This is a genomic window from Pseudomonas sp. NFACC08-1 (genome assembly GCF_900106735.1).
GTDB lineage: Bacteria > Pseudomonadota > Gammaproteobacteria > Pseudomonadales > Pseudomonadaceae > Aquipseudomonas > Aquipseudomonas fluorescens_Q.
Window position 1 is genome coordinate 56,100 of record NZ_FNNL01000016.1, and the last position, 50,393, is coordinate 106,492.

A 50,393-nucleotide genomic window follows, 5' to 3' on the forward strand; every position below is an offset into this window, starting at 1 on the left:
AATTTGCACCATTGAAATTTTTCCTACAGAAGGCTCTAGAACGGGCGTTACAGCGCTAAGCATTGAAATAGAGCTGTTGCTTTGGTCAGATTGCAATACGACCCGGGAGCCAGGCTCTCGTTTGTTTGATCAGGCCCAGGGTTCTGTGGCGAGGGGATTTATCCCCGCTGGGGTGCGAAGCGCCCCCATTCAAACTGTCTATTATACCGAGGCGATGGGTATTGGGGCCGCTCCGCAGCCCAGCGGGGATAAATCCCCTCGCCACAAATAAATCCTGCCTATAGCTGCTTCCCTTACTACGGGCGTGCGCCGATCGAAAGGGTTTGGTGGTAAGCTCGCGCACCATGAATATCTACAGCTCTCGCCCCGTTGTCCTCTGTCTCTCCGGCCACGATCCCAGTGGTGGCGCCGGCTTGCAGGCAGATATCGAAGCCCTGCTCGCCCAGGGTTGTCATGCCGCCCCTGCCGTTACCGCATTGACCGTGCAAGACACCGTCAACGTCAGCGATTTCCGAGTGCTCGACCGAGAGTGGGTACTGGCACAAGCCAATGCCGTGCTCAACGATGCCCAGGTGGCAGCGGTCAAGCTGGGGATGCTTGGCTCACTGGAAATGGTCGACACGGTGGTCGAACTGCTCCAGGCGCACCCGCACCTGCCGATGGTCTGCGACCCGGTGCTGCGCGCCGGTGGTGGCGGGCGCCTGGGCAAGGATGAGGTCGGCTACGCCATGCGCGAACGCCTGCTGCCCCTGGCAATCATCGCCACCCCCAACCTGCCTGAAGCACGCATCCTTGCTGAATTGCCCGAGGGCAGTGCCGACGAGTGCGCGGAAAAACTGCTGCCCTTCGTCAAACACCTGTTGATCACCGGTGGTCACGGCGACGAACATGAAGTCCATAATCGCCTGTACAGCCGTGACGGCGGGCGCGAAACCTTTACCTGCCAGCGTCTGCCCGGCAGCTACCACGGTTCCGGCTGTACCCTGGCCAGCGCCCTGGCCGGTCGGCTGGCCCAGGGCGAACAGCTCGCCAGCGCCGTCAAGACGGCACTGGATTACACCTGGCGCACCCTGCGCGATGCCGAACAACTGGGCAAAGGCCAGTTCGTACCGCGTCGCCTGCCGCTGGATTTCTGCTCGTAGCACCGGAGGCCTGTGGAATGAAATTACGTGGCCTTTACGCCATCACTGATAGCCAATTGCTGGCCGGCAAGTTCCTCGCTTATGTAGAAGCGGCGCTGGAAGGTGGCGTCACCCTGCTGCAATACCGCGACAAAAGCAGCGACGAGGCCCGCCGGCTGCGGGAAGCCGAAGCACTGCGCAACCTGTGCGAACGCTACAAGACCCAGTTGATCATCAACGACGACGCCGAACTGGCCGCGCGCCTGGGCGTTGGCGTGCACCTGGGCCAGACCGATGGCCCGTTGGCGCCAGTGCGGGCACTGCTCGGGCACAAGGCGATCATCGGTGCCACTTGCCACGCCAGCCTGGCACTGGCCGAACAGGCCGCCAGCGAAGGCGCCAGTTATGTCGCGTTCGGGCGTTTCTTCAATTCCAACACCAAGCCCGGCGCCCCCAGCGCAAACCTTGAACTGCTCGCACAGGCGCACCTCAAACTGCATATCCCGGTGTGCGCCATTGGCGGCATCACCCTGGACAATGCCGCCCCGCTGGTGGCCCACGGGGTCGACCTGCTGGCGGTGGTCCACGGCCTGTTCGGCGCCGACAGCACCACTGAAGTGACGCGCCGCGCCCGCGCCTTCAATGAGCTGCTGCAGATCAAATAGTCTATTTTCCGTTTTCGAGAGCCCAACCATGTCCCGTTCCGAAACCCTGTTTGCCAATGCCCAGAAACACATCCCCGGCGGCGTGAACTCGCCCGTTCGTGCGTTCAAGAGCGTCGGCGGCACCCCGCTGTTCTTCAAGCACGCCGAAGGCGCGTACGTCACCGACGAAGACGACAAGCGCTATGTGGATTACGTCGGCTCCTGGGGCCCGATGATCCTCGGCCACAGCCATCCGGACGTGCTGGATGCGGTGCGCAAGCAACTGGTACACGGCCTCTCCTACGGCGCCCCGACCGCGATGGAAACCGAGATGGCCGACCTGGTCTGCTCGATCGTGCCGTCGATGGAAATGGTGCGCATGGTCAGCTCCGGCACCGAAGCGACCATGAGCGCGATCCGCCTGGCGCGGGGTTTTACCGGCCGCGACAGCATCATCAAGTTCGAAGGCTGCTACCACGGCCACTCCGACAGCCTGCTGGTCAAGGCCGGTTCTGGCGCATTGACCCAAGGCGTGCCGAGCTCGGCAGGCGTACCGGCAGCGTTCGCCAAACACACCCTGACCCTGCCATTCAACGACCTCGAAGAAGTCGAGAAGATGCTCGGCGAAGTCGGCCAGGAAGTGGCGTGCATCATCGTCGAGCCAGTGGCCGGCAACATGAACTGCGTGCCGCCGGCACCGGGTTTCCTCGAAGGCCTGCGCAGCCTGTGCGACCAGCATGGCGTGGTGTTGATTTTCGATGAAGTGATGACCGGTTTCCGCGTGGCCCTCGGCGGCGCCCAGGCCCATTACGGCGTCACGCCGGACCTGAGCACCTTCGGCAAGATCATCGGCGGCGGCATGCCGGTCGGCTGCTTCGGCGGCAAGCGCAAGATCATGGAATGCATCGCGCCGCTGGGCCCGGTCTACCAGGCCGGCACCTTGTCGGGCAACCCACTGGCCATGGCCGCCGGCCTGACCACGCTGCGCCTGATCAGCCGCCCGGGCTTCCACGCCGAACTGACCGACTACACCACGCGCCTGCTCGACGGCTTGCAGGTTCGTGCCGACGCGGCCGGCATTCCGTTCGTGACCACCCAGGCCGGGGGCATGTTCGGCCTGTATTTCAGTGGCGCCGATGACATCGTCACCTTCGAAGACGTGATGGCCAGCGACGCCGACCGCTTCAAGCGCTTCTTCCACCTGATGCTCGACGGCGGCGTGTACCTGGCCCCGAGCGCATTCGAAGCCGGTTTCACCTCCATCGCCCATGGCGAGACCGAGCTGAAGATCACCCTCGATGCGGCCGAACGGGCGTTTGCCGCGCTGAAGTAAGCCTGTGGATAACTGACGCCGGCTGAAGCTGGCGTCAGCGATTGCTGACAACCTCCCGCCTTTTTCCTACGTATTTATGCCCGAAGCAGCTATTAGCATTCCCTCGCAGCAGAAAAACGAGTAAAGACTTTGTAAGGATGGCCCTGCTTATTTCATAATGCGCGCTTATTGGATCCCCCGGAGGGTCCGCGCGCCCCTCAGAGGTAAGTCGATTCCCATGAACCGCACCGGCCGCACCCTTGCCTTGGGCTGCCTGTTGCTCCTTCAGCCCCTGCTCGCGAATGCACAGGCAGGCGGTAACTCGTTGTTGATCCCGGCGCTGGGCCGTTGCACGCTCAATACCCAGCCACAAGATCTCGCACCGGCACTCGACGCCTGTCAAAAAGCGGCGGACGCAGGAGATGCACAAGCGCAATACGAGTTGGGCGAGTTCTACTACGAAGGCAAGGCTGCGCCGCGCGACCTCAAGAAAGCCCTCGACTACTTCGAAAAAGCCTCGCTGCAAGGCCATGCCCAGGCGCAATTCAAGCTCGGCGGCATGTTCTTCCATGGCGAAGGCGTGCCAGCCAACAACGTCCAGGCCTATATCGTCCTGAAGATGGCCGCGGTCAACGGCGCCGAAGAAGCCCTGGACACCGCCGACGAAGTCGCCGAGCAAATGCCCCGTGACGAGTTGGAAGTGGCCACCCAGGTGCTGGGGCAGATCTTTCGCAAATACCTGATGGAATTGCAGAACGCCGATGGGCGTACGCCCTTCTCGCCACTGCCCTAAGTTCACTGCGGCCCCCTGTGGCGAGGGGATTTATCCCCGCTGGGCTGCGAAGCGGCCCCAAATCCGTCAACTCAATCGAACTCCAATACCGCAGTGTCAGGCTTTAGGGTCGCTTCGCGCCCCAGCGGGGATAAATCCCCTCGCCACAAGGACTGTGCCCGACCTTAGAGACTCGTCTTGCCAAGAGCCGAGAGTTACTTCTCAGGCATCGGCATCGGAAACGGCATCACATTGCCGACCGCACCGCGGGCTTCGCTGATTTTCGGGGTGCCCAGGCGTTCGACTTCGTCGATGCGCACGATCGAATGCATCGGCACGAAGCTGCGCACCACGCCTTCGAACTGCGCCTTGAGCTTTTCCTCGCTCGGATCGACGACCACTTGCGTGCGCTCGCCAAAGACGAATTCTTCCACTTCCAGGAAACCCCACAGATCACTTTGATAGATCTGCTTGGCGTACATTTCGAACACCTGGCCCTGGTTGAGGAAAATCACCTTGTAGATTGGAGCTTCACGTTTGGTCATGGCTGGCGAAACACATCGGCGGGTAAAAATGAGGGCGCGAACTATAGCATAGCCACTGCTCGCACAGCGGTAGGAACCGGGGGACTTGTTCCCTATAATGCGCGGTTCTTTGAATCACGTGATGATCCCGTCCATGGCCAAGAAGCTTTACATCGAAACCCACGGTTGCCAGATGAACGAGTACGACAGCTCGCGCATGGTCGATCTGCTGGGTGAACACCAGGCCCTGGAAGTCACTGCCCGCGCTGAAGACGCGGACGTGATCCTGCTCAACACCTGCTCGATTCGCGAACGCGCCCAGGACCGGGTGTATTCCCAGCTCGGCCGCTGGCGCGAACTGAAGTTGGCCAACCCGGAAATGGTCATCGCCGTGGGCGGTTGCGTGGCCAGCCAGGAAGGCGCGGCCATTCGTGATCGCGCGCCGTACGTGGACGTGGTCTTTGGCCCGCAGACCTTGCACCGCCTGCCGGAGATGATCGACGCCGCCCGCAGCACCAAGCTGCCGCAAGTGGACGTTTCGTTCCCGGAAATCGAAAAATTCGACCACCTGCCCGAACCGCGTATCGACGGCCCAAGTGCCTACGTGTCGGTGATGGAAGGTTGCAGCAAGTACTGCACGTTCTGCGTGGTGCCCTACACCCGCGGTGAAGAAGTCAGCCGACCGTTCGACGACGTGCTCGCCGAGATCATCCACCTGGCGGAAAACGGCGTGCGCGAAGTGACCCTGCTGGGGCAGAACGTCAACGGCTATCGCGGCCTGACCCATGACGGGCGCCTGGCGGATCTCGCCGAACTGATCCGCGTCGTGGCAGCGGTGGATGGCATCGACCGCATCCGCTACACCACGTCTCATCCGCTGGAGTTCTCCGACAGCCTGATCCAGGCCCACGCCGAAGTCCCCGAACTGGTCAAGCACCTGCACCTGCCGGTGCAATCGGGCTCCGACCGGATCCTTGCGGCCATGAAACGCAACCACACGGCGCTGGAGTACAAATCCAAGCTGCGCAAGTTGCGCGCAGCAGTGCCGGGGATCTGCATCAGCTCGGACTTTATCGTCGGCTTCCCTGGCGAAACCGAGAAAGACTTCCAGCAGACCATGAAGCTGATCGAAGACGTGGGCTTCGACTTCTCCTATTCCTTCGTCTACAGCCAGCGTCCTGGCACTCCGGCGGCCGACCTGGCGGACGACACGCCCGAAGAACTGAAAAAGGAGCGGCTCAACGCCTTGCAACATCGCCTCAACCAGCAAGGTTTCGAGATCAGCCGACAAATGGTCGGCTCCGTCCAGCGGATTCTGGTGACCGATTATTCGAAAAAAGACCCCGGCGAGCTGCAAGGACGTACCGAAAACAACCGCATCGTCAACTTCCGCTGCGACACCCCGGCCCTGATCGGCCAGTTCGCCGACGTGCACATCGACGCCGCGCAACCGCACTCCCTGCGCGGTTCACTGATCCAGTAACCCCACACTTCCTGTGGGAGCGAGCTTGCTCGCGATAGCGGTGCGACAGTCAATATCAATGTTGAATGTGAGGGCCCCATCGCGAGCAAGCTCGCTCCCACAAGGACCGTGCCAAGCCCTGTGATCAGATTCGCCTGTTTAAGAGCTTTCGCACCCAGCCTACTGGCGTTATCCTTGATTTCACCTTAATTGCCCCCGGGCGGCTAAAAACGACCTTGAACGCACCCATCGAACCACATCGCTTTATTCTCGAGCCCTTTGAGGCTCGCCGCTTCGCCAATCTGTGCGGGCAATTCGACGAGCACCTGCGCTTGATCGAACAGCGCCTGGCCATCGAGATCCGCAATCGCGGAAACCAGTTCGAACTGATCGGCGAACCCAAGCACACCACCTCCGCGGAAAACCTGCTGCGCCGTCTCTACCGGGAAACCAAGGGGAGCGAGCTGTCGCCGGATACGGTCCACCTGTTCCTGCAGGAGTCGGCTGTCGAAGAACTCGACAACCATGCCCCGTCGGAACCTGCCGTGGCCCTGCGCACGAAAAAAGGCATGATTCGCCCGCGCGGCTTGAATCAGCAGCGCTACGTGAAGGAAATCCTGGGCAACGACATCAACTTCGGCATCGGCCCGGCCGGTACCGGCAAGACCTACCTGGCCGTGGCCTGCGCCGTCGATGCGCTGGAACGTGAACAGGTGCGGCGTATCCTGCTGGTGCGACCGGCGGTCGAAGCGGGTGAAAAACTCGGCTTCCTGCCCGGCGACCTGGCCCAGAAAATCGACCCGTACCTGCGCCCGCTCTATGACGCGCTGTATGAAATGCTCGGCTTCGAATACGTCGCCAAGCTGATCGAGCGCCAGGTCATCGAGGTCGCGCCGCTGGCCTACATGCGTGGTCGGACCCTGAACAACAGCTTCATCATCCTCGACGAAAGCCAGAACACCACGGTCGAGCAGATGAAAATGTTCCTGACCCGCATCGGCTTCGGCTCCACCGCCGTCATCACCGGGGACATCACCCAGGTCGACCTGCCCCGCGGCACCAAGTCCGGGCTGAACCATGTGATCCAGGTGCTCAAGGACGTGCCGGGCATCAGTTTCACGCACTTCATGCCCAAGGACGTGGTGCGTCATCCGTTGGTCCAGCGCATTGTCGAAGCCTACGAGCGCTTCGAGCATCGCGAGGCCGACGATGCGCCTGAAGGCAAAGGCAATCGCCACAATGCTTGAACTCGACCTGCAAGTGGCCTGCAAACACGCCGCCCCCAGCGAAGCCCAGTTCCGCCAATGGTGCGAACTGGCCCTGCGCCAGCGCAGCGCCGACTCGGAGCTGACGATCCGCCTGGTGGACGAGCCCGAAGGCCGTGAACTGAACCACACCTGGCGGCAGAAAGACTACGCCACCAACGTGCTGTCGTTCCCCGCCGACGTACCCGACGAACTGCTCGACATCCCACTGCTGGGCGATCTGGTGATCTGCGTCCCGGTGGTGGAGCGTGAAGCAGCCGAACAAGACAAGACCTCCGAGGCTCACTGGGCCCATCTGGTGATTCACGGCTGCTTGCATCTACTGGGTTACGACCATATAGAAGATGACGAAGCCGAAGAAATGGAAGCACTGGAACGAACGTTGCTTGCAGAGCTGGGTCATCCCGATCCCTACGCCGGCGACGAACACTGATACATCAACCTGTAACGACAAAGGATTCAGAGTAATCGCTATGAGCGAAGATCGATCGAGCAACGGGCAGAAGTCATGGCTGGGCAAGCTCACCCAGGCTTTTGCCCATGAGCCGAAAAACCGCCAGGAGCTGCTGGAGCTGCTGCGCGATGCACACCAGAACAAACTGCTGGACAGCGAAGCGCTGGCCATCGTCGAAGGCGCCATCCAGGTCGCTGACCTGCAAGTCCGGGACATCATGGTCCCGCGCTCGCAGATGGTCAGCATCAAGGCGACCCAGACCCCCCGTGAATTTTTGCCCGCCGTGGTCGACTCCGCTCACTCGCGCTATCCGGTCGTCGGCGAGAGCCATGACGACGTCATGGGCGTGCTGCTGGCCAAGGACCTGCTGCCGCTGATCCTTCAGGAAAACGGCGACAGCTTCAACATCAAGGACCTGTTGCGCCCGGCCACCTTCGTGCCCGAGTCCAAGCGCCTGAACGTGCTGCTGCGTGAATTCCGCGCCAACCACAACCACATGGCCATCGTCATCGACGAATACGGCGGCGTGGCCGGCCTGGTCACCATCGAAGACGTCCTCGAGCAGATCGTCGGCGACATCGAGGACGAGCACGACGTCGAGGAAGACAGCTACATCAAGCCCCTGCCCAGCGGCGACTTCCTGATCAAGGCCCTGACGCCGATCGAGAACTTCAACGAATTCTTCGACAGCCAATTCTCCGACGATGAGTTCGACACCGTTGGCGGCCTGGTGATGAGTGCTTTCGGGCATCTGCCCAAGCGCAACGAAACCACGGAAATCGGCTCCTGGCGCTTCCGCATCCTGAATGCCGACAGCCGTCGGATTCACTTGCTGCGCCTGTCGCCCATTGGCCGATAACCCCTGCGAGACCCGCTAAGGACAAAAATGCGCTGGATAACCCGCCCCGGCTGGCCCGGTAACCTGCTGGCCATGGCGGCCGGTGCGATCACCACCCTGGCCTTGGCGCCGTTCGACCTCTGGCCGCTGGCATTGCTGGCGGTCGGCTTGTTCTACGCCGGGCTGCGCGAGCTCTCGCCACACCAGGCCCTGGGCCGAGGCTGGTGTTTCGGTTTTGGCCTGTTTGGTGCCGGCACCAGTTGGATCTACGTCAGCATCCACAACTTCGGCGGCGCCTCGGTGCTGCTCGCCGGGTTATTGATGCTGCTGTTCATCGCCGCCATTGCCTGGTTCTTCGCCCTGCCCGCCTGGCTGTGGGCACGCTGGTTGCGCCGCAACGAGGCGCCGCTGGCCGATGCCCTGGCGTTCGCCGCGCTGTGGTTGGGCCAGGAAGCTTTCCGCGGCTGGTTCCTCACCGGGTTCCCCTGGCTGTACTCCGGCTACAGCCAGCTCAACGGCCCGCTGGCCGGCCTCGCGCCGCTGGGCGGGATGTGGCTGATCTCCTTCACCCTGGCCTTGACCGCCGCGCTGCTGTACAACGCGCCCCGGTTGATCCGCACCGGACGCAAGGGCTTTATCGCCGCGGGCGTGATGCTGCTGATCGGCCCATGGGTGGCCGGCCTGGCCCTCAAGGGCCATGCCTGGACCAGTCCTTCGGGCGACCCGCTGAGCGTCGCGGCGATCCAGGGCAACATCGAACAAAGCATGAAGTGGGACCCCGAGCAGCTCAACGCGCAGTTGGCGCTGTACCGCGACATGAGCTTTGCGTCCAAGCGCGTCGACCTGTTGATCTGGCCGGAAACCGCAGTACCGGTGCTCAAGGAATCTGCCCAGGGTTATCTGGACATGATGGGCAGCTTCGCCGCCGAGCGGCATTCGGCGTTGATTACCGGTGTGCCGATTCGCCAACTGGTGCGCCACGAGAAGCGTTACTTCAACGGCATCACCGTGACCGGCGAAGGCGACGGTACTTACTTGAAGCAAAAGCTCGTGCCGTTTGGCGAATACGTGCCGCTACAGGACATCCTGCGCGGCCTGATCGCCTTCTTCGACCTGCCCATGTCGGACTTCGCCCGGGGCCCGGCCGACCAGCCACTGCTGCAAGCCAAGGGTTACCAGATCGCGCCGTTCATCTGCTATGAAGTGGTCTATCCGGAATTTGCCGCCAGCTTGTCAGCGCGCAGCGACCTGTTGCTGACCATCAGCAACGACACCTGGTTCGGCACCTCGATCGGCCCGTTGCAACACCTGCAAATGGCCCAGATGCGCGCCCTGGAAGCCGGTCGCTGGATGATCCGCGCCACCAACAACGGCGTCACCGGGCTGATCAACCCCTTCGGCCAGATCACCGCACAGATCCCGCAATTCGAGCGTGGCATCCTGTACGGCGAAGTGGTGCCGATGCACGACCTGACGCCGTACCTGCAATGGCGCTCATGGCCGCTGATCATTTTGTGCCTGTCGCTGTTGGGCTGGGCGTTGATGGCGAGCCGGATGGCCAAGACCGTTTAAGGCCTCTGCCCCCCCCTTGTGGCGAGGGAGCTTGCTCCCGCTGGGTGGCGCAGCCGCCCCGTTTTTCCCAACCACTGAAGATGTTCCAGCCCGGCGACAGTGGCGTCTGCTGCGCAGCCGAGCGGGAGCAAGCTCCCTCGCCACAGAAGCTCGCTAGCCCATGACATTGGCGAACACCCATGCATTGGATGTCTGCACAAGGCAGGCGACTACCCACTCTGGAAGACCATTGAGCTCTTGTGGCGAGGGAGCTTGCTCCCGCTCGGCTGCGCAGCAGGCCCTGTTTTTAGGGGGACCGCTTCGCGGCCCAGCGGGAGCAAGCTCCCTCGCCACAACCATGTTCGGCCCACACATTTCGTATGCTCAGCGATAGAACAACCAATACCCCAACAACCCCATCGCCTCATTCATCAACTGCCCGGACTGCCAGATCGACTTGAACTCCGGCATCCAGCCACCCAGTGGCCGGGCATTGTCCGGGCCCAGGAAGCCGACAGGCGCCGGCACCACTTCAAATCCTGACCGCTCGAAACTCCAGACCGCCCGCGGCATGTGCCACGCCTGGGTCACCACCACAACCCGTTTGATGCCTTCCGGCAACAGGATCTCGGCGCTCATCTGGGCGTTTTCCCAGGTGGTGCGGCTACGTCCTTCCTGCCAACGCACGTTGACGCCAAAATCCTCCAGCATCGAGTCGGCCATCAACTTGGCCTCGCTGGGCGGGGTGCCGTAGTGCAAGCCGCCAGTGGTCAGCACGGGCAAGCCCGACGCCTTGGCCAGTCGCGCCGCATAACGCTGGCGTTCGAGGCCGACACCGGTGGGCTGGTCGGAACCCCAGGCCAGGTCACCGCGCTCGCGACCGGAACCCAGCACCACGATGGCGTCGGCACGCTGGGCCAGGGTCGCCCATTCACTGCGCAGCAGCGGCGGCTCACGCTCCAATGCCTTGGCGCTCCACTGCACCACCACCGGCAGGCTCATCAACCAGAAACCGCCCAGGCCCACGGCGAAACACAGGCGGGCCAGGCGCGGCCGAGAATGGCGCCACCACCAGGCGAGCGCCAACAGCAGCAGAAGAATGCCGGGCGGCAATAGAAGTTGTTTGATGAAATAGCGAAAGGGCATCGGGCATCTCCATAGATGCCCGAAGCCTAAGGGGGTTGACGCAAAGCGACAACAGATTCGAAAAAGCCTTGAACCAAAAAAAGCGACACGCGTGAATCCGGCTTTACTTGAACTGCAGCGACCGGATCTTTACTGCATCCTTATCAGGCGTCCGGTCCTTGAGCCACACAACCTTGGCCGAACGGGGCGCTTCGAGACGCTTGAGTACCTGGGCCCCACTGGTGGGGGGGTTATGTCCGGCCTGTTCAAGGTAAGCCTTGACCAGTTCGAACTCTGCGGGGCTCAAGCCTCGCAGTTCCAGCTCTACCGGGCGCTCATCACGCAAGCGACCGGCGGTTCTTGCAGCGTCCAGGGCCACCCCGAGACGATCGATCAGTTTTTCGTACAACTCAGGTGTAGCGACTTTTCGTTGTGATTCAACCATCCCTCACCTCATTGAAGATAAGACTCACTCCCCATTGAGAAGCTTAGCTTCGCTGGGCAAACCGGCAGTGCGCCGCGACCAACGGCCCTGAACACGGGTCATCGCCGATGATCGGCAATAGCTCGGCGGTGGTTCGGCAGCAATCAGGGTTTCCCTCGGCAGAGCGCGGTCATGTATGCTACGGCGCTTCCTGTAACTCCACTTCCAGCTTGGCTGGGCATCGAAAACGCCGCATTCGGCGTCGTCTGCGTCCAGCATGGCAACGAAGAGGATTGGGCCACCCCATTCAGTACAAAAGTAGCCATGCACGAACACTACCAGCCCCGTGAAATCGAAGCCGCCGCCCAGTCGTTCTGGGACGAGCAAAAGTCCTTTGAAGTCAGTGAACAGCCAGGCAAGGAGACTTACTACTGCCTGTCGATGTTCCCTTACCCCAGCGGCAAGCTACACATGGGGCACGTGCGCAACTACACCATCGGCGACGTGATCTCCCGCTACCAGCGCATGCAAGGCAAGAACGTCCTGCAACCCATGGGTTGGGACGCCTTCGGCATGCCGGCGGAAAACGCCGCGATGAAGAACAACGTGGCCCCCGCCAAGTGGACCTACGAAAACATCGCCTACATGAAGACCCAGCTGCGTAGCCTGGGCCTGGCGGTGGATTGGTCCCGCGAGGTCACCACCTGCAAGCCCGACTACTACCGCTGGGAACAATGGCTGTTCACCCGCCTGTTCGAAAAAGGCGTGATCTACCGCAAGAACGGCACCGTGAACTGGGACCCGGTGGACCAGACCGTACTGGCCAACGAACAAGTGATCGACGGCCGCGGCTGGCGCTCCGGCGCGCTGATCGAAAAGCGCGAAATCCCGATGTACTACTTCAAGATCACCGCCTACGCGGATGAGCTCCTGGAGAGTCTCGACGAGCTGACCGGTTGGCCCGAGCAGGTCAAGACCATGCAGCGCAACTGGATCGGCAAGTCCCGGGGCATGGAAGTGCAGTTCCCCTACGACGTCGCCTCCATTGGCGAAGCCGGCACCCTGAAAGTCTTCACCACCCGCCCGGACACCCTGATGGGTGCCACGTATGTGGCCGTGGCCGCCGAGCATCCGCTGGCCACCCTGGCGGCCCGGAACAACCCTGAGCTGCAGGCGTTCATCGCCGAATGCAAGGGCGGCAGCGTCGCCGAAGCCGATGTCGCCACTCAAGAGAAGAAAGGCCTGGCAACGTCGTTGTTCGTCGAGCACCCGCTCACCGGCGAGAAGCTGCCGGTGTGGGTCGCCAACTACGTGCTGATGCACTATGGCGACGGCGCTGTCATGGCGGTGCCGGCCCACGACGAGCGTGATTTCGAATTCGCCCACAAGTACAACCTGCCGGTCAAACCGGTGGTGCGCACCAGCGCCGGCGACCAGACTCCCGCACCTTGGCAGGACGCCTATGGCGAACACGGCGAACTGATCAACTCCGGCGAGTTCAACGGCCTGGACTTCGCGGGCGCATTCGATGCCATCGAAGTCGCCCTGATCAAGAAGAACCTCGGCGCCTCGCGCACCCAATTCCGCCTGCGGGACTGGGGCATCAGCCGCCAGCGCTACTGGGGCTGCCCGATCCCGATCGTGCACTGCGACACCTGCGGCGACGTACCGGTGCCGGAAGACCAACTGCCAGTGGTCCTGCCGGAAGACGTCGTACCCGACGGCGCCGGTTCGCCCCTGGCGCGCATGCCCGAGTTCTATGAGTGCAACTGCCCGAAATGCGGTGCACCGGCCAAGCGCGAAACCGACACCATGGACACCTTCGTCGAGTCCTCCTGGTATTACGCGCGCTACGCCTCGCCGCACTATGAGGGCGGCCTGGTGGAAAAATCCGCGGCCGACCACTGGTTGCCAGTGGACCAGTACATCGGCGGCATCGAACACGCCATTCTCCACCTGCTCTACGCACGCTTCTTCCACAAGCTGATGCGTGACGAAGGCCTGGTGAGCTCCAACGAGCCGTTCAAGAACCTGCTGACCCAAGGCATGGTGATCGCCGAGACTTACTATCGTCGCGAAGCCAACGGTGCCTACACCTGGTTCAACCCGAGCGACGTCGAGCTCGAACGCGACAGCAAGGCCAAGGTCATCAGCGCCAAGCTGATCGCCGACGGCCTGCCGGTGGAAATCGGCGGCACCGAGAAAATGGCCAAGTCGAAGAACAACGGCGTCGACCCACAGTCGATGATCGACCAGTTCGGCGCGGACACCTGCCGCCTGTTCATGATGTTCGCCTCGCCACCTGACATGAGCGCGGAATGGTCCGACTCGGGCGTCGAGGGCTCGCACCGCTTCCTCAAGCGCGTCTGGCGCCTGGCCCAAGCCCACGTCACCCAGGGCCTGCCGGGCAAACTGGCCGTCGCCAGCCTGAACGACGAGCAGAAAGCCGTCCGTCGCTCGATTCACCTGGCCATCAAGCAGGCCAGCCATGACGTCGGCCAGAACCACAAATTCAACACCGCCATCGCCCAGGTGATGACGCTGATGAACGTGCTGGAAAAAGCCGCGCAAGGCACCGAGCAGGATCGCGCACTGGTTCACGAAGGCCTGGAAGCCGTGACGTTGCTGCTCGCGCCGATCACCCCACACATCAGCCACGAGCTGTGGAATCAACTGGGTCACGCCGACCCGGTGATTGATGCACGCTGGCCGGTGGTGGACGAAACCGCGCTGGTGCAGGACAGCCTGACCCTGGTTATCCAGGTCAACGGCAAGCTGCGCGGCCAGATCGAAATGCCGGCTGCGGCAACGCGCGAAGAAGTTGAAGCCGCCGCGCGGGCCAATGAAAACGTGCTGCGCTTCGTCGATGGCCTGACCATTCGCAAAGTGATCGTCGTGCCCGGCAAGCTGGTCAACATCGTCGCAAGCTAATTGGATCGGGCGCGAGGCTCAAGCCTGGCGCCGAATACAACCTGCGGGGTCGCATGGTCGACCCCCATAGGGTTCAAGGGGAGCAACAAGATGATCAAACGTAATCTGCTGGTAGTGGGCCTGGCGGTCCTGTTGAGCGCCTGCGGCTTCCAACTGCGCGGCACCGGCACCACCGAGCTGGCCATCACGGAACTGGACCTCAGCGCACGGGACGCCTATGGCGACACCGTGAAACTGCTGCGCGACACCCTGGAAAACAGTGGCGTGAAAGTCTACAGCGGGGCCCCGTACAAGCTGGTACTGGCCCGTGAACAGCAGAGCCAGCGCAGCCTGAGCTATGCCGGTGCCGGTCGTTCCGCCGAGTACGAACTGAACAACGTACTGAGCTATGAGATCCGCGGCCAGAACGACCTGGTACTGCTGGACGACAAGCTGCAGGTGCAGAAGGTCTACCTGCACGATGGCAACAACATCACCGGTTCCGACCAGGAGTCGAGCGAAGTGCGCGATGAAATGCGTCGTGACCTCGTGCAACGCATGATGCTGCGCCTGCAACAGCTGAGCCCGGCCCAGCTGGAGCAACTGCAACAGACCGCCAACGCCCGCGCCAAGGCCGAAGCCGATGCGCTGGAAGCGGCACGCAAGGCTGAAGCGGAAACCCCGCAACAGTCGCCGATGCAGATCCCGGCTGAATAAGCCTTGCGGGGCGCTCCGGCGCCCCGCTCGCCTTCTCTTATGAAGCTCGCTCCCGCCCAACTCGGCAAACACCTGCAAGGCGCCCTCGCGCCGGTCTACATCATCAGTGGCGATGACCCACTGCTGTGCCAGGAAGCCGCCGACGCCATCCGCGCCGCTGCACGCCAGCAAGGTTTCGACGAGCGCCAGGTATTTGCCGCCGACGCCAGTTTCGACTGGGGCACGCTGCTGCAGGCCGGGGCGAGCATGTCGTTGTTCGCCGAAAAACGCCTACTGGAGCTGCGTTTGCCGTCTGGCAAACCCGGTGACAAAGGCGCCGCTGCGCTGATCGAATATTGCTCTCGCCCGGCCGAGGACACCGTGCTGCTCATCAGCTTGCCGAAACTCGACGGCAGCGCGCAAAAGACCAAATGGGGCAAGGCCCTGGTCGAAGGCCCGCAGACCCAGTTCGTGCAGATCTGGCCGGTGGATGTCAGCCAGTTGCCCAGCTGGATCCGCCAGCGCCTGTCCCAGGCCGGCCTCTCGGCCAGCCAGGACGCGGTGGAACTGATCGCCGCCCGGGTCGAAGGCAACCTGTTGGCCGCTGCCCAGGAAATCGAAAAGCTCAAGCTGATGGCCGAAGGCGGCCAGATCACCGTGGAAACGGTGCAAGCCGCCGTGGCCGACAGTGCGCGCTTCGATGTCTTCGGGCTGACCGATGCGATCCTCAACGGTGAGGCCGCCCATGCCCTGCGCATGCTCGAAGGCCTGCGGGGCGAAGGCGTCGAGCCGCCGGTGATCCTCTGGGCCCTGGCCCGGGAATTACGCCTGCTGGCCAACCTGTCCCTGCAATACAGCCAGGGCGTCCCACTGGACAAAGCCTTCAGCCAGGCCCGCCCACCGGTGTGGGACAAACGCAAACCGCTGATGAGCAAGGCCCTGCAACGCTATTCCGCATCGCGCTGGGCGCAATTGCTGCTCGAAGCCCAGCGCATCGACGCGCAGATCAAGGGCCAGGCCGCCGGCTCACCGTGGATGAGCCTCAGTCGCTTGTCGCTGTTGATGGCCGGTCAACGATTGCCCCTGCCTGCCGAGTAAACACACTCAGGCCAGAGGGCTTTCTGTGGCGAGGGAGCTTGCTCCCGCTGGGGCGCGAAGCGGCCCTGTTTTTCGGGTCTGCTTCGCAGCCCAGCGGGAGCAAGCTCCCTCGCCACACAAAAGCTGTCTCCCCCAAATCCGCCACCTGAGGCGAAACTTCCTACTGCATGCAGGGACTGGACAGCCCGCCAACTCTGCCCCATGATTTGCCCCGCAAAACCACCCCACGAGAGACACCATCATGAGCAAAAAGCCATCCAGGCATGGCCCCAACAAGGCCAAATCCATCGTCGCCCAGCCCCTGTTCCGCAGCCGCCAGGAACGACCCGCCAAGGGCAAAGGCAGCTACCGCCGCGAAGCCTTCCAGTCTGACAACTGGGAGGCTTCTTGCTTTGTGGCAGCTTGAAACACCCGGACAAGCCCTACACCCCTTTCGCATGATAAGGTCAGCACCTGATTTGTATTTCTGGACCCGTGCATGCCCTTCTGTCTTTCCCATCGTTGGCCACTGCGCCAGATGATTGTTGCCGCCAGCGTTGCCCTGCTTGTCGCCTGCGCCGAAAAACCTACTGCCGCCGACGCCCAACCGCTCCAGACAGCCCCCGCCGTGACCGCTCCGGCCATCGTCCCGCCCCTGGTGCCGACCGGTGAAGACCTGGCCATTGCGCCCACCCAGACCTTCGCGCAATGGCAAGCAGGGTTTCGCAAGGAGGCACTGGCCGCCGGGATCCGTGGCGACCTGTTCGATCGTGCGTTTGTCGGCGTCAGCCCGGACATGAGCGTGATCAAGGCCGATCGCAGCCAGCCGGAATTCACCCGTCCCGTGTGGGAATACCTCGATGGCGCGCTATCGCCACTGCGGGTCAACAAAGGCAAGAGCCTGATCCAGCAGAACGCCCAGGTCCTGCAAAGTATCGAGCAGCGTTATGGCGTTGATCGCGAGGCGCTGGTGGCGGTGTGGGGCATGGAGAGCAACTTCGGCCAGTTCCAGGGTAGCAAGTCGGTGATCAATTCCCTGGCGACCTTGGCCTACGAAGGACGACGCCCGGGTTTTGCCCATGCGCAACTGATCGCCGCGCTGCAAATCCTGCAACAGGGCGATATCACACCGGAAAAAATGCTCGGTTCCTGGGCCGGCGCCATGGGCCAGACCCAGTTCATTCCCACCACGTACAACACCCATGCAGTGGATTTCGATGGCGACGGTCGCCGCGACATCTGGGGCAGCTCCACCGACGCCCTGGCCTCGACCGCCCATTACCTGCAAAGCTCCGGCTGGCAGCGTGGCCAGCCATGGGGGTTCGAGGTCGATCTCCCAGAGGGCTTCGACTACACCCTGGCCGATGGCACGATCCGCAAGCCTGTTGCTGAATGGGAGCGACTGGGGGTTTCAGAATATGGCGGCCTGCCAATAACCCCGGATGACAAACAGCTCTCGGCGTCTCTGCTCCTGCCGGCCGGCCATCGCGGCCCGGCGTTCCTGATCTTCGATAACTTCCGCGCCATCCTCAAGTACAACAACTCGTCGTCCTATGCCTTGGCGGTCGGGTTGTTGTCAAAGCGCTTTACCGACGGCGGACTGGTCTATGGCCAGTGGCCCAAGGAGGACCTGCCCCTGAGCCGCAGCGAACGCATCGAATTGCAGACACTGCTGAGCAAGCACAACTACGACGCGGGCAACCCCGACGGTATCATCGGCGCCAACACCCGCAAGGCCATCCGCAGTGCCCAGCAGTCGTTCGGCTGGCCGGCGGATGGGTATCCGACGCAGCAGTTGCTGGAGGCATTGCGTAGCCGCTGAATTGCCGTATGGCGGCTACCGCTATCGCGAGCTTGCTCGCGATAGCTGACTCCCAGGCGCTACATGACTAGCGACTGACCACCACATCCTGCTCCAGCACCAACCTCTTCTCCTCCGCATCGAGCGTCACCAAGGCCCCCATGGGCAAGGTCAGGTTCGGATCGCAGTGCCCGCTGCGCCAGCCGGACAGCACCGGGATACGCAACGGCTCGAAGGTCTGCTTGAACAAGCGGTTCAACGCCTCGACGTCGACCCCGGCCACATCCCCCACCAAAACGCCGCGTAGCTGGTGCAACGTGCCGGCCAATCGCAGTTGAGTCAGCAATCGGTCGATGCGATACAGCGGCTCGTTGACGTCTTCGATGAACAGGATCACCCCTTCGGCGTCGATCTGAAAAGGCGTGCCCATGGTCGCGGCAATCATCGACAGGTTGCCGCCCAGCAGACGTCCGTGGGCGATGCCTGGCTCGACGGTGGTCAATGGGTAGGCTGCGGGGTGGTTCAGCTCGCTGCCGGCCTTCAACTGTCCACGCAGCAGGCTGAAAAACGAGGTGACGGTCGGGGGTTCCTTGTCGCCCAGCAGATCGGCGTTGAGCAGCGGGCCGTGGAAGGTCACGAAGCCTGCGTAGCGGCTGATGGCCAGGTGCAGGGCGGTGATGTCGCTGTAGCCTACGAATGGCTTGGGGTTGCGGCGCAGGAGGTCGAAGTCGATGCGGTCCAGCAGGCGTGGTGTGCCGTAGCCGCCGCGCAGGCAGATGATCGCGTTGACTTCTGGGTCGGCGAAGGCGCTGTGCAGGTCGTTGAGTCGTACTTCGTCGCTGCCGGCCAGGTAGTCGTTCTTTTCGTAGACGCCTGGGAAGATCCGGAGCTCGTGACCTCGGGCGCGCATCCATTGGATGGCTTTTTCCGTGTCCAGGGGGGCGGGGCCGGCGGGGGCGATCACGGCGATCAACCCTTCGGACGGAAGTGCCGGGACGGGTTGATGTGGGTTCAGGACTTGGGTGACTTCCATGGGGTTCCCGGTTTTTCGGCTTGCTATGCGTGTATATCCGTTTTTTGTGTAACGGCTACTTATGGTTCCGCTCTTACAGCGGCTTACTTTTGAAAAGCGCAAAAGTAAGCAAAACGCTCTTGCCCCACCACTCGGTGCCTCGCCTAGGCTCGGCATGCCCGAACGCAGGCATTGCTCCGTGGGCCGCCGCGAAGGGCCATCCATGGCCCAGCGCGGCTATCCCGGCATCCATGCCGGGATGCCCACTGCGCAATGCCTGCGTTCGGCCAGCGTGGTTTAACGGGGCGCCTAGATCAAGATCAAGATCAAGATCCAAAGCAAAGCAAAGCAAAGCAAAGCAAAGCAAAAGCGGGGCATTCACTTAGGGCAGTCGACAAACCCGTGGCGAGGGAGCTTGCTCCCGCTGGGCCGCGAAGCGGCCCCAAAACCTGCCAAATACGGAGCATCAGACACACCGCACCCGCCGGTTTACGACTGCTTCGCAGCCGAGCGGGAGCAAGCTCCCTCGCCACAGGTCCATCATTTTTCTTAAGTGAACAGCATTACGCTCCCACAGGGCTTTGCGGTGTTCGCAATATCTGGGTAGGTGCAAAAACCTGTGGGAGCGGGTGATCACAGCATCTGCACACGACACAAAACCTTGCTCGCGATGCATCGGCACAGCCAACATCACCACAAACCTATCCTCCGCTTTCCCGAGCAAGCCCGCTCCCACAGAAGAAACGCGTTCACTCTAAGCCAGGCCGGCTATAAGGCCGCCTCGCGCAGCTTTTGATCTGGGGCGCCCCGTTAACCACGATGGCCGAACGCAGGTATTGCGCAGTGGGCACCTCGGCATGGATGCCGAGGTAGCCGCGCTGGGCCATGGATGGCCCTTCGCGGCGGCCCACGGAGCAATGCCGGAGTGAGGGCACACCGAGCCTAAGCGAGGTGCCGAGTGGTGGGGCAAGAGCGTTTTGGTTACTTTTGCGCTCTTCAAAAGTGACCCGCTGTAAGAGCGGAACCATAAGTAGCCGTTACCGCAGCAACGGATATTCACACCACCCCAAAACCACCACCCAACAAAAAAATCAGGCCCCCAGCAGCTCAGCCTTGACCAACTTAGCCTGCTCATCCGCATGATACGAAGACCGCACCAACGGCCCCGAAGCCACATTCTTGAAGCCCATCTTGTACCCTTCCTCGGCAAACCAGGCAAAAGTATCCGGATGCACAAAACGCTGCACCGGCAGGTGACTACGCGAAGGCTGCAAGTACTGCCCCAAGGTCAACATATCGATGTCATGCTCACGCATGCGCTTCATGACCTCGATGACTTCCTCATCCGTCTCACCCAGGCCCAGCATCAAGCCGGACTTGGTCGGAATGTGCGGCATCATCTGCTTGAAGCGTTGCAGCAAGGTCAACGACCACTGGTAATCCGACCCCGGACGCGCAGCCTTGTACAGGCGCGGCACGGTTTCCAGGTTGTGGTTGAACACATCTGGCGGCTCGGCGGCGGTGATTTCCAGGGCGATGTCCATGCGGCCACGGTAATCGGGCACCAGGGTTTCCAGCTGGACATTCGGCGACAGCTTGCGGATCTCGCGGATGCAGTCGGCGAAGTGCTGGGCACCGCCGTCACGCAGGTCGTCACGGTCCACCGAGGTGATGACCACGTACTTGAGCTTCAGGTCGGCGATGGCGATGGCCAGGCTTTCCGGCTCGTTGGTGTCCAATGGCTTCGGACGGCCGTGGCCAACGTCACAGAATGGGCAGCGACGGGTGCAGATGTCGCCCATGATCATGAATGTGGCAGTGCCGCCGGAGAAGCACTCGCCCAGGTTCGGGCAGGAGGCTTCTTCGCAGACGCTGTGCAGCTTGTGCTTGCGCAGCAGGGCCTTGATTCGGTCGACTTCCGGGGACACCGGGATGCGCACGCGGATCCAGTCAGGTTTCTTTGGCAATTCGGTGGTCGGAATGATCTTGACCGGGATGCGTGCAACCTTCTCGGCGCCGCGCAGCTTGACGCCGGCCTCTACCTTGGCACGTGGGGCCGGACGCTCGGTGACGTCCTGCGTCGGGATAATGGTTTGCACTGCATCAGTAGTCATATCAGTCGATTCCGCCCGTGAGGGTCGTCTGCTCAGCATAGTCGAGGTGTTTGACGAGCTGCGCGCGCAGCCGGGCACTTACCTCGGCAAATTCAATCGATCCTGCATGCTCGCTCAACTGGGTCATCGCCAGTCCCGCGTAGCCACAGGGATTAATCCGTCGAAATGGCGCAAGGTCCATGTCCACGTTCAGCGCCAGGCCATGAAACGAACAGCCATGGCGGATTCGCAATCCCAAGGAGGCGATCTTCGCCCCGTCGACATAGACACCCGGCGCATCCGGCTTGGCCGCCGCCGTCACACCGTAGCTGGCCAGCAGCTCGATCAGGCATGTCTCCATGCGGGTGACCAGCTCGCGCACGCCAAACCCCAGCTTGCGCACATCCAGCAACAGGTAGGCGACCAATTGGCCAGGACCATGGTAGGTCACCTGCCCGCCCCGGTCGACCTTCACCACCGGGATATCCCCCGGCAGCAGCAGGTGCTCGGCCTTGCCGGCCTGGCCCTGGGTGAACACCGGCGGGTGTTCCACCAGCCAGACTTCATCGTCGACGGTAGTGCCGCGTTCGTTCGTGAAGCGTTGCATGGCATGCCAGACCGGCTCGTAAGCCATCGTGCCCAGCTCGCGAAAGCCCAGCGTGCCCGGCATCACAACACCATGTGCACGAAACCGGTCGCACGCAGCTCGCTGTTGATGTCGTAGAGCTGTTCCTGGCCGGTGGCAATGATGTGCAACTGGATCGTCGTGTACTTGCCGTTGGTACTCTGGCGCTCGGCCAGGGTCTTGTGGTCAACGGTGGCATGTTTTTCAAGGATCGCAATGATCCGGTCCTTGAAACCCACGCCGGTGTCGCCGATGACCTTGATCGGATAATCCGCGCAGGGGAATTCGATCTTCGGCGCTTTTACTTCAGAGTCTGTCATGGGGTAACGGCCTCGTAAGCCGTGGTAACGCACATGGCCCCGCTCCGAATGGGAACGAGGCCATGCAGGTCAACACTTCAATCAGTTGAACAAGCCGTAGAAGAATAGACGGATGCTATCCCACATGCGGCGGAAGATACCACCTTCCTCGACCGCGTCCAGAGCGATCAGGTCGGCGCTGTGCACCACTTTGTCGTCCAGTTTGACTTCGACTTTACCGATCACGTCGCCCTTGGCGATGGGAGCGGTCAGTTGCGGGTTCATGGTCATGCTGGCAGCGAGCTTCTTGAGCTGGCCTTTAGGCAAGGTCATGGTCAGGTCTTGGGCCAGGCCGGCCTTCACCTGATTGGTGGTGCCTTTCCAGACCTGGGCCTGGGCCAGTTCGGTGCCCTTCTGGTAGAAGGTCTGGGTTTCGAAGAAACGGAAACCGTAGGTCAGCAGCTTCTGGGTTTCAGCGGCACGGGCCACTTCGCTGCTGGTGCCGAAGACGACGGCGATCAGGCGCATGCCGTCACGGACAGCCGAAGACACCATGCAGTAGCCAGCTTCGTCGGTGTGGCCGGTCTTCAGGCCATCGACGGTCTTGTCGCGCCACAGCAGCAGGTTGCGGTTAGGCTGCTTGATGCCGTTCCAGAAGAATTCCTTCTGGGAGTAGATGGCGTAGTGCGCCGGGTCTTCATGAATGATCGCCCGTGCCAGCAACGCCATGTCGTGAGCCGACGAGTAGTGCTCAGGGTTCGGCAGACCGGTAGGGTTCATGAAGTGGCTGTTGGTCATGCCCAGGTCGGCGACGGTCTTGTTCATCATGTCGGCGAACGCATCTTCGCTGCCGGCGATGTGCTCGGCCAGGGCGACGCTGGCGTCGTTGCCGGACTGGATGATGATGCCGTGCAGCAGGTCGCTGACGGTCACTTGCGAACCGACCTTGATGAACATCCGCGAACCGCCGGTACGCCAGGCGTTTTCGCTGACGGTCACCGGATCGTTTTCACCGATCTGGCCACGACGGATTTCCAGGGTGGCGATGTAGGCGGTCATCAGTTTGGTCAGGCTGGCCGGTGGCAGGCGCTGGTCACCGTTGTTCTCTACCAGGACCTCGCCGCTGCTGGCATCCATGAGCACGAAGGATTTGGCGGCCAATTGAGGAGGCGCAGGCATCATCTCCACCGCGAACGCGGCTGGGGAGAGAAGCAGCGGGACTAGCAGGCAAAGGCGTTTGGCAAAGGTGGTGATGTTCATCCGTCTCTCGAAATCGCTAATGGGACTGCCCGAAGGCAAAACTGAAACAGGCAACCTTCTAACGGGTCGCCGCGTATTTAAGTTGCTCACTCACAACCCTTGCCGGGCTTTTGTTATTCATGGAGCCAACAACCTGGCCCGCTCCAACCGCAAGCGGGCCTCAATCAATTACTCGGCGGTGACCAGGCTCGGCGAACCGAGATTGGCCAGGCGCACACTGTTCTGCACTTGCTGGACTTCACCCGGAGAACCGATCGGCCCCAGGCGCACCCGATGCAGTGTCTGCTGGTTGCGCACGATCGAGCTGATGAACACCGGGGCGCTCACCATCGAGCTGAGCTTCGACCTCAGCAGCTCGGCAGCGTCCGGGTTGGCGAACGCGCCCACTTGCAGAAACTGGCCAGACGCTGTTGCAGAAGCGTTTTTTTTTGCGTCGAGCTGAACGGGCACTACGGCCGCCGCGTGCTGCTGCGGCGGTGGCGTCCACTGCTCGACCGTGCCGGTGGACGCCGTCACGGTCGGCGCGGCATTTTGCGCCACTTTCGGCTCGTTGAGCATCAAAGGCGCCGGACGGCCGCGTTGGGCCCACCATTCCTGCGGGTCGATACCTTCAACCTTGACCCGGGCGGTGCCGATTTCAGCGTAACCGAGTTTTTTCGCCGCCGCATACGACAAGTCGATGATGCGGTCGGAATAGAACGGCCCACGGTCATTGACCCGCAGGATCACGCTCTTGTTGTTGTCCAGGTTGGTCACCCGCACATAGCTGGGCAGCGGCAAGGTCTTGTGGGCCGCGCTCATGCCATACAGGTCATACACCTCGCCGTTGGCGGTGTTCTGGCCGTGGAACTTGGTGCCATACCAGGACGCCGTGCCCGAGGCCACGTAGCGCTTGGAGTCGGACAGCGGGAAATAGGTCTTGCCCAACACCGTGTACGGGTTGGCCTTGTAGGGGCCCGTGTGCAGGGTCGGCGTGGCATCGGGAATGCGCGAGACATCCACATCCCACCACGGCGCGCCGTCCTTGTGGGCCCGGTTGATATCCAGGCCGGGCGTCGCGCGCACGGCGGTGGAGTTCTTCTGGGCCGGCGCGCGGCTGGTCGAACAACTGACGACCAACAGCGACAGCGCAGCCAACGCCACGAGCTTGAGGGGTTTGGCTTTCAGGGGTAGATAGGTAGGCAATGCCCGCATTATTTGACGCCCCGTGCTTTGACCAGCTCTTCAGACAGTTGATATACGGCCATGGCGTACATCACGCTGCGGTTATAACGCGTAATCGCGTAGAAATTCTTCAGGCCCATCCAGTATTCGGGGCCTTGTTCGCCTTCCAGGCGTATCGCGGTGACCGGCATGTCGTCACGCAGCGCATCATGACTCGACCAGCCCAACGCCCGCAACTCCCCGACGGTTTTCGTCGGCTCGATGCCCTCGGTCAGGCCCTGGTCCACCTGCTCGCCACGCACGTCGGCACGGCTGACCACCGGCTGGCCGGCTTCCCAGCCGTGGCGCTTGAAATAGCTGGCAACACTGCCGATGGCATCGGTCGGGTTGGTCCAGATATTGATGTGGCCGTCGTCGTCGAAGTCCACCGCGTAAGCACGAAAACTGCTGGGCATGAATTGCGGCAGGCCCATGGCACCGGCATAAGAACCCTTGAGGGTCAGCGGATCAACCTGCTCTTCGCGGGCCAGCAGCAAGAACTCGCGCAGCTCCTTGCGAAAGAATTCGGCGCGCGGCGGGTAATCGAAGCCCAGGGTCGACAGCGCGTCGATCACCCTGAAATTCCCGGTGTTACGGCCAAAGAAGGTCTCGACGCCAATGATAGCCACAATGAACTGGGCCGGTACGCCGTATTCCTGCTCGGCACGGGCCAGGGCCGCCTCGTGCTGGCGCCAGAAGTCCACGCCCCGGGCGATACGCGCCTCGGTGATGAACATCGGCCGGTACTCGCTCCACTGCTTGACCCGCTCGGCGGGCCGGGAGATGGCGTCAAGGATCGACTGCTTGCGCTCGGCCTCGCGAAATACCCCCATCAGCTGCTCACCGGCAAAACCGTAGTCGCGGGTCATCTCACCGACGAATTCGGCCACCTGTGGCGAACCTTCGTATTCGCCTGCCTGGGCATGCGGCGCACCGCCCAGGAAGCCGACCAGGCCGATCCACGGCGCATATCGCGTCGACCAGCCACGCATTGCTTGCATTGAACTCTTCACCTTATTCAAACCTGCGCGATCCACTTGCGATGCGTATGAATCGACATCAAGACCCCAAACGCTGACAGTAGTGTCACCAGCGAAGTTCCTCCGTAGCTAATGAATGGCAACGGCACCCCCACGACCGGCAACAGGCCACTGACCATACCGATGTTGACGAAAACATAAACAAAAAACGTCATGGTCAGGCTGCCCGCGAGCAACTTGCCGAACAATGTCTGGGCCTGGGCGGTGATCACCAAGCCGCGACCGATCAGCAGCAGGTAGATCAACAGCAACACGCAGATGCCTACCAGGCCGAACTCCTCGCCCAGTACGGCGATGATGAAGTCGGTGTGGCTTTCCGGCAAAAAGTCCAGGTGCGACTGGGTGCCCATCAGCCAGCCCTTGCCGAACACCCCGCCGGAGCCGATGGCGGCCTTGGACTGGATGATGTTCCAGCCAGTGCCCAGCGGATCGCTCTCCGGGTCGAGGAAGGTCAGGATTCGTTGCTTCTGGTAGTCGTGCATCACGAAGTACCACATGGCCACCGAGACCGGCACCGCGATGGCGACGACGCTGAGGATCCAGCGCCAGCGCAAACCGCCCATGAACAGCACGAAGGCGCCACCGGCCAGGATCAGCAGCGAAGTGCCAAGGTCCGGCTGGCGCACGATCAGGATGAACGGGATGCCGATCAGCAACAGGCTGATGCACACGTGCTTGAGCTGCGGCGGCAGGGTGCGCTTGGCCAGGTACCAGGCGATGGTCGCCGGCATGATGATCTTGAGGAATTCCGAAGGCTGAAAGCGGATCACCCCGGGAATGTTGATCCAGCGAGTGGCGCCCATGGCGTTGTGACCCATCACGTCCACCACCACCAGCAGGCTCACGCCCACCACATAGGCCAGCGGCACCCAGCGGGCCATGAAACGCGGCTCGAGCTGGGCAATGACGACCATCGACACCAGGCCGATGCCGAACGAGGTGGCCTGCTTGCCCAGCAGGTCCCAGTTCTTGCCACTGGCCGAATACAGCACGAACAGGCTGCCTGCGGCCAGGGTCAGCAGCAGGATCAGCAACGGACCATCGATGTGCATGCGCTGCAGCAAGGTGGCACGGCGGCGCATCACATCTTCGCTGGAGAGGATCCGGTCGAAATTATTCTTCACGGGCCGTAGCCTCCGCAGTGATGGGGCTTGCGTATTCCGGCTTGAGCTGGCCGTGCTCGTCCAGCAGCCAGGCGTCCATGATCTGGCGCACCACCGGCGCGGCGACGCCGGAACCCGACTCACCGTTCTCGACCATCACCGACACGACGATCTTCGGGTTGTCGGCCGGCGCGAAGCCGACGAACAAGGCGTGGTCGCGATGGCGTTCCTGGACCTTGGAGCGGTCGTACTTCTCTCCCTGCTTGATGGCGACGACCTGGGCCGTACCGCTCTTGCCGGCAATCCGGTATTGCGCACCGATGGACGCCTTGCGGGCGGTGCCGCGGGCGCCGTGCATCACCTGCTGCATGCCGTTGTTGACCTTCTGCCAGTCCGACGGGTTGCGCAGGATGATGTCTGGCATCGGGTCCGGGTCCACCGGTTTCTGGCCTTCGATGGTCTTGGCCAGGTGCGGGCGATACCACTTGCCCTTGCTCGCCACCAGCGCCGTGGCCTGGGCCAGTTGCAGTGGCGTGGCCTGCATGTAGCCCTGGCCGATCCCCAGGATCAGGGTTTCGCCGGGGAACCAGGCCTGGCGCCGGGTCGCCCGCTTCCATTCGCGCGAAGGCATCAGGCCGGGGGATTCCTCGAACATATCCAGGGAGACTTTCTGACCGAGACCGAACTTGTTCATGTAGGACGACAACCGATCGATCCCCAGCTTGTGGGCCAAGTCATAGAAGTAGGTGTCGTTGGAACGCATGATCGCGGTTTCCAGGTCCACATAACCGTCGCCGGTGCGGTTCCAGTTGCGGTACTTGTGGTCATAGTTCGGCAGTTGGTAATAACCCGGGTCGTAGACCCGGCTCGACGCGGTCACCACGCCGGAGTCCAGCCCGGCAATCGCCACGGCCGGCTTGATGGTCGAGCCCGGCGGATAGAGACCGCGCAGCACCCGGTTGAACAGCGGCCGGTCGATGGAATCGCGCAGCTCGGCGTAGGCCTTGAAGCTGATGCCGGTGACGAACAGGTTCGGGTCGAAACTCGGCTGGCTGACCATTGCCAACACCTCGCCAGTGTTCGGGTCCAGCGCCACCACGGCACCACGCCGACCACCCAGCGCCGCTTCGGCGGCCTCTTGCAGCTTGATGTCCAGGCTCAGGACGATGTCCTTGCCGGGAATCGGGTCGGTGCGCTTGAGCACCCGCAATACGCGGCCGCGGGCGTTGGTTTCGACTTCCTCGTAACCCACCTGGCCATGCAGCTCGGGCTCGTAGAAACGCTCGATGCCGGTCTTGCCGATATGGTGGGTGCCGCTGTAATTGACCGGATCAAGGGTCTTGAGCTCTTTCTCGTTGATCCGTCCCATGTAGCCGACCGAGTGGGCAAAGTGCGGCCCCTGGGGATAATGCCGCACCAACTGCGCCACCACCTCGACGCCGGGCAGGCGGAACTGGTTCACGGCGATCAGGGCGATCTGCTCTTCGGTCAGCTCGAACAGGATCGGCACCGGCTCGAACGGACGTCGGCCCTGGCGCATGCGCTTCTCGAAGATCGCCCGGTCCTCGGGCGTCAGTTGCAGCACTTCGACAATCACGTCGAGCACGTGCTGCCAGTCGCCGGAGCGCTCGCGGGTCATGCTCAGGCTGAAACTGGGACGGTTATCCGCCACCACCACGCCATTGCGGTCGAAAATCAGCCCGCGGGTCGGCGGAATCGGCTGCACATGCACGCGGTTGTTTTCCGACAGGGTCGAGTGGTACTCGTACTGGATCACCTGGAGGAAATACAAGCGCGCAATCAGCACACAGATCAGCGTCACCACCATAATAGCGCCGAACACGACGCGGCCCCGCACCAGACGGGCGTCTTTTTCGTGGTCCTTGATGCGGATCGGCTGGGGCATGGGGCAGGATTACTTGTGGTAAGGGTGCCCGGACAGGACTGTCCAGGCACGATACAGCTGTTCGCCGATCAGGATCCGCACCAGCGGATGTGGCAACGTCAACGGCGACAAGGACCAGCGCTGATCGGCCCGGGCACAGACTTCCGGCGCCAGCCCTTCCGGGCCACCGACCATGAAATTGACCGTGCGCGCGTCCAACCGCCAGCGATCGAGCTCCACCGCCAGTTGCTCGGTGCTCCAGGGCTTGCCATGGACTTCGAGGGTGACAATGCGCTCGTTCGGCCCGACCTTGGCCAGCATGGCTTCGCCTTCCTGGCGGATGAAGCGCGCCACGTCGGCGTTCTTGCCACGGGTATTGAGCGGAATTTCCACCAGTTCCAGGGCCAGCTCGGACGGAAGACGCTTGGCATATTCATGCCAGCCTTCTTCCACCCACTTGGGCATGCGAGAACCGACGGCGATCAGGCGCAGTCGCACAGCGGTCCCTTATTGCTGGTCTTTGTTGAGCTTGGTGAAGTGCTCATGGGGGTTTTCCGGGCTGTGGTGCGCGGCGCTGGCCGAACGGCTCTGCTCGGCACCGGCCCACAGGCGCTCCAGGTCATAGAACTGGCGCGCCGAGGCCGTCATCATGTGCACGATGACGTCGTCCATATCCAGCAGTACCCAGTCGCTGTCACCCTTGCCTTCTTCACCCAGCGGCTTGACGCCCTGGGCCTTGACCGCTTCGCGGACCTTGTCCAGCATCGCGCCGATCTGGCGGTTGGAGGTACCGGTGGCGATGATCATGTAGTCCGTGATGCTCTGCTTTTCACGAACGTCGATCACCTGGATGTCCTGGGCCTTGACGTCTTCCAGGGCCGCAACGGCGACCTTGACCAGTTCTTCACCGGCCAGTACGACGCCGGTGTGGGCCTCTACCGGCAGCGGGGCGCTTTTGAACGTGCCTTTGCGCTTTACTTTGTTTACGTCTTTGTCAGTCATATAAAACTCGTTTTGCTCGTATGTTCGGGCGCTTCGCTACACGCATTCACGTGCCTTGAAGCACACCTTTTTCAGTTCGACGCACGGTAAAGCCCGTGCGCATCGATGTAGGCCAGGACCGCGTCGGGCACCAGGAAACGTACCGACTTACCGCTGGCCAGCAGTTGACGGATCTGGGTGGCGGATACCGCGAGCGGCGTCTGCCAGACGAATGCAATCTGTCCGCTCGGCCCTTTCAGGGCCAGCGGGTCGCTCACCGAGCGGGCCGCCAGCAGGTTGCGCAAGGCATCCGGCGGCTCGCTGTCGGCATCCGGGCGTTGCAGCACCAGGATGTGGCAATGCTGGAGCAACTCTTCCCAGCGATGCCAAGTGGGCAGGCCGCAAAATGCGTCCCAGCCCAGAAGCAGAAAAACCTGGGCATCAGCGGCCAGTTCGGCGCGCATCAGCTCCAGGGTATCAATGGTGTAGGACGGTTTGTCCCGCTGCAATTCGCGGGCGTCCACCACCAACGGCGCCACACCGGCCACCGCGCACTCGACCATCGCCAGGCGGTCCTGCGCCGACACCTGCGGCGTATCCCGGTGCGGCGGCCGGGCGCTGGGCGTCAGGCGTAGCTCATCGAGGGCCAGGGCGTCGGCGACTTCCAACGCACCGCGCAAATGGCCGATGTGCACCGGGTCGAACGTGCCGCCCAGGATGCCAATGCGCCGGGGCGCAGTTGTCGTCGTCACAGCGGCTGACGGGTCGAGATCGCCCAAGTCAGACTGGCTCCTGTCCGCGCAACTGGCCGTCACCGACCACGATGTACTTCTCGCAGGTCAGGCCTTCGAGGCCCACCGGGCCGCGGGCGTGCAGCTTATCAGTAGAAATGCCGATCTCGGCACCCAATCCGTATTCAAAGCCATCGGCGAAGCAGGTCGGGGTGTTGATCATCACCGACGCCGAATCCACTTCGGCCACGAAGCGCCGGGTTTCACCCAGGTGTTCACTGACAATGGAGTCGGTGTGGTGCGAGCCGTGGCGGTTGATGTGCTCGATGGCCTCGTCCAGCCCGTCGACCACACGGATCGACAGGATCGGCGCCAGGTATTCGGTGTCCCAGTCTTCTTCCGTGGCCGCAACGGCCTCGATGATCGCCCGGGTGCGCTCGCAACCGCGCAGCTCGACGCCTTTTTCGCGGAACTGGGCAGCCATCGACGGCAGGAAGTCCTTGGCCACGGCCTGATCCACCAACAGGGTTTCCATCGCGCCGCAGATGCCATAACGGTAGGTCTTGGCGTTGAAGGCGATGCGCTGGGCCTTCGGCAATTCGGCGTGGGCGCTGACGTAGACGTGGCAGATGCCGTCCAGGTGCTTGATCACCGGCACGCGGGCGTCACGGCTGACCCGCTCGATCAGGCCCTTGCCACCACGCGGCACGATGACATCGACGAACTCGGGCATGGTGATCAATGCGCCGACTGCGGCACGGTCAGTGGTTTCCACCACTTGCACCACGGCCGCCGGCAGATCGGCCTCGGCCAGGCCGCGCTGGATGCAGGCGGCAATGGCACGGTTGGAATGGATCGCCTCGGAGCCACCACGCAGGATGGTCGCGTTACCCGACTTCAGGCACAGGCTGGCGGCGTCGATGGTCACGTTCGGCCGCGACTCGTAGATGATCCCGACCACACCCAGGGGCACACGCATCTTGCCGACCTGAATGCCTGATGGCCGGTAGCCCATGTCGCGGATCGCCCCGACCGGGTCCGGCAGGGCCGCGACCTGGCGCAGACCGACGATCATGCCGTCGATGCGTGCCGGGGTCAGCGCCAGGCGTTCGAGCATGGCCGGTTCCAGACCATTGGCCCGGCCGGCGGCCAGGTCCAGTTCATTGGCAGCGGACAACTCGGCACGCGCAGCGTCCAGCGCATTGGCGGCGGCCTGCAGGGCGCGGTTTTTCTGCGCGGTGCTGGCCCGGCCGATGATGCGCGACGCCTGGCGAGCGGCGCGACCCAGGCGGGTCATGTAGTCAAGAACGGACTCAGTCATGGTCTGTGTGGTCTTGGCGATGAGGAAAGCGGCAGATTATAGCTGTCGTAACCCTCGACTAACAGCATGGACTCACAGTGGTGACCGGCGGAGCAGCAAAACAGGCGTAAACAGCTGGTTGAAGCGACTGTTCAGCGGTGATTAAGCTTTCCATTGCTATCATCGCGCTTCCTTTGGCCTCCCTTTGTTTATCGCCATGACCGATTTGCCATCGCCCAACGCCCTGCCCCACGCCTTTTTCGATCGAGACGCCCAGGTGCTTGCCAAGGACCTGCTGGGCAAAGTCATCCGTCACAAGGTCGGTGACCTGTGGCTCGGCGCGCGGATCATCGAGACCGAGGCGTATTACTTCGCCGAAAAAGGCAGCCACGCCTCGCTGGGCTACACGCAAAAGCGCAAGGCTTTGTTTCTGGATGGCGGCCACATCTATATGTACTACGCCCGGGGCGGCGATTCGCTGAACTTCAGCGCCCAGGGTCCAGGCAACGCCGTATTGATCAAATCGGCCTACCCGTGGGTCGATGCCCTTTCCGGGCCGGCGAGCCTGGCGCAGATGCTGCTCAACAACCCCGATGCCCAAGGTCGGCCGCGTACACCGCAAAAGCTCTGTGCCGGCCAGACCTTGCTGTGCAAAGCGTTGGGCCTGAAAGTGCCGGACTGGGACGCCAAACGCTTCGACCCCGAGCGCTTGCTGGTGGAAGATGTGGGTGTGCCGACGGTCAACGTGATCCAGACCACCCGCCTGGGTATTCCCCTGGGACGGGACGAGCATTTACCCTACCGCTTCGTCGACGCCGCCTACGCACCGTGGTGCACCCGGAACCCGCTGCGACGGGGGCAGGTCGAAGGTCGCGATTATTTCTTGCTTGGATGAAAACACCGCCCCCTGTGGGAGCGAGCAAGCTCGCTCCCACAGTTGATCTTCAGCGGCCATAGCTTTTGTGTTCGCAACACAATCCCACAGGGAATTCGGTGCATGCCAATCAATACTCAATGGAGTTGTATTTATGGGCCCATGGCTCGATAGCATCACCGGCTGGTTGACCGTCAACCCGCAATGGCTGGCGGTGGCGGTGTTCATCGTCGCCTGCGTGGAGTGCCTGGCCATCGCCGGCCTGATCGTGCCGGGTACCGTGCTGTTGTTTGCCATCGCCGTGCTGGCCGGCAGCGGCGCGTTGTCCTTGGGCGAGACGTTGCTGCTGGGCCTGCTTGGCGGGCTGCTCGGGGACCTGGTGTCGTACTTCCTCGGTCGGCATTTCCACCAGAACATCCGCCGCCTGCCCGGGCTGCGGCATCACCCGGAATGGATGAGCGCCGCGGAAAACTATTTCCAGCGCTACGGCATCGCCAGCCTGCTGGTGGGGCGTTTTATCGGCCCGCTACGGCCCATGTTGCCGATGGTGGCCGGAATGTGCGACATGCCGTTCCCACGCTTCGCCGCCGTCAGCGTGTTGGCCGCGGCGGGCTGGACCGTGGCGTACCTGCTGCCGGGCTGGGCCACCGGGGCGGCGTTTCGCCTGCCGCTGCCTGAAGGCTTCTGGCCACAGGCCGGCGTGGTCATCGGCAGCATCGCGGCAATGATCGGGCTGAGCGTCAACAGCAGCCTGCGTCGTCATCGCCATGCCACGGCGCTGATCGCCGGCCTTGGCCTGGTGATCCTGATCGGCCTGTTCATCGGCTTTCGCTACCTGACGGCGTTCGACCAAGGCTTGATGGCCCTCGTCCAGGAGCATCGCAGCGCGACGCTGGATGAAATCGCCGTGACCTTCACGCTGATCGGCGAATTCCGCTACATGCTGATTGTCTGCAGCCTGTTGACCGGGTTATTGCTGTTGGCACGGCAATGGCGGCAGGCGATCTTTGCCGGGGGCACGATGCTGCTCACCTCCCTGGCCAATACTGGGAGCAAACACTTCTTTGCCCGTGTGCGCCCGGAAATCCTCACCGACCCGCTGACCAGCTACAGCATGCCCAGCGGCCACTCCTCCGGGGCATTCGCGCTGTTCCTGACCCTCGCCGTCCTGGCCGGCCGCGGCCAACCGCCACGCCTGCGCCTGACCTGGCTGCTGCTGGGCTGCCTGCCGGCGCTGGCCATCGCCCTGTCGCGGGTTTACCTAGGGGCGCACTGGCCGAGCGACATCGTCGCCGGGGCGATGCTCGCCGCCAGCATCTGTGCGGCCGCCCTGTGGTTGAGCCAGCGCCAGACCCCGCTACCGGCCATGTCGCCGAAAGTCTGGTGGCTGATCCTGCCGGCGCTGGTGGCGGTGTTCAGCTTCTTCGCGCTGCGGCACTTGCCGCATGCGATGTTGCGGTATGCCTATTGAGCGGCGCGCCAATGAACACTGGAGATCCATGTGGGATCAGTGTTACTCAGTGAAATATGAGTTGAGTCAGGCAAAGAGTTCGCCCTGCAGTTCATCGAGCAAGGCCTGGATCGCATCCAGGCGCTGTTGCGGGTCGTCGAGTTGCAGCAGGTCGATCTTGTCCAATTCGTTGAACGGCAGCAGGTAAGCCAGTTGATTGGCCAGCGACTGCTGACCGGTCGCTTCGGTGCCCATGTTCAGCGCCTCGACCATCGGGTGCTCGGCCAGGGCCTTGAGCAGCGCCACCAGGTCGGCGTCTTCCTCTTGCAGCGGTTGCTCCGGTTCTTCTTCCAGCCACTCGACTTCAGCGACCGTCAGTTGATCCGCCTGGACGCTGCTGCCATGGACGATAAAGCGCCGCCCGCCCTGCACGCGAATGCCCAGCAGACCATTGTCCTGCTGGGAGAAATCAGTGATACGCGCCTCACAACCGACCCGCGCGTAGCCTTCAGGCGCGATACCGACTTCCTCGCCATCGAGGATGCACACCACGCCGAAGCCTTCACCCTTTTTCATGCAGCGCCCGATCATGTCGAGGTAACGCGCCTCGAAAATCTGCAAGTCGAGGATGCAACCGGGGAACAGCACGGTGTTCAACGGGAAAAGCGGCAAGCTCATAACCAGTTCCTTAAACCGTCATCGACACCACCAACGGCAGCAACACCGCCGTGGCCACGCCCATCAGACTCATCGCCAGCGCCGCGAAGGCGCCTGTCTCCTCGCTTTCCTGCAATGCCACCGACGTACCCACCGCATGGGCCGCCAGCCCCAGGGCCATGCCCCGGGCCTCAGGGCTGTGGACACCCAGCTTCGTCAGAATGCCCGGACCGAGGATCGCCCCGAGCACACCGGTAATCAACACAAACACCGCCGCCATCGCCGCCACACCGCCGATCTGCTCGGCCACCAGCATGGCGATCGGCGAGGTCACGGACTTGGGCGCCATGGTCATCAGAATCATGTGCTCGGCACCGAAAGCCCAGCCCAACACCACAGCAGAGCCCGTGGCAAACACTCCGGCTATCACCAGCGTAGTAAAAATCGGCCAGAACAACTGCCGGATCCGTCGCAAGTTCAAATACAACGGCACCGCCAGGGCGACCGTGGCCGGCCCCAGCAGGATGCTGAGGATCTCGGTGCTCTTGCGGTATTCGGCATAGTCGATGCCGCAACCGACCAGCACGACGATCAACAGCACCATCGACATCAGCACCGGTTGCAGGAACACCCAGCGAGTCTTTTCGAACGCCGCCAGCACCAGTTGATAGGCGCCCAGGGTAATGCCGATGCCAAACAGCGGATGGTGGATCACCGAGGTCCAGGCACCTTGCCAGTCGAGCATCATTGGCTGTCCTCCGGGGCGGCGATGTGACGCCGGGCCAGGCGCTGCATCAGCACCCCCGTCAACGCCACGGACAGCACCAGGGACAACGTCAACGCACCGACGATGGCCCAGAAATCGGCGGCAATGGCCCGGGCATAGACCATCACCCCCACCGCAGGCGGCACCAGCAGCAATGGCAGATAACGCAGCAGGCTGCCGGCGGCCAGGTTCAGCGGTTCGCTGACTTCGCCGCGCATGACCAGATAGCCCAGCAGCAACAGCAGGCCAATGATCGGCCCCGGCAACACGGGCAGGAACAAATGATTGATCGCAGTGCCCAGCAATTGAAACAGCACCAGCCAGGTCAGGCCCCGTAGCAACATCCGCTCTCTCCCCTGCAACAGATCCAATGAACGCGCCAATTCGGTTCACGGCGTGACGGTGTGGCGAGGGAGCTTGCTCCCGCTTGAGTGCGCAGCGCTCATAAAAAAATGGGGCCGCTGCGCAGCCCAACGGGAGCAAGCTCCCTCGCCACGGAATCAAACGCACACGCGCCGGCATTATAAGCATGCCCACGCTATGGGTCGGCATTCGTAAAAAGCATGTTCGGTGACCTTACTTGCGCGCCATGTTGATCTACAGTGGTTCTCCGGGGATGCCAATCCCCGCTCCAGAAAAAAAAAGTAAAACAGATGAACCCAAGGAGAGTCTCAATGCCCTACGTCCCCGTTGCAGCGCTCAAAGATTATGTCGGCAAGGAACTTGGACGTTCCGAATGGCTCACCATCGACCAGGACCGCATCAACCTGTTCGCCGAAGCCACTGGCGACTTTCAGTTCATCCACGTCGATCCGGTCAAGGCCGCGCAGACCCCGTTCGGCAGCACCATTGCCCACGGTTTCCTGTCGCTGTCGCTGATGCCCAAGCTGATGGAAGACATCCTGATCCTGCCCGAGGGCGTGAAAATGGTCGTCAACTACGGGCTGGACAGCGTGCGTTTCATCCAACCGGTGAAGGTCGATTCCAGGGTCCGGCTGAAGGTCGACCTGGTGGAAGTCACCGAGAAAAAACCTGGCCAATGGCTGCTCAAGGCCACCGCCACGCTGGAGATCGAAGGTTCGGAAAAACCGGCCTACATCGCCGAGCCGCTGTCGCTCTGCTTCGTGTAAACCTGCGCGATCGCGAAACCGCTCGTGCAGTTTCGCATCGCTTCTCTATGTTCAACGCGCATAGCTGCGGCATACTCGTCGCCTGACGATCTGGATCCCGTTATGCGCTTATTCGTTCCCCTGACCCTATCCCTGCTGCTCACCGCCTGTGGCAACGGCGAATCGCCGCTGCCTCCCGACGCGCGCCTGCCCGACGGCGGACGCTATCGCGGCGACCTGGTGGACGGGCTGCTACAAGGCCAGGGGCGCATCGATTACCCCAATGGCAGCTGGTACGCCGGGCAGTTCGACAAAGGCCAGTGGCACGGCACCGGGGAATGGCATGGCAGCAATGGCGAGGTCTATCGCGGCCAGTTCCAGCAGGGCCTGTTCCACGGACAGGGCAGCCTGACCACACCGACCAGCAGCTACACCGGCGGCTTCAAGCTCGGGCGACGGGACGGTGAAGGGATGCTCAAGGAAAACGGCATGACCTACCGGGGCGAGTTCAAGGCCGACCGCTATTCCGGCCTCGGACGCCTGGAACTCGACGACGGCAGCCAGTACCAAGGCCCCTTCGCCAACGGTAAACCCAACGGTGAAGGCCAGCGCTTCGACGCCAGCGGCAACCAGTTCACCGGGCATTTTGTCGACGGGCAACTGCAGGGCAAGGGCACCTTCAACAGTGCCGATGGCGATGTCTACATCGGCGGCTTCAAGAACAACCAGCTCAACGGTCGCGGGCGCTACGAAAATGCCGACGGCGATGTCTGGATCGGCCAATTCAAGGATGGCGCGCTGACCGGCAAGGGCGAACTGATCGGCGCCGACGGCAGCCACTATCTCGGACAATTCAATGATTGGCGCTTTACCGGCGAGGGCCGCCTGAACCTGCCCGACGGCAGTTTTTACGTCGGCCAGTTCGAAAGCGACAGCTACCACGGGCGCGGCACCCTGGTGCTGACCGACGGCACCGTGCAAAGCGGCACCTGGGCCAACGGCCAACGGGTGCGCGACGCGGATGGCAGGCTGCTGCCGGATGTGCTCGAACTCGGCTTGCTGGCCCAAGGCCGCCTGCTGGACGATGCCCTCGCCAACATCCCGGCCTCGACCCCGGCGGTGGAGCTGTACAGCCTGACCCTGGGCGGCGACGGCAAGCAAAGCGTATTCCTGCGCGAGTCCGACTATGTCGCCAACATGCTCACCAGCCGTTTCGGCGCGTTCGGGCAGATCCGCCTGGTCAACCACCGCGATCACCTCGGCGACCGGCCCATGGCCAGCCGCGAAAGCCTGCGCCGCGCCGCTGCCACGCTGGCCGAACGCAGTGGTCCGGAAGACCTTATCTTCCTCTACCTGACCAGCCACGGCACCAGCGAACATGAACTGGTGCTCGACCAGCCGCGCATGGAACTGGCCGACCTGCCCGCCGATGAACTGGCCGTGGTGCTGGCGCCACTGAAGAACCGCGACAAGATCGTGGTGATCTCGGCCTGTTATTCCGGCGGCTTCATCCCGGCACTCAAGGATGAACGCACATTGATCATGACCGCCTCCCGGGCCGACCGAGTGTCCTTCGGCTGCTCCGAGGAAGCCAACTTCACCTATTTTGGCGATGCGCTGTTCGCCCAGGCATTGAACCAGACCGACGACCTGGAGCAGGCCTTCAAGCGCGCCAAGGCCACCGTTGCCGAACGCGAACAGGCCGACAACTTCGAAGCGTCCGAACCGCAGATGTGGGCGCCGAGGACGGTCCTTTCCCACTGGCAACTGCTGCGCAAACAGCAGGCACGTAAAGCATTGCAAAGTGCTGCATTGAACGACGAGGCCACAAAGAGCAACTAAGCTGAACCGTATCAAGGGGGAAACACTATGTACTTGACGCCTCAGCATGTTTTGCTCGCCGGTGCTACCGGGCTGACCGGGGAACACCTGTTGGACCGGCTGCTCAATGAGCCGACCATCACTCGCGTATTGGCGCCTTCACGCCGGCCACTGGCTGAACATCCACACTTGGAAAACCCGGTTGGGGAGCCGGCCCAGGTGCTGCCACAACTCAGTGGCCAGGTCGACATCGCCTTCTGCTGCCTCGGCACAACCATCAAGAAAGCCGGCTCTGAAGCCGCCTTCCGCGCGATAGACCTGGACCTGGTCGTGGCGTTTGCCAAGCGCGCCCGGGAGTTGGGCGCACGGCACCTGGTGGTGATCAGCGCACTGGGGGCCGACGCCAAGTCATCGATCTTCTACAACCGGGTCAAAGGCGAAATGGAGGCTGCACTCAAGGCCCAGGGCTGGCCGCAACTGACCATTTGCCGGCCTTCCCTGCTGCTGGGCGACCGGGTTGAACCGCGCCTGGCCGAGCAACTGGCCGGGCCCTTGTCGAAGCTGATTCCAGGCAAGTACCACGGCATCGAAGCCTGCCAACTGGCCCGGGCCATGTGGCGTCTGGCGCTGGAAGAGCAGGACGGGGTGCGGGTGGTGGAGTCGGATGAGTTGCGTAAGCTGGGCAAATAGGTATGTGGTGCCTGGTCGCGATGGGCGTCCCACCGATCCAAAGCCAAGCGCTTATTGTGGCGAGGGAGCTTGCTCCCGCTCGACTGCGCAGCAGTCGCCTTCGGATTTGAATCAAGCCCAGAAGATTGGGGCTGCTGCGCAGCCCAGCGGGAGCAAGCTCCCTCGCCACAGAGAATCTGCCCCGCCACAGGTTATCTGCTCACCACGCAGAACGCTCGACTGCGCAGCAGTCGCCTTCGGATTTGAGTCAACCCCAGAAGCTTGGGGCCGCTTCGCAGCCCAGCGGGAGCAAGCTCCCTCGCCACGGGGTTCCGTGGTGTTTGTTACAACCCGCCAGTCGCCTGAAACCCCACGCCTATCGCCGTGAACAACGATAACGGCAACAACAAGGTATCGAGCAACGCACTGCCCGGCAGATCGAGACCTGGGTAACTCGGCGCCTCGGCGCCAAAGCGGTCCTTGGCACAGCAGCCGCCGTTGAGGGCGTACAGATCCAGGCGCGTGCCGGCGTACACCACCGGCGCACCGGGCTTGGCGGCGTCGAGGGTGCGGGCGGTGGCGCAGCCGGTCAGCTGCAGCGCCAGCAGCATGATCAGCAGCTTATTCATCGCTGCTCAAATGATGCTCGCCCCAGCGCGGCAACATGTCCTGGGGGATGTTCAGCAGATTGAGAATCCGCGCCACCACAAAATCGATCAGGTCATCGATGGTCTGCGGTTGGTGATAAAAACCCGGCGACGCCGGCAGGATGGTCACGCCCATGTTCGACAACTTGAGCATGTGCTCCAGGTGAATGCTCGAATACGGCGCTTCCCGCGGCACCAGGATCAACTGGCGGCGCTCCTTGAGCGTGACGTCCGCGGCCCGTTCGATCAGGTTGTTGCAGGCCCCGGTGGCAATCGCCGACAGCGTCCCGGTGGAACAGGGCACCACCACCATGGCCGCCGGCGCCCCGGAGCCCGAGGCCACCGGCGACATCCAGTCTTCCTTGCCATACACGCGAATCTGCCCCGCCGCCGCACCGGTGTATTCGGTGAGGAAAGCCTGCATCATCTGGGTCTTGGACGGCAGGGTCACGTCGGTCTCGGTGGCCATCACCAGTTGCGCGGCCTTGGAGATGAGAAAGTGCACCTCGCGGTCTTCCCGCACCAGGCAATCGAGCAGGCGCAAGCCGTACTGGACACCGGAAGCACCGGTCATCGCCAAGGTGATGCGTTCCGGGCCACTGCCCTCCAAGTGAGTGTTCATTTCAGGGCCTCGGCCAGTTTGCCGTGCAGGCCGCCGAAGCCGCCATTGCTCATGATCACCACGTGGGTGCCGGGCTGGGCCTGGCTCTTCACGCGCTCGATGATGCCTTCCAGGGAATCACTGACAATCGACGGCACCGTACACAGCGCGGCGGTGGCGCCGAGGTCCCAGCCGAGGTTGGCCGGTGCGTACCAGATCACCTGGTCGGCATCGACCACGCTTTCCGGCAGGCCATCACGGTGCGCGCCGAGCTTCATGGAGTTGGAACGCGGCTCGATGATCGCAATCAGTGGTGCATCGCCGACGCGCTTGCGCAAACCGTCGAGGGTAGTGGCGATGGCCGTTGGGTGGTGGGCGAAGTCGTCATAAATAGTGATGCCGTTGACCTCGGCGACTTTCTCCATCCGCCGCTTCACGCTCTTGAACGCACTCAACGCTGCAATGCCCATGGACGGCACCACGCCGACATGCCGGGCCGCTGCCAAGGTGGCCAGGGCGTTGGCGACGTTGTGCTGGCCGGTCATGTCCCACTCGACCACGCCCTGGGACACGCCTTCGAACATCACCTCGAACTGCGAACCGTCGTCCTTGAGCTGCTTCACTTGCCATTGCCCGCCCGCACCGGTGGTTTGCACCGGGGTCCAGCAGCCCATCTCGATCACCCGCTGCAACGCCGGCTCGGTGGTCGGGTGGATGACCAGGCCTTCGCTGGGGATGGTGCGCACCAAGTGATGGAACTGCCGCTCGATGGCCGGCAGATCGGGAAAGATGTCCGCATGATCGTACTCAAGGTTATTGAGGATCGCCGTGCGTGGACGGTAGTGGACGAATTTCGAGCGTTTATCGAAAAACGCGCTGTCGTACTCATCGGCCTCGATCACGAAGAACGGCGTGCCGCCCAGGCGCGCCGACACCGAGAAATTCTGCGGCACGCCGCCGATCAGGAAGCCCGGGCTCATGCCCGCGTGCTCCAGCACCCAGGCGAGCATGCTGCTGGTGGTGGTCTTGCCGTGGGTACCGGCCACGGCCAGGACCCAACGGCCCTGCAACACATGATCGGCCAGCCACTGCGGCCCGGACACGTACGGCAGGCCTTTGTTGAGCACGTACTCCACCGCTGGGTTACCCCGGGACATGGCATTGCCGATGACCACCAGATCTGGCGCCGGATCCAGCTGCGCCGGGTCGTAGCCCTGGGTCAGCTCGATGCCCTGGGCTTCCAGCTGCGTGCTCATCGGCGGATAAACATTGGCGTCGGACCCGGTGACGTGATGGCCCAGCTCCTTGGCCAGGACCGCCATCGAACCCATGAAAGTGCCGCAAATACCGAGAATATGGATGTGCATAGTCGACCTCATAAACATGGCCGCAGGTTAGCGTAGGGAGGGGGAAATCGCACCTTGTGTTTCGACTTCACGCCGCTGAAGCACCGCAAATCACCTGTGGGAGCTTGCTCGCGATAGCGGTGGGTCAGCTTGCGGCGATGTTGAATGTGCCGCCGTCATCGCGAGCAAGCTCACTCCCACAGTTGAATGTACAACCCGGCTTTTGTGGCGAGGGAGCTTGCTCCCGCTGACTGCGCAGCAGTCCCTCCCCAAAAACAGGGCCGCTGCGCGCCCCAGCGGGAGCAAGCTCCCTCGCCACAACAGCGGTCAGCAGTCTGTACTTTATCGGGCGATGGCGTGTTTGCGCAGCTTCCGGTAGAGGGTGTTACGGCTGATGCCCAGTTGTTCGGCGGTGTGGGTCATGTGCCAGCGCTGGCGCTCCAGTGCTTCGATCAAGGCCAACCGCTCGGCATCGTCCAGCGGCCGCTCGGCCACCGCTTCGACCACCACCGTGGCCGGGCACTGGCGGATCATCGCCGGCAAGTCTTCCAGGCCGATCCGCCCACCGTCGCACAGCGCGGCCAGGGTGCGCAGCACATTACGCAGCTGCCGCACGTTGCCCGGCCAGTCGAACGCCAGCAACGCCTGGCGCGCCGGTTCGTCGATGGACACCGTCTCGGCCCCACTCTCTTCAGCCAACAGAAAATCCAGCAACTGCGACTTGTCACTGCGCTCGCGCAATGCCGGCAGCGGGATTTCCAGGCCGTTTAGGCGGTAGTACAGATCCTCGCGGAAACTGCCGTCCTGCACCCGATCCAGCAGCTGCCGGTGAGTGGCGCTGATGATGCGCACGTTCACCGCCTCGGGCTCACCGCCGATGGGCACCACCTGGCGATCTTCCAGCACCCGCAGCAAACGGGTCTGCAAGGCCAGGGGCATGTCGCCGATTTCATCGAGGAACAGCGTGCCGCCGTCGGCCTGTTGCAGCTTGCCGCGCATGCCTTCCTTGCGCGCGCCGGTGAAGCTGCCGCCGCGATAACCGAACAGCTCGCTCTCGATCAGGCTTTCCGGGATGGCCGCGCAGTTAAGGGCCACGAAGTGCTTGCCGGCGCGCTGACTGGCATGGTGCACAGCCTTGGCGAACGCTTCCTTGCCGGAGCCGGTTTCGCCCTGAATCAGCAGCGGCACATCGCGCTCGAACACCCGCAGCGCCTTGCGAAAATGTTCCTGTAACGCCGCATCCCCCAGGCAGATGCCCGGCAGGCGGGCGGGCTCAATAATCTTGAGCGCTGGCGCAACCGGCACCGGCACACTGCGCGGCTGCCCACGCAGTACCGCGAACAAATGCCGGCCGTCACGGGTGCGCAGCGGCCAACTCGCACTGGCATTTACACTCGCGCGGCCGAGTAATTCGTCCAACGAACAGTCGAAAAAGTCCTCCACCCGCTGGCCCAGCAAGCTGCCGCGAATATGCCCCAACAGGTTGAGGGCGCTCTGGTTGACGGCGCTGATCCGGCCTTCGCCGTCGAACGCCAGCAGCCCTTCGCTGAACAGCCCCACAGACTCGGCCTGCAGGTGGAAGCGCAGCAGCCATTGATTGTCGAAGCAACGCAGGAAATAGCAGCTCTCGATCATCTTCGCCGAGAGATTGACCAGGGCCATGGTGTGGAACTGGCTCTGGCGCGACACGTCCGGCCGTGCCGAAGACACGTCGAGCACCGCCAGCAGTTCGCCCTGGGGGTCGAAGACCGGGCTGGCCGAGCAGGTCAGGCCGGTGTGGCGGCCACGAAAATGTTCTTCCTGGTGGATGGTCAGGGCCTGGCGCTCCACCAAACAGGTGCCGATGCCGTTGGTGCCTTCGCAGGCTTCGCTCCAGTCGGCGCCGAGCCAGAGGCCGGCCCGTTCGAAAATCTTCCGTTCGCTGGGGGCGGTGACGCAATTGAGGATCACGCCCCGGGCGTCGGTCAGCAACACCGCGTGGCCGGCGCCGGAGAGTTGCTGATGCAGGCTGGTCATTTCATTGCCGGCGATGTGCAGCACTTGCTGCAAGCGCTCGCGGCTTTCCAGCACCCGGCCATGTTCGAGCACCGTCGGCGCCAGGTTCTGGGCCGGGTCGAGGTGATAATCCTCGAGGCAGCGCAGCCAGGAACGGGCAATCGACGGATCGCTGCCAGGGCCCTGCAAATGGGCCTTGCCCTGGGTGACCGTGAGGACTTGCTGGGCATGGCGACTCAAGTGGTTGCTGTGCATTTCTTATTATTCTCCCCGAAGGACCTTTGGACCTGCCAACACATACCCCGTGGCGAGGGAGCTTGCTCCCGCTGGGCTGCGCAGCAGCCCCAAAACCTGAGTTTGCGGTGTATCAGGCTGACCGAGTTGGCTGCCTTGGGACCGCTTCGCGCTCCAGCGGGAGCAAGCTCCCTCGCCACAAAAGCTGTCCTGCCACAAAAATACAGTTGCCAGGGATTCCAGGATCGAAGCCCAGCATCCTCCAGCCCAACCGGCAATGCAATGCTGGCGCGACCTGTCAGTCACAGACTGTCTCGCATCTGGCACAAACTGTCACACCTGCTGTATCGCAAGCGTCACACACCCCATCCGTTTGTCCGACCAACTCCTCCTAAAGTCTTGATTTACGGGCCCTGCAAGGCAATGGCCCAACCTTTGCTCTAGGCTTAATTACCGGCGCTCAATTTTGCGCGGCCCTCCCGTATAAGCACAAAAGCCAAGGAGAACTCATCATGCGTTACGCTCACCCCGGTACTGAAGGCGCTATCGTTTCGTTCAAGAGCAAATACGGTAACTACATCGGCGGCGAGTTCGTCGCGCCTGTCAAAGGTCAGTACTTCACCAATACTTCGCCGGTCAATGGCCAGCCCATTGCCGAATTCCCGCGCTCCACAGCCGAAGACATCGAAAAAGCCCTGGACGCCGCCCACGCTGCCGCTGATGCCTGGGGTGCCACGTCGGCCCAGGCGCGCTCGCTGGTCCTGCTGAAAATCGCCGACCGCATCGAGCAGAACCTCGAAGTGCTGGCGATCACCGAATCCTGGGACAACGGCAAGGCCGTGCGTGAAACCCTCAACGCCGACATCCCCCTGGCCGCCGACCACTTCCGCTACTTCGCCGGTTGCCTGCGGGCCCAGGAAGGCGCGGCCGCCGAGATCGACGGCAACACCGTGGCCTATCACATCCATGAACCCTTGGGCGTGGTCGGGCAGATCATCCCGTGGAACTTCCCGCTGCTGATGGCCGCCTGGAAACTCGCCCCGGCCCTGGCCGCCGGTAACTGCGTGGTGCTCAAGCCTGCCGAACAAACCCCACTGGGTATCTGCGTGCTCATGGAGCTGATCGGCGACTTGCTGCCACCTGGCGTGCTGAACGTGGTGCAAGGTTTCGGCAAAGAAGCCGGCGAAGCCCTCGCCACCAGCAAGCGCATCGCCAAGATCGCCTTCACCGGTTCCACCCCGGTGGGCTCGCACATCATGAAGTGCGCCGCCGAGAACATCATCCCGTCCACCGTGGAACTGGGCGGCAAGTCGCCGAACATCTTCTTCGAAGACATCATGCAGGCCGAGCCGAGCTTCATCGAGAAGGCCGCCGAAGGCCTGGTGCTGGCATTCTTCAACCAAGGCGAAGTCTGCACCTGCCCATCCCGCGCCCTGGTGCAGGAATCGATCTACGACGAATTCATGCAAGTGGTGATGAAGAAAGTCCTGCAGATCAAACGCGGCGACCCGCTGGACACCGACACCATGGTCGGCGCCCAGGCGTCCGAGCAGCAATTCGACAAGATTCTTTCGTACCTGGAAATCGCCAAGGGCGAAGGCGCCGAACTGCTGACCGGCGGCAAGGTGGAAAAACTCGAGGGCAATCTGGCGACTGGGTATTACATCCAGCCGACCCTGCTCAAGGGCACCAACAAGATGCGCGTGTTCCAGGAAGAAATCTTCGGCCCAGTGGTGAGCATCACCACCTTCAAGGACGAAGCCGAAGCCCTGGCGATCGCCAACGACACCGAGTTCGGCCTCGGCGCCGGCCTGTGGACCCGCGACATCAACCGCGCCTACCGCATGGGCCGGGCGATCAAGGCCGGGCGCGTGTGGACCAACTGCTACCACCTGTACCCGGCGCACGCCGCGTTCGGTGGCTACAAGAAGTCCGGCGTGGGTCGTGAAACCCACAAGATGATGCTCGACCATTACCAGCAGACCAAGAACCTGCTGGTGAGCTACGACATCAATCCGTTGGGGTTCTTCTAAGCCCTTGGGGCAAGGCAGGCTCTCCTGCTTTGCCCCTTAGATAGCTATCGCGAGCAAGCTCGCTCCCACAGGGATCTGTGGATAACTCGTTTCCAGGGTTGGCAACAGATCCACTGTGGGAGCGAGCTTGCTCGCGATGGAGCCCTCACTGACAACATCAAATTACCGCCCCACCGCTCTGGCATGAACCTTGCGTGCCCGCTCCACAGCAAACCCGAAAGTCCAACAGATCAAACAATAAAAAAGACAGAGAGGACTTATGACTTCTACCACTCAACTCAAACCCACACTCGGCACCCTGCATTTATGGGGCATCGCCGTCGGCCTGGTGATTTCCGGCGAGTACTTCGGCTGGAGCTACGGCTGGGGCACCGCAGGGACCCTCGGGTTTCTCGTCACCGCCCTCATGGTGGCGTTGATGTACACCTGCTTCATCTTCAGTTTCACCGAACTGACTACCGCCATTCCTCACGCCGGCGGGCCTTTTGCCTACAGCCGACGGGCCTTTGGCGAGAAAGGCGGGTTGATCGCCGGCATCGCCACCCTGATCGAGTTCGTCTTTGCGCCCCCGGCCATCGCCATGGCGATTGGCGCCTACCTCAATGTGCAATTCCCCGAGCTGGACCCCAAGCTGGCGGCGGTCGGCGCGTACATCATCTTCATGACCCTGAACATCCTCGGCGTCAGCATCGCCGCCGCCTTCGAGCTGGTGGTCACCGTGCTGGCGGTCGCCGAATTGCTGGTGTTCATGGGCGTGGTCGCGCCGGGCTTCAGCTTCAGTAATTTCGTGCTCAACGGCTGGGCGGGCGCCAATGAGTTCAGCCTCGCCTCGATCCCGGGCATTTTCGCCGCGATCCCCTTCGCCATCTGGTTCTTCCTCGCCATCGAAGGCGCGGCCATGGCCGCCGAAGAAGCCAAGGACCCGAAACGCACGATCCCCCGCGCTTACGTCAGCGGCATCCTGACCCTGGTGTTCCTGGCCATCGGCGTGATGATCATGGCCGGCGGCGTGGGTGACTGGCGCACCCTGTCGAACATCAACGACCCGCTGCCCCAGGCCATGAAGGCCGTGGTCGGCAACGATTCAACGTGGATGCACATGCTGGTGTGGATCGGCCTGTTCGGCCTGGTGGCGAGTTTCCACGGAATCATCCTCGGCTATTCGCGGCAGTTCTTCGCCCTGGCCCGGGCCGGCTACCTGCCCCGTGGCCTGGCGAAACTGTCGCGTTTCCAGACCCCGCACCGGGCGATCCTGGCCGGCGGCGTGATCGGCATCGCGGCGATCTACAGCGATGGCCTGGTCAACCTGCAAGGCATGACGCTGACGGCGGCGATGATCACCATGTCGGTGTTCGGCGCCATCGTGATGTACATCATCAGCATGCTCAGCCTGTTCAGGCTGCGTAAGACCGAACCGAACCTGGAACGCACCTTCCGCGCCCCGGGCTACCCGATCGTGCCGGGCATTGCGCTGTTCCTGGCGGTGGTGTGCCTGGTGGCGATGGCGTGGTTCAACATGGTGATTGGCTTGGTGTTCCTCGGTTTCATGATTGTCGGCTACCTGTATTTCCAACTGACCGCCAAGCAACGCTCCGGTGCACCGGCGGACGCTATGCTCACAGGTATCTGACGTTGCACCGGCACCGGGCCGGGGGTCCGGTGCTTGCCATTTAAAAGTGCACACCAACCCCCTGTGGGAGCGAACTCCCACAGGGTTATGGGGTGTGTATTAAAGTTTTTTAGAGAATCAGGAGGACACCGCCCATGGCCGCATTCGCCCATTCCGTCGGCGCCCAGACCTATCGCTTTGACAGCCTCAAGGACCTGATGGCCAAGGCCAGCCCGGCGCGTTCCGGGGATTTCCTGGCCGAGGTCGCCGCGCTCAACGATGGCGAGCGGGTGGCCGCGCAAATGGCCCTGGCCGACCTGCCCCTCAGCCATTTCCTGCAGGAAATGCTGATTCCTTACGAGGTCGACGAAGTCACCCGGCTGATCGTCGACACCCACGATAAACAAGCCTTCGCCACCGTCAGCCACCTCACGGTTGGCGGCTTTCGCGATTGGCTGCTCAGCGACGCCGCCGACGAACAAAGCCTGCGGGCACTGGCCCCGGGCCTGACCCCGGAAATGGTCGCCGCCGTGTCGAAAATCATGCGCGTGCAGGACCTGGTACTGGTGGCGCAGAAAATCCGCGTGGTGACCAAATTCCGCGGCACCCTCGGCCTGCGCGGGCGCTTGTCCACGCGCCTGCAACCCAACCACCCTACCGATGAGCCGGCCGGGATCGCTGCGAGCATCCTCGACGGCCTGCTCTACGGCAACGGCGACGCCATGATCGGCATCAACCCGGCCACCGACAGCACCGCCTCGATCTGCGCCATGCTGGAAATGCTCGACGCCATCATCCAGCGCTACGACATCCCCACCCAAGGCTGCGTGCTGACCCACGTCACCACCTCCATTGAAGCGGCCAACCGTGGCGTGCCCCTGGACCTGGTGTTCCAGTCCATCGCCGGCACCGAAGCGGCCAACGCCAGTTTCGGCATCAACCTCAACGTGTTGAAAGAAGGCTACGACGCCGGGCTCAGCCTGAATCGCGGCACCCTCGGCAACAACCTGATGTATTTCGAAACCGGCCAGGGCAGCGCGCTGTCGGCCAACGCCCACCACGGCGTCGATCAACAGACCTGCGAGACGCGAGCCTACGCCGTGGCACGGCATTTCAAGCCGTTTTTGGTGAACACGGTTGTAGGATTCATCGGCCCCGAGTACCTGTACAACGGCAAACAGATCATCCGCGCCGGCCTCGAAGACCACTTCTGCGGCAAGCTGCTGGGCGTGCCGATGGGTTGCGACATCTGCTACACCAACCACGCCGAAGCCGACCAGGACGACATGGACACCCTGCTGACCCTGCTGGGCGTGGCCGGGATCAACTTCATCATGGGCATCCCCGGCTCCGACGACATCATGCTCAACTACCAGACCACCTCGTTCCACGACGCCCTCTACGCCCGCCAGACCCTGGGCCTGAAACCGGCGCCGGAATTCGAAACCTGGCTGGCGAACATGGGCATCTTCACCCAGGCCGATGGCCGGGTGCGGTTCGGCGACAACCTGCCACCGGCGTTCCGTCACGCCTTGGCGCATCTGGGATAAGTGAGCTGCCCATGGATAAAAAACCTGTCGACCCACAAAACCCTTGGCTGAACCTGCGCAACCTCACCCCGGCACGCATCGCCCTGGGCCGCACCGGCACCAGCCTGCCGACCCAGGCGCAACTGGACTTCCAATACGCCCACGCCCAGGCCCGCGATGCGGTGCACCTGGCGTTCGATCATCAGGGCATTCGCGCGCAACTGAGCGAGCGCGGCCGTGAGAGCCTGTTGCTCCACAGTGCGGCGGCTGACCGACACAGTTATCTACAGCGTCCGGACCTGGGTCGGCGGCTCGACGACGTTTCTGCGCAAGTTCTGGATGACTACGCCAAGGCCCATCCCGGCGGTGTGGACTTGGCAATCGTGGTGGCCGACGGCCTGTCGGCGCTGGCGGTGCATCGGCATACCTTGCCGTTTCTGGCGCGCCTGGAAGAACAGATCGTCGCTGACGGTTGGTCGGTATCGCCCGTGATTTTGGTGGAACAAGGCCGGGTGGCGGTGGCCGATGAAGTGGCCGAGCGGCTCGGCGCGAAAATGTCGGTGATCCTCATCGGCGAACGCCCCGGCCTCAGTTCTCCCGACAGCCTGGGGCTGTATTTCACCTACGCCCCCAGGGTCGGCCTGACCGATGCCTATCGCAACTGCATCTCCAATGTCCGCCTCGAAGGCCTGAGCTACGGCATGGCGGCCCACCGCCTGATCTACCTGATGCGCGAAGCCTGTCGCCGTCAGCTCTCGGGGGTCAATCTGAAGGACGAAGCCCAGGTTCACACTCTAGAGTCGGAAAATACTGCCGATATGAAAGGTAACTTCCTACTCATGCCGCCCCGAAACTGATCCGTTTATCCGATTGCGTTTTTGATCCGCTTTCAGGCAGCATCAAAAGCACGGCAGCGCGAAGTTGTTGTCTGAATATCTGTCGACCTCTGCAGACGAGACCTACCATGCGGATTATCCAAGCGACCCTGGAACACCTGGACCTGCTGACCCCATTGTTCGTCAAATACCGGGAATTCTACGGCTCACTGCCCTACCCGGACTCGTCCCGAGCCTTCCTTGAAAAGCGCCTGCGCCGCAAGGAATCGGTGATCTACCTGGCCTTGCCCGATGACGACGACAACAAGCTGCTGGGCTTTTGCCAGCTCTACCCGAGCTTCTCGTCGCTGTCGCTCAAGCGCGTGTGGATCCTCAACGACATCTACGTCGCCGAAGACGCCCGCCGCCAACTGGTGGCCGACAACCTGATCCGCACCGCGAAAAAAATGGCCAAGGAAACCAACGCCGTGCGCATGCGTGTCTCCACCAGCAGCAACAACGAAGTGGCGCAGAAAACCTACGAATCGATCGGCTTCAAGGAAGACACCGAGTTCAAGAACTACGTATTGCCGATCAGCGAAAGCATCTGACCCCTGTGGCTGAGTCCCCCTGTCACAACACCAAACCCTCTGTGGCGAGGGGATTCATCCCCGCTGGGCTGCGCAGCAGCCCCAAAACCTGAGCACGCGGAGCATCAGATTGACCGAGC

The 50,393-nt window shown here is 62.5% G+C and carries 48 protein-coding genes; 25 read left to right on the forward strand and 23 right to left on the reverse strand.

Annotated features, from left to right (window positions below):
- Positions 1–344: 344 nt before the first annotated feature.
- The 4 genes from BLU76_RS25960 (at position 345) to BLU76_RS25975 (ending at position 3,870) form a co-directional block, all read left to right on the forward strand.
- Positions 345–1,142 carry a hydroxymethylpyrimidine/phosphomethylpyrimidine kinase gene (locus BLU76_RS25960; RefSeq protein WP_003205858.1) on the forward strand — a complete coding sequence of 266 codons (798 nt, stop codon included), beginning with the start codon at positions 345–347 and terminating at the stop codon, positions 1,140–1,142.
- 17 nt (positions 1,143–1,159) lie between these two features.
- Entirely contained in the window at positions 1,160–1,786 is a 627-nt protein-coding gene (gene thiE, locus BLU76_RS25965) for a thiamine phosphate synthase (protein WP_063324243.1), read from the forward strand.
- A 28-nt stretch (positions 1,787–1,814) separates the two neighbouring features.
- Positions 1,815–3,098 (forward strand): glutamate-1-semialdehyde 2,1-aminomutase, encoded by a 1,284-nt coding sequence (gene hemL / locus BLU76_RS25970; protein WP_058546736.1) that lies wholly within the window; start codon positions 1,815–1,817, stop codon positions 3,096–3,098.
- Positions 3,099–3,315: 217 nt separating this feature from the next.
- Positions 3,316–3,870: a tetratricopeptide repeat protein gene (locus tag BLU76_RS25975; protein WP_003205863.1), complete on the forward strand. Its 555-nt coding sequence runs from the start codon at positions 3,316–3,318 to the stop codon at positions 3,868–3,870.
- A 194-nt stretch (positions 3,871–4,064) separates the two neighbouring features.
- On the opposite strand, the gene BLU76_RS25980 is transcribed toward BLU76_RS25975, so the two are convergent.
- Complete coding sequence (locus BLU76_RS25980) at positions 4,065–4,394, reverse strand: DUF1820 family protein (RefSeq protein WP_003185742.1); 330 nt, start codon at positions 4,392–4,394, stop codon at positions 4,065–4,067.
- 133 nt (positions 4,395–4,527) lie between these two features.
- Here BLU76_RS25980 and miaB point away from each other — a divergent pair, with 133 nt between their 5' ends.
- From miaB to lnt, 5 genes are all read left to right on the forward strand, one after another.
- Positions 4,528–5,856, forward strand: a complete 1,329-nt coding sequence (gene miaB / locus BLU76_RS25985) for a tRNA (N6-isopentenyl adenosine(37)-C2)-methylthiotransferase MiaB (RefSeq protein WP_170862100.1) — start codon at positions 4,528–4,530, stop codon at positions 5,854–5,856.
- A gap of 215 nt (positions 5,857–6,071) precedes the next feature.
- Positions 6,072–7,082: a PhoH family protein gene (locus BLU76_RS25990; protein WP_063324241.1), complete on the forward strand. Its 1,011-nt coding sequence runs from the start codon at positions 6,072–6,074 to the stop codon at positions 7,080–7,082.
- Entirely contained in the window at positions 7,075–7,533 is a 459-nt protein-coding gene (gene ybeY, locus BLU76_RS25995) for an rRNA maturation RNase YbeY (RefSeq protein ID WP_092224995.1), read from the forward strand. The genes BLU76_RS25990 and ybeY overlap by 8 nt, the downstream gene beginning before the upstream one ends.
- 40 nt (positions 7,534–7,573) lie before the next feature.
- Positions 7,574–8,413 carry an HlyC/CorC family transporter gene (locus BLU76_RS26000; RefSeq protein ID WP_003205870.1) on the forward strand — a complete coding sequence of 280 codons (840 nt, stop codon included), beginning with the start codon at positions 7,574–7,576 and terminating at the stop codon, positions 8,411–8,413.
- A 27-nt stretch (positions 8,414–8,440) separates the two neighbouring features.
- The gene (gene lnt, locus BLU76_RS26005) at positions 8,441–9,964 is read left to right on the forward strand and encodes an apolipoprotein N-acyltransferase (protein WP_092224997.1); all 1,524 of its coding nucleotides are present in this window, start codon (positions 8,441–8,443) and stop codon (positions 9,962–9,964) included.
- A 363-nt stretch (positions 9,965–10,327) separates the two neighbouring features.
- Here the strand turns inward: lnt and BLU76_RS26010 are convergent, their stop codons facing one another.
- Positions 10,328–11,089 carry a YdcF family protein gene (locus BLU76_RS26010; RefSeq protein ID WP_092149981.1) on the reverse strand — a complete coding sequence of 254 codons (762 nt, stop codon included), beginning with the start codon at positions 11,087–11,089 and terminating at the stop codon, positions 10,328–10,330.
- A gap of 103 nt (positions 11,090–11,192) precedes the next feature.
- Positions 11,193–11,513, reverse strand: coding sequence for a hypothetical protein (locus BLU76_RS26015; RefSeq protein WP_063324238.1), 321 nt, complete (start codon positions 11,511–11,513; stop codon positions 11,193–11,195).
- Between the two features lie 303 nt (positions 11,514–11,816).
- Between BLU76_RS26015 and leuS the strand changes: the two genes are divergently transcribed.
- From leuS to BLU76_RS26040, 5 genes are all read left to right on the forward strand, one after another.
- Positions 11,817–14,423, forward strand: coding sequence for a leucine--tRNA ligase (leuS, locus tag BLU76_RS26020; RefSeq protein WP_092149991.1), 2,607 nt, complete (start codon positions 11,817–11,819; stop codon positions 14,421–14,423).
- Between the two features lie 90 nt (positions 14,424–14,513).
- Positions 14,514–15,119, forward strand: coding sequence for an LPS-assembly lipoprotein LptE (lptE, locus tag BLU76_RS26025; RefSeq protein ID WP_063324236.1), 606 nt, complete (start codon positions 14,514–14,516; stop codon positions 15,117–15,119).
- Between the two features lie 39 nt (positions 15,120–15,158).
- A complete protein-coding gene (gene holA / locus BLU76_RS26030; protein ID WP_092224999.1) occupies positions 15,159–16,196 on the forward strand; it encodes a DNA polymerase III subunit delta in 1,038 nt (345 codons plus the stop codon).
- A 241-nt stretch (positions 16,197–16,437) separates the two neighbouring features.
- Positions 16,438–16,602 carry an alternative ribosome rescue factor ArfA gene (gene arfA, locus BLU76_RS26035; RefSeq protein ID WP_063324234.1) on the forward strand — a complete coding sequence of 55 codons (165 nt, stop codon included), beginning with the start codon at positions 16,438–16,440 and terminating at the stop codon, positions 16,600–16,602.
- Between the two features lie 72 nt (positions 16,603–16,674).
- Positions 16,675–17,997, forward strand: coding sequence for a lytic murein transglycosylase (locus BLU76_RS26040; RefSeq protein ID WP_092225001.1), 1,323 nt, complete (start codon positions 16,675–16,677; stop codon positions 17,995–17,997).
- Positions 17,998–18,064: 67 nt separating this feature from the next.
- Here BLU76_RS26040 and BLU76_RS26045 read toward each other — a convergent pair whose 3' ends face one another.
- Complete coding sequence (locus BLU76_RS26045) at positions 18,065–19,009, reverse strand: S66 peptidase family protein (RefSeq protein WP_092225003.1); 945 nt, start codon at positions 19,007–19,009, stop codon at positions 18,065–18,067.
- 154 nt (positions 19,010–19,163) lie between these two features.
- Here BLU76_RS26045 and BLU76_RS32020 point away from each other — a divergent pair, with 154 nt between their 5' ends.
- On the forward strand, positions 19,164–19,289 hold the full coding sequence (locus BLU76_RS32020) for a hypothetical protein (RefSeq protein WP_256572709.1): 126 nt from the start codon (positions 19,164–19,166) through the stop codon (positions 19,287–19,289).
- 790 nt (positions 19,290–20,079) lie between these two features.
- Here the strand turns inward: BLU76_RS32020 and lipA are convergent.
- From lipA to BLU76_RS26105, 12 genes are all read right to left on the reverse strand, one after another.
- On the reverse strand, positions 20,080–21,102 hold the full coding sequence (lipA, locus tag BLU76_RS26050; RefSeq protein WP_058543155.1) for a lipoyl synthase: 1,023 nt from the start codon (positions 21,100–21,102) through the stop codon (positions 20,080–20,082).
- 1 nt (position 21,103) lies between these two features.
- The gene (gene lipB, locus BLU76_RS26055; RefSeq protein WP_072345416.1) at positions 21,104–21,751 is read right to left on the reverse strand and encodes a lipoyl(octanoyl) transferase LipB; all 648 of its coding nucleotides are present in this window, start codon (positions 21,749–21,751) and stop codon (positions 21,104–21,106) included.
- Positions 21,751–22,026, reverse strand: a complete 276-nt coding sequence (locus BLU76_RS26060; protein ID WP_003185772.1) for a DUF493 domain-containing protein — start codon at positions 22,024–22,026, stop codon at positions 21,751–21,753. Before BLU76_RS26060 ends, lipB begins: the two co-directional genes overlap by 1 nt.
- Positions 22,027–22,107: 81 nt before the next feature.
- Positions 22,108–23,265: a D-alanyl-D-alanine carboxypeptidase family protein gene (locus BLU76_RS26065; protein ID WP_063324230.1), complete on the reverse strand. Its 1,158-nt coding sequence runs from the start codon at positions 23,263–23,265 to the stop codon at positions 22,108–22,110.
- A 168-nt stretch (positions 23,266–23,433) separates the two neighbouring features.
- Positions 23,434–24,459, reverse strand: coding sequence for a septal ring lytic transglycosylase RlpA family protein (locus tag BLU76_RS26070; RefSeq protein ID WP_063324229.1), 1,026 nt, complete (start codon positions 24,457–24,459; stop codon positions 23,434–23,436).
- Positions 24,459–25,469: a lytic murein transglycosylase B gene (mltB, locus tag BLU76_RS26075; protein ID WP_092150483.1), complete on the reverse strand. Its 1,011-nt coding sequence runs from the start codon at positions 25,467–25,469 to the stop codon at positions 24,459–24,461. The genes BLU76_RS26070 and mltB overlap by 1 nt, the downstream gene beginning before the upstream one ends.
- A gap of 17 nt (positions 25,470–25,486) precedes the next feature.
- A complete protein-coding gene (gene rodA, locus BLU76_RS26080; RefSeq protein WP_063325216.1) occupies positions 25,487–26,590 on the reverse strand; it encodes a rod shape-determining protein RodA in 1,104 nt (367 codons plus the stop codon).
- A gap of 31 nt (positions 26,591–26,621) precedes the next feature.
- Positions 26,622–28,517, reverse strand: coding sequence for a penicillin-binding protein 2 (mrdA, locus tag BLU76_RS26085; protein WP_063324227.1), 1,896 nt, complete (start codon positions 28,515–28,517; stop codon positions 26,622–26,624).
- A gap of 9 nt (positions 28,518–28,526) precedes the next feature.
- Positions 28,527–28,994, reverse strand: a complete 468-nt coding sequence (rlmH, locus tag BLU76_RS26090; protein ID WP_047229490.1) for a 23S rRNA (pseudouridine(1915)-N(3))-methyltransferase RlmH — start codon at positions 28,992–28,994, stop codon at positions 28,527–28,529.
- Positions 28,995–29,003: 9 nt separating this feature from the next.
- Positions 29,004–29,498, reverse strand: coding sequence for a ribosome silencing factor (gene rsfS / locus BLU76_RS26095; protein ID WP_003205895.1), 495 nt, complete (start codon positions 29,496–29,498; stop codon positions 29,004–29,006).
- A 71-nt stretch (positions 29,499–29,569) separates the two neighbouring features.
- The gene (gene nadD, locus BLU76_RS26100; protein ID WP_063324226.1) at positions 29,570–30,256 is read right to left on the reverse strand and encodes a nicotinate-nucleotide adenylyltransferase; all 687 of its coding nucleotides are present in this window, start codon (positions 30,254–30,256) and stop codon (positions 29,570–29,572) included.
- A gap of 1 nt (position 30,257) precedes the next feature.
- Positions 30,258–31,529, reverse strand: coding sequence for a glutamate-5-semialdehyde dehydrogenase (locus BLU76_RS26105; protein WP_092225005.1), 1,272 nt, complete (start codon positions 31,527–31,529; stop codon positions 30,258–30,260).
- Between the two features lie 196 nt (positions 31,530–31,725).
- Here BLU76_RS26105 and BLU76_RS26110 point away from each other — a divergent pair, with 196 nt between their 5' ends.
- Positions 31,726–32,403 carry a DNA-3-methyladenine glycosylase gene (locus BLU76_RS26110; RefSeq protein WP_092150489.1) on the forward strand — a complete coding sequence of 226 codons (678 nt, stop codon included), beginning with the start codon at positions 31,726–31,728 and terminating at the stop codon, positions 32,401–32,403.
- Positions 32,404–32,536: 133 nt separating this feature from the next.
- On the forward strand, positions 32,537–33,853 hold the full coding sequence (locus BLU76_RS26115) for a bifunctional DedA family/phosphatase PAP2 family protein (RefSeq protein ID WP_092150492.1): 1,317 nt from the start codon (positions 32,537–32,539) through the stop codon (positions 33,851–33,853).
- A gap of 66 nt (positions 33,854–33,919) precedes the next feature.
- On the opposite strand, the gene BLU76_RS26120 is transcribed toward BLU76_RS26115, so the two are convergent.
- Genes BLU76_RS26120 through BLU76_RS26130 form a run of 3 tightly spaced genes read right to left on the reverse strand, consistent with a single transcriptional unit; the run spans position 33,920 to position 35,599 of the window.
- Positions 33,920–34,510: an LON peptidase substrate-binding domain-containing protein gene (locus BLU76_RS26120; protein ID WP_014340384.1), complete on the reverse strand. Its 591-nt coding sequence runs from the start codon at positions 34,508–34,510 to the stop codon at positions 33,920–33,922.
- Positions 34,511–34,520: 10 nt separating this feature from the next.
- Complete coding sequence (locus tag BLU76_RS26125) at positions 34,521–35,237, reverse strand: LrgB family protein (RefSeq protein ID WP_092225007.1); 717 nt, start codon at positions 35,235–35,237, stop codon at positions 34,521–34,523.
- Entirely contained in the window at positions 35,234–35,599 is a 366-nt protein-coding gene (locus tag BLU76_RS26130; protein WP_063324221.1) for a CidA/LrgA family protein, read from the reverse strand. The genes BLU76_RS26125 and BLU76_RS26130 overlap by 4 nt, the downstream gene beginning before the upstream one ends.
- 330 nt (positions 35,600–35,929) lie before the next feature.
- On the opposite strand from BLU76_RS26130, the gene BLU76_RS26135 reads away from it, so the two are divergent.
- From BLU76_RS26135 to BLU76_RS26145, 3 genes are all read left to right on the forward strand, one after another.
- Positions 35,930–36,385 carry a MaoC family dehydratase gene (locus BLU76_RS26135; protein ID WP_092150495.1) on the forward strand — a complete coding sequence of 152 codons (456 nt, stop codon included), beginning with the start codon at positions 35,930–35,932 and terminating at the stop codon, positions 36,383–36,385.
- 102 nt (positions 36,386–36,487) lie between these two features.
- A complete protein-coding gene (locus BLU76_RS26140) occupies positions 36,488–38,206 on the forward strand; it encodes a C13 family peptidase (RefSeq protein WP_092150498.1) in 1,719 nt (572 codons plus the stop codon).
- A 27-nt stretch (positions 38,207–38,233) separates the two neighbouring features.
- Positions 38,234–38,875 carry an oxidoreductase gene (locus BLU76_RS26145; protein WP_003205912.1) on the forward strand — a complete coding sequence of 214 codons (642 nt, stop codon included), beginning with the start codon at positions 38,234–38,236 and terminating at the stop codon, positions 38,873–38,875.
- A gap of 323 nt (positions 38,876–39,198) precedes the next feature.
- On the opposite strand, the gene BLU76_RS26150 is transcribed toward BLU76_RS26145, so the two are convergent.
- The 4 genes from BLU76_RS26150 to BLU76_RS26165 all read right to left on the reverse strand — a co-directional run bounded on the left by BLU76_RS26150 (position 39,199) and on the right by BLU76_RS26165 (position 43,698).
- The gene (locus BLU76_RS26150; protein WP_092225009.1) at positions 39,199–39,483 is read right to left on the reverse strand and encodes a YceK/YidQ family lipoprotein; all 285 of its coding nucleotides are present in this window, start codon (positions 39,481–39,483) and stop codon (positions 39,199–39,201) included.
- Entirely contained in the window at positions 39,476–40,123 is a 648-nt protein-coding gene (gene ubiX / locus BLU76_RS26155; RefSeq protein WP_063324218.1) for a flavin prenyltransferase UbiX, read from the reverse strand. Before ubiX ends, BLU76_RS26150 begins: the two co-directional genes overlap by 8 nt.
- Positions 40,120–41,469 (reverse strand): UDP-N-acetylmuramate:L-alanyl-gamma-D-glutamyl-meso-diaminopimelate ligase, encoded by a 1,350-nt coding sequence (gene mpl / locus BLU76_RS26160; RefSeq protein WP_092225011.1) that lies wholly within the window; start codon positions 41,467–41,469, stop codon positions 40,120–40,122. Before mpl ends, ubiX begins: the two co-directional genes overlap by 4 nt.
- Positions 41,470–41,790: 321 nt before the next feature.
- Entirely contained in the window at positions 41,791–43,698 is a 1,908-nt protein-coding gene (locus BLU76_RS26165; protein WP_092225013.1) for a sigma-54-dependent Fis family transcriptional regulator, read from the reverse strand.
- A gap of 491 nt (positions 43,699–44,189) precedes the next feature.
- On the opposite strand from BLU76_RS26165, the gene BLU76_RS26170 reads away from it, so the two are divergent.
- The 5 genes from BLU76_RS26170 to BLU76_RS26190 all read left to right on the forward strand — a co-directional run bounded on the left by BLU76_RS26170 (position 44,190) and on the right by BLU76_RS26190 (position 50,274).
- Positions 44,190–45,710 carry an acetaldehyde dehydrogenase ExaC gene (locus BLU76_RS26170; RefSeq protein ID WP_072345441.1) on the forward strand — a complete coding sequence of 507 codons (1,521 nt, stop codon included), beginning with the start codon at positions 44,190–44,192 and terminating at the stop codon, positions 45,708–45,710.
- 259 nt (positions 45,711–45,969) lie between these two features.
- Complete coding sequence (gene eat / locus BLU76_RS26175) at positions 45,970–47,340, forward strand: ethanolamine permease (protein WP_092225016.1); 1,371 nt, start codon at positions 45,970–45,972, stop codon at positions 47,338–47,340.
- Positions 47,341–47,474: 134 nt separating this feature from the next.
- On the forward strand, positions 47,475–48,869 hold the full coding sequence (locus BLU76_RS26180) for an ethanolamine ammonia-lyase subunit EutB (protein ID WP_092225018.1): 1,395 nt from the start codon (positions 47,475–47,477) through the stop codon (positions 48,867–48,869).
- 11 nt (positions 48,870–48,880) lie between these two features.
- Positions 48,881–49,705: an ethanolamine ammonia-lyase subunit EutC gene (gene eutC / locus BLU76_RS26185; protein ID WP_092225020.1), complete on the forward strand. Its 825-nt coding sequence runs from the start codon at positions 48,881–48,883 to the stop codon at positions 49,703–49,705.
- Positions 49,706–49,812: 107 nt separating this feature from the next.
- On the forward strand, positions 49,813–50,274 hold the full coding sequence (locus BLU76_RS26190; RefSeq protein ID WP_063324211.1) for a GNAT family N-acetyltransferase: 462 nt from the start codon (positions 49,813–49,815) through the stop codon (positions 50,272–50,274).
- Positions 50,275–50,393: the final 119 nt, after the last annotated feature.

What these genes read in the sequence shown, in the direction of transcription:
- BLU76_RS25960 (WP_003205858.1), top strand. Translation starts at nt 345, where the DNA reads ATGAATATCTACAGCTCTCGCCCCGTTGTCCTCTGTCTCTCCGGCCAC.
- thiE (WP_063324243.1), top strand. Translation starts at nt 1,160, where the DNA reads ATGAAATTACGTGGCCTTTACGCCATCACTGATAGCCAATTGCTGGCC.
- hemL (WP_058546736.1), top strand. Translation starts at nt 1,815, where the DNA reads ATGTCCCGTTCCGAAACCCTGTTTGCCAATGCCCAGAAACACATCCCC.
- BLU76_RS25975 (WP_003205863.1), top strand. Translation starts at nt 3,316, where the DNA reads ATGAACCGCACCGGCCGCACCCTTGCCTTGGGCTGCCTGTTGCTCCTT.
- BLU76_RS25980 (WP_003185742.1), bottom strand. Translation starts at nt 4,394, where the DNA reads ATGACCAAACGTGAAGCTCCAATCTACAAGGTGATTTTCCTCAACCAG.
- miaB (WP_170862100.1), top strand. Translation starts at nt 4,528, where the DNA reads ATGGCCAAGAAGCTTTACATCGAAACCCACGGTTGCCAGATGAACGAG.
- ybeY (WP_092224995.1), top strand. Translation starts at nt 7,075, where the DNA reads ATGCTTGAACTCGACCTGCAAGTGGCCTGCAAACACGCCGCCCCCAGC.
- BLU76_RS26000 (WP_003205870.1), top strand. Translation starts at nt 7,574, where the DNA reads ATGAGCGAAGATCGATCGAGCAACGGGCAGAAGTCATGGCTGGGCAAG.
- lnt (WP_092224997.1), top strand. Translation starts at nt 8,441, where the DNA reads ATGCGCTGGATAACCCGCCCCGGCTGGCCCGGTAACCTGCTGGCCATG.
- BLU76_RS26010 (WP_092149981.1), bottom strand. Translation starts at nt 11,089, where the DNA reads ATGCCCTTTCGCTATTTCATCAAACAACTTCTATTGCCGCCCGGCATT.
- BLU76_RS26015 (WP_063324238.1), bottom strand. Translation starts at nt 11,513, where the DNA reads ATGGTTGAATCACAACGAAAAGTCGCTACACCTGAGTTGTACGAAAAA.
- leuS (WP_092149991.1), top strand. Translation starts at nt 11,817, where the DNA reads ATGCACGAACACTACCAGCCCCGTGAAATCGAAGCCGCCGCCCAGTCG.
- lptE (WP_063324236.1), top strand. Translation starts at nt 14,514, where the DNA reads ATGATCAAACGTAATCTGCTGGTAGTGGGCCTGGCGGTCCTGTTGAGC.
- holA (WP_092224999.1), top strand. Translation starts at nt 15,159, where the DNA reads ATGAAGCTCGCTCCCGCCCAACTCGGCAAACACCTGCAAGGCGCCCTC.
- arfA (WP_063324234.1), top strand. Translation starts at nt 16,438, where the DNA reads ATGAGCAAAAAGCCATCCAGGCATGGCCCCAACAAGGCCAAATCCATC.
- BLU76_RS26040 (WP_092225001.1), top strand. Translation starts at nt 16,675, where the DNA reads ATGCCCTTCTGTCTTTCCCATCGTTGGCCACTGCGCCAGATGATTGTT.
- BLU76_RS26045 (WP_092225003.1), bottom strand. Translation starts at nt 19,009, where the DNA reads ATGGAAGTCACCCAAGTCCTGAACCCACATCAACCCGTCCCGGCACTT.
- BLU76_RS32020 (WP_256572709.1), top strand. Translation starts at nt 19,164, where the DNA reads ATGCCCGAACGCAGGCATTGCTCCGTGGGCCGCCGCGAAGGGCCATCC.
- lipA (WP_058543155.1), bottom strand. Translation starts at nt 21,102, where the DNA reads ATGACTACTGATGCAGTGCAAACCATTATCCCGACGCAGGACGTCACC.
- lipB (WP_072345416.1), bottom strand. Translation starts at nt 21,751, where the DNA reads ATGCCGGGCACGCTGGGCTTTCGCGAGCTGGGCACGATGGCTTACGAG.
- BLU76_RS26060 (WP_003185772.1), bottom strand. Translation starts at nt 22,026, where the DNA reads ATGACAGACTCTGAAGTAAAAGCGCCGAAGATCGAATTCCCCTGCGCG.
- BLU76_RS26065 (WP_063324230.1), bottom strand. Translation starts at nt 23,265, where the DNA reads ATGAACATCACCACCTTTGCCAAACGCCTTTGCCTGCTAGTCCCGCTG.
- BLU76_RS26070 (WP_063324229.1), bottom strand. Translation starts at nt 24,459, where the DNA reads ATGCGGGCATTGCCTACCTATCTACCCCTGAAAGCCAAACCCCTCAAG.
- mltB (WP_092150483.1), bottom strand. Translation starts at nt 25,469, where the DNA reads ATGCAAGCAATGCGTGGCTGGTCGACGCGATATGCGCCGTGGATCGGC.
- rodA (WP_063325216.1), bottom strand. Translation starts at nt 26,590, where the DNA reads ATGCGCCGCCGTGCCACCTTGCTGCAGCGCATGCACATCGATGGTCCG.
- mrdA (WP_063324227.1), bottom strand. Translation starts at nt 28,517, where the DNA reads ATGCCCCAGCCGATCCGCATCAAGGACCACGAAAAAGACGCCCGTCTG.
- rsfS (WP_003205895.1), bottom strand. Translation starts at nt 29,498, where the DNA reads ATGACTGACAAAGACGTAAACAAAGTAAAGCGCAAAGGCACGTTCAAA.
- BLU76_RS26105 (WP_092225005.1), bottom strand. Translation starts at nt 31,529, where the DNA reads ATGACTGAGTCCGTTCTTGACTACATGACCCGCCTGGGTCGCGCCGCT.
- BLU76_RS26110 (WP_092150489.1), top strand. Translation starts at nt 31,726, where the DNA reads ATGACCGATTTGCCATCGCCCAACGCCCTGCCCCACGCCTTTTTCGAT.
- BLU76_RS26115 (WP_092150492.1), top strand. Translation starts at nt 32,537, where the DNA reads ATGGGCCCATGGCTCGATAGCATCACCGGCTGGTTGACCGTCAACCCG.
- BLU76_RS26120 (WP_014340384.1), bottom strand. Translation starts at nt 34,510, where the DNA reads ATGAGCTTGCCGCTTTTCCCGTTGAACACCGTGCTGTTCCCCGGTTGC.
- BLU76_RS26125 (WP_092225007.1), bottom strand. Translation starts at nt 35,237, where the DNA reads ATGATGCTCGACTGGCAAGGTGCCTGGACCTCGGTGATCCACCATCCG.
- BLU76_RS26130 (WP_063324221.1), bottom strand. Translation starts at nt 35,599, where the DNA reads ATGTTGCTACGGGGCCTGACCTGGCTGGTGCTGTTTCAATTGCTGGGC.
- BLU76_RS26135 (WP_092150495.1), top strand. Translation starts at nt 35,930, where the DNA reads ATGCCCTACGTCCCCGTTGCAGCGCTCAAAGATTATGTCGGCAAGGAA.
- BLU76_RS26140 (WP_092150498.1), top strand. Translation starts at nt 36,488, where the DNA reads ATGCGCTTATTCGTTCCCCTGACCCTATCCCTGCTGCTCACCGCCTGT.
- BLU76_RS26145 (WP_003205912.1), top strand. Translation starts at nt 38,234, where the DNA reads ATGTACTTGACGCCTCAGCATGTTTTGCTCGCCGGTGCTACCGGGCTG.
- BLU76_RS26150 (WP_092225009.1), bottom strand. Translation starts at nt 39,483, where the DNA reads ATGAATAAGCTGCTGATCATGCTGCTGGCGCTGCAGCTGACCGGCTGC.
- ubiX (WP_063324218.1), bottom strand. Translation starts at nt 40,123, where the DNA reads ATGAACACTCACTTGGAGGGCAGTGGCCCGGAACGCATCACCTTGGCG.
- mpl (WP_092225011.1), bottom strand. Translation starts at nt 41,469, where the DNA reads ATGCACATCCATATTCTCGGTATTTGCGGCACTTTCATGGGTTCGATG.
- BLU76_RS26165 (WP_092225013.1), bottom strand. Translation starts at nt 43,698, where the DNA reads ATGCACAGCAACCACTTGAGTCGCCATGCCCAGCAAGTCCTCACGGTC.
- BLU76_RS26170 (WP_072345441.1), top strand. Translation starts at nt 44,190, where the DNA reads ATGCGTTACGCTCACCCCGGTACTGAAGGCGCTATCGTTTCGTTCAAG.
- eat (WP_092225016.1), top strand. Translation starts at nt 45,970, where the DNA reads ATGACTTCTACCACTCAACTCAAACCCACACTCGGCACCCTGCATTTA.
- BLU76_RS26180 (WP_092225018.1), top strand. Translation starts at nt 47,475, where the DNA reads ATGGCCGCATTCGCCCATTCCGTCGGCGCCCAGACCTATCGCTTTGAC.
- eutC (WP_092225020.1), top strand. Translation starts at nt 48,881, where the DNA reads ATGGATAAAAAACCTGTCGACCCACAAAACCCTTGGCTGAACCTGCGC.
- BLU76_RS26190 (WP_063324211.1), top strand. Translation starts at nt 49,813, where the DNA reads ATGCGGATTATCCAAGCGACCCTGGAACACCTGGACCTGCTGACCCCA.